At 71.3% G+C, this 55,179-nt stretch carries 56 protein-coding genes and 6 pseudogenes (2 of these 62 running past the window's edge); 35 read left to right on the top strand and 27 right to left on the bottom strand.

Annotated features, from left to right (window positions below; all coding sequences use genetic code 11):
• From nirB to FHX37_RS24235, 5 genes and pseudogenes are all read left to right on the top strand, one after another.
• Window positions 1-1,187 carry the 3' end of a nitrite reductase large subunit NirB gene (nirB, locus tag FHX37_RS16725; protein WP_141924772.1) on the top strand. It extends 1,360 nt beyond the left edge of the window, so the window shows 1,187 of its 2,547 coding nt (coding positions 1,361-2,547); the start codon falls outside the window, past its left edge; the stop codon is at window positions 1,185-1,187.
• Window positions 1,177-1,560, top strand: coding sequence for a nitrite reductase small subunit NirD (gene nirD, locus FHX37_RS16730; RefSeq protein WP_141924773.1), 384 nt, complete (start codon window positions 1,177-1,179; stop codon window positions 1,558-1,560). The genes nirB and nirD overlap by 11 nt, the downstream gene beginning before the upstream one ends.
• A complete protein-coding gene (locus FHX37_RS16735; protein WP_141924774.1) occupies window positions 1,557-2,723 on the top strand; it encodes a uroporphyrinogen-III synthase in 1,167 nt (388 codons plus the stop codon). The genes nirD and FHX37_RS16735 overlap by 4 nt, the downstream gene beginning before the upstream one ends.
• A gap of 77 nt (window positions 2,724-2,800) precedes the next feature.
• Window positions 2,801-2,908, top strand: a pseudogene (locus FHX37_RS24230) (hypothetical protein); the annotation flags it as partial.
• 104 nt (window positions 2,909-3,012) lie between these two features.
• Window positions 3,013-3,354 carry a CbiX/SirB N-terminal domain-containing protein gene (locus FHX37_RS24235; RefSeq protein WP_449405184.1) on the top strand — a complete coding sequence of 114 codons (342 nt, stop codon included), beginning with the start codon at window positions 3,013-3,015 and terminating at the stop codon, window positions 3,352-3,354.
• Window positions 3,355-3,384: 30 nt separating this feature from the next.
• On the opposite strand, the gene FHX37_RS16745 is transcribed toward FHX37_RS24235, so the two are convergent.
• The 4 genes from FHX37_RS16745 to FHX37_RS16760 form a co-directional block, all read right to left on the bottom strand.
• Complete coding sequence (locus tag FHX37_RS16745) at window positions 3,385-4,044, bottom strand: hypothetical protein (protein WP_141924775.1); 660 nt, start codon at window positions 4,042-4,044, stop codon at window positions 3,385-3,387.
• A gap of 184 nt (window positions 4,045-4,228) precedes the next feature.
• Window positions 4,229-5,050: an LLM class F420-dependent oxidoreductase gene (locus FHX37_RS16750; protein WP_246062325.1), complete on the bottom strand. Its 822-nt coding sequence runs from the start codon at window positions 5,048-5,050 to the stop codon at window positions 4,229-4,231.
• 119 nt (window positions 5,051-5,169) lie between these two features.
• Complete coding sequence (locus FHX37_RS16755; RefSeq protein WP_141924777.1) at window positions 5,170-5,856, bottom strand: ABC transporter ATP-binding protein; 687 nt, start codon at window positions 5,854-5,856, stop codon at window positions 5,170-5,172.
• A complete protein-coding gene (locus FHX37_RS16760) occupies window positions 5,853-6,932 on the bottom strand; it encodes an ABC transporter permease (RefSeq protein WP_141924778.1) in 1,080 nt (359 codons plus the stop codon). The genes FHX37_RS16755 and FHX37_RS16760 overlap by 4 nt, the downstream gene beginning before the upstream one ends.
• 246 nt (window positions 6,933-7,178) lie before the next feature.
• On the opposite strand from FHX37_RS16760, the gene FHX37_RS16765 reads away from it, so the two are divergent.
• From FHX37_RS16765 to gdhA, 3 genes are all read left to right on the top strand, one after another.
• Window positions 7,179-8,414 carry a sensor histidine kinase gene (locus tag FHX37_RS16765; protein ID WP_141924779.1) on the top strand — a complete coding sequence of 412 codons (1,236 nt, stop codon included), beginning with the start codon at window positions 7,179-7,181 and terminating at the stop codon, window positions 8,412-8,414.
• Complete coding sequence (locus FHX37_RS16770) at window positions 8,411-9,049, top strand: response regulator (protein ID WP_141924780.1); 639 nt, start codon at window positions 8,411-8,413, stop codon at window positions 9,047-9,049. The genes FHX37_RS16765 and FHX37_RS16770 overlap by 4 nt, the downstream gene beginning before the upstream one ends.
• Window positions 9,050-9,261: 212 nt before the next feature.
• A complete protein-coding gene (gdhA, locus tag FHX37_RS16775; protein ID WP_141924781.1) occupies window positions 9,262-10,656 on the top strand; it encodes an NADP-specific glutamate dehydrogenase in 1,395 nt (464 codons plus the stop codon).
• 109 nt (window positions 10,657-10,765) lie between these two features.
• Here gdhA and FHX37_RS16780 read toward each other — a convergent pair whose 3' ends face one another.
• Entirely contained in the window at window positions 10,766-10,945 is a 180-nt protein-coding gene (locus tag FHX37_RS16780) for a DUF397 domain-containing protein (RefSeq protein ID WP_141924782.1), read from the bottom strand.
• Window positions 10,942-11,751, bottom strand: a complete 810-nt coding sequence (locus tag FHX37_RS16785) for a helix-turn-helix domain-containing protein (RefSeq protein WP_342777623.1) — start codon at window positions 11,749-11,751, stop codon at window positions 10,942-10,944. Before FHX37_RS16785 ends, FHX37_RS16780 begins: the two co-directional genes overlap by 4 nt.
• A gap of 141 nt (window positions 11,752-11,892) precedes the next feature.
• Here FHX37_RS16785 and FHX37_RS16790 point away from each other — a divergent pair, with 141 nt between their 5' ends.
• The 8 genes and pseudogenes from FHX37_RS16790 (at window position 11,893) to FHX37_RS23995 (ending at window position 17,570) form a co-directional block, all read left to right on the top strand.
• Window positions 11,893-12,384 carry a hypothetical protein gene (locus tag FHX37_RS16790; RefSeq protein ID WP_141924784.1) on the top strand — a complete coding sequence of 164 codons (492 nt, stop codon included), beginning with the start codon at window positions 11,893-11,895 and terminating at the stop codon, window positions 12,382-12,384.
• The gene (locus tag FHX37_RS16795) at window positions 12,381-12,599 is read left to right on the top strand and encodes a MerR family transcriptional regulator (RefSeq protein WP_211351857.1); all 219 of its coding nucleotides are present in this window, start codon (window positions 12,381-12,383) and stop codon (window positions 12,597-12,599) included. The genes FHX37_RS16790 and FHX37_RS16795 overlap by 4 nt, the downstream gene beginning before the upstream one ends.
• On the top strand, window positions 12,589-12,765 hold the full coding sequence (locus FHX37_RS22960; protein WP_170181610.1) for a hypothetical protein: 177 nt from the start codon (window positions 12,589-12,591) through the stop codon (window positions 12,763-12,765). Before FHX37_RS16795 ends, FHX37_RS22960 begins: the two co-directional genes overlap by 11 nt.
• Before the next feature lie 599 nt (window positions 12,766-13,364).
• Window positions 13,365-13,886, top strand: a complete 522-nt coding sequence (locus FHX37_RS16800; protein WP_141924785.1) for a lytic polysaccharide monooxygenase auxiliary activity family 9 protein — start codon at window positions 13,365-13,367, stop codon at window positions 13,884-13,886.
• Between the two features lie 239 nt (window positions 13,887-14,125).
• Window positions 14,126-16,015: an ABC transporter ATP-binding protein gene (locus FHX37_RS16805; protein WP_141924786.1), complete on the top strand. Its 1,890-nt coding sequence runs from the start codon at window positions 14,126-14,128 to the stop codon at window positions 16,013-16,015.
• Window positions 16,016-16,235: 220 nt separating this feature from the next.
• Window positions 16,236-16,883 carry an HD domain-containing protein gene (locus FHX37_RS16810; protein ID WP_141924787.1) on the top strand — a complete coding sequence of 216 codons (648 nt, stop codon included), beginning with the start codon at window positions 16,236-16,238 and terminating at the stop codon, window positions 16,881-16,883.
• A gap of 241 nt (window positions 16,884-17,124) precedes the next feature.
• Window positions 17,125-17,262, top strand: coding sequence for a hypothetical protein (locus FHX37_RS23680; protein ID WP_246062326.1), 138 nt, complete (start codon window positions 17,125-17,127; stop codon window positions 17,260-17,262).
• Window positions 17,252-17,570, top strand: a pseudogene (locus tag FHX37_RS23995) (type II toxin-antitoxin system PemK/MazF family toxin). Before FHX37_RS23680 ends, FHX37_RS23995 begins: the two are co-directional and overlap by 11 nt.
• A 138-nt stretch (window positions 17,571-17,708) precedes the next feature.
• On the opposite strand, the gene FHX37_RS23690 reads toward FHX37_RS23995, so the two are convergent.
• The 4 genes from FHX37_RS23690 to FHX37_RS16840 form a co-directional block, all read right to left on the bottom strand.
• Window positions 17,709-18,167 carry a hypothetical protein gene (locus FHX37_RS23690; protein ID WP_141924788.1) on the bottom strand — a complete coding sequence of 153 codons (459 nt, stop codon included), beginning with the start codon at window positions 18,165-18,167 and terminating at the stop codon, window positions 17,709-17,711.
• A 158-nt stretch (window positions 18,168-18,325) separates the two neighbouring features.
• Complete coding sequence (locus FHX37_RS16830; protein ID WP_141924789.1) at window positions 18,326-19,111, bottom strand: FadR/GntR family transcriptional regulator; 786 nt, start codon at window positions 19,109-19,111, stop codon at window positions 18,326-18,328.
• A 10-nt stretch (window positions 19,112-19,121) separates the two neighbouring features.
• On the bottom strand, window positions 19,122-20,576 hold the full coding sequence (locus FHX37_RS16835) for an APC family permease (protein WP_141924790.1): 1,455 nt from the start codon (window positions 20,574-20,576) through the stop codon (window positions 19,122-19,124).
• A gap of 5 nt (window positions 20,577-20,581) precedes the next feature.
• Complete coding sequence (locus FHX37_RS16840; RefSeq protein ID WP_141924791.1) at window positions 20,582-21,382, bottom strand: carbon-nitrogen hydrolase family protein; 801 nt, start codon at window positions 21,380-21,382, stop codon at window positions 20,582-20,584.
• A 351-nt stretch (window positions 21,383-21,733) separates the two neighbouring features.
• Here FHX37_RS16840 and FHX37_RS16845 point away from each other — a divergent pair, with 351 nt between their 5' ends.
• Complete coding sequence (locus FHX37_RS16845; protein WP_141925323.1) at window positions 21,734-22,882, top strand: macrolide family glycosyltransferase; 1,149 nt, start codon at window positions 21,734-21,736, stop codon at window positions 22,880-22,882.
• A 51-nt stretch (window positions 22,883-22,933) separates the two neighbouring features.
• Here FHX37_RS16845 and FHX37_RS16850 read toward each other — a convergent pair whose 3' ends face one another.
• From FHX37_RS16850 to FHX37_RS16865, 4 genes are all read right to left on the bottom strand, one after another.
• On the bottom strand, window positions 22,934-24,469 hold the full coding sequence (locus tag FHX37_RS16850; protein ID WP_141924792.1) for a sodium:solute symporter family protein: 1,536 nt from the start codon (window positions 24,467-24,469) through the stop codon (window positions 22,934-22,936).
• Between the two features lie 85 nt (window positions 24,470-24,554).
• Window positions 24,555-24,932 carry a RidA family protein gene (locus FHX37_RS16855; RefSeq protein ID WP_141924793.1) on the bottom strand — a complete coding sequence of 126 codons (378 nt, stop codon included), beginning with the start codon at window positions 24,930-24,932 and terminating at the stop codon, window positions 24,555-24,557.
• Window positions 24,933-24,980: 48 nt separating this feature from the next.
• Entirely contained in the window at window positions 24,981-26,279 is a 1,299-nt protein-coding gene (locus tag FHX37_RS16860; protein ID WP_141924794.1) for an alanine racemase, read from the bottom strand.
• The gene (locus FHX37_RS16865; protein ID WP_141924795.1) at window positions 26,276-27,538 is read right to left on the bottom strand and encodes an amidohydrolase/deacetylase family metallohydrolase; all 1,263 of its coding nucleotides are present in this window, start codon (window positions 27,536-27,538) and stop codon (window positions 26,276-26,278) included. Before FHX37_RS16865 ends, FHX37_RS16860 begins: the two co-directional genes overlap by 4 nt.
• Window positions 27,539-27,671: 133 nt before the next feature.
• On the opposite strand from FHX37_RS16865, the gene FHX37_RS16870 reads away from it, so the two are divergent.
• The 4 genes and pseudogenes from FHX37_RS16870 to FHX37_RS23695 all read left to right on the top strand — a co-directional run bounded on the left by FHX37_RS16870 (window position 27,672) and on the right by FHX37_RS23695 (window position 31,830).
• A complete protein-coding gene (locus FHX37_RS16870; protein ID WP_281288307.1) occupies window positions 27,672-28,679 on the top strand; it encodes a sugar kinase in 1,008 nt (335 codons plus the stop codon).
• 11 nt (window positions 28,680-28,690) lie between these two features.
• Complete coding sequence (locus FHX37_RS16875) at window positions 28,691-29,437, top strand: IclR family transcriptional regulator (protein WP_141924797.1); 747 nt, start codon at window positions 28,691-28,693, stop codon at window positions 29,435-29,437.
• Entirely contained in the window at window positions 29,422-30,087 is a 666-nt protein-coding gene (locus FHX37_RS16880) for a bifunctional 4-hydroxy-2-oxoglutarate aldolase/2-dehydro-3-deoxy-phosphogluconate aldolase (protein ID WP_141924798.1), read from the top strand. The genes FHX37_RS16875 and FHX37_RS16880 overlap by 16 nt, the downstream gene beginning before the upstream one ends.
• Window positions 30,088-30,277: 190 nt before the next feature.
• Window positions 30,278-31,830: pseudogene (locus FHX37_RS23695) on the top strand (serine hydrolase domain-containing protein).
• 48 nt (window positions 31,831-31,878) lie between these two features.
• On the opposite strand, the gene FHX37_RS16895 reads toward FHX37_RS23695, so the two are convergent.
• Window positions 31,879-32,880, bottom strand: coding sequence for a DUF418 domain-containing protein (locus FHX37_RS16895; protein ID WP_141924801.1), 1,002 nt, complete (start codon window positions 32,878-32,880; stop codon window positions 31,879-31,881).
• 551 nt (window positions 32,881-33,431) lie between these two features.
• Between FHX37_RS16895 and FHX37_RS16900 the strand changes: the two genes are divergently transcribed.
• Window positions 33,432-33,971: a glycoside hydrolase family 25 protein gene (locus tag FHX37_RS16900; protein WP_211351858.1), complete on the top strand. Its 540-nt coding sequence runs from the start codon at window positions 33,432-33,434 to the stop codon at window positions 33,969-33,971.
• Here FHX37_RS16900 and FHX37_RS16905 read toward each other — a convergent pair.
• Entirely contained in the window at window positions 33,926-35,023 is a 1,098-nt protein-coding gene (locus FHX37_RS16905) for an ISAs1 family transposase (protein WP_141925324.1), read from the bottom strand. The two genes, FHX37_RS16900 and FHX37_RS16905, sit on opposite strands and share 46 nt — an antisense overlap.
• 161 nt (window positions 35,024-35,184) lie before the next feature.
• Here FHX37_RS16905 and FHX37_RS16910 point away from each other — a divergent pair, with 161 nt between their 5' ends.
• Together FHX37_RS16910 and FHX37_RS16915 are read left to right on the top strand one after the other, a co-directional pair.
• The gene (locus FHX37_RS16910; RefSeq protein ID WP_141924802.1) at window positions 35,185-35,631 is read left to right on the top strand and encodes a GH25 family lysozyme; all 447 of its coding nucleotides are present in this window, start codon (window positions 35,185-35,187) and stop codon (window positions 35,629-35,631) included.
• An 86-nt stretch (window positions 35,632-35,717) separates the two neighbouring features.
• Entirely contained in the window at window positions 35,718-36,206 is a 489-nt protein-coding gene (locus FHX37_RS16915; protein WP_246062328.1) for a GNAT family N-acetyltransferase, read from the top strand.
• 15 nt (window positions 36,207-36,221) lie between these two features.
• Here the strand turns inward: FHX37_RS16915 and FHX37_RS16920 are convergent, their stop codons facing one another.
• The 3 genes from FHX37_RS16920 to FHX37_RS16930 form a co-directional block, all read right to left on the bottom strand.
• Window positions 36,222-37,178 (bottom strand): mechanosensitive ion channel family protein, encoded by a 957-nt coding sequence (locus FHX37_RS16920; protein WP_246062329.1) that lies wholly within the window; start codon window positions 37,176-37,178, stop codon window positions 36,222-36,224.
• Between the two features lie 273 nt (window positions 37,179-37,451).
• Window positions 37,452-38,270 carry an ABC transporter ATP-binding protein gene (locus FHX37_RS16925; RefSeq protein ID WP_141924803.1) on the bottom strand — a complete coding sequence of 273 codons (819 nt, stop codon included), beginning with the start codon at window positions 38,268-38,270 and terminating at the stop codon, window positions 37,452-37,454.
• On the bottom strand, window positions 38,257-39,162 hold the full coding sequence (locus tag FHX37_RS16930; RefSeq protein WP_141924804.1) for an ABC transporter permease: 906 nt from the start codon (window positions 39,160-39,162) through the stop codon (window positions 38,257-38,259). The genes FHX37_RS16925 and FHX37_RS16930 overlap by 14 nt, the downstream gene beginning before the upstream one ends.
• A gap of 115 nt (window positions 39,163-39,277) precedes the next feature.
• Here FHX37_RS16930 and FHX37_RS16935 point away from each other — a divergent pair, with 115 nt between their 5' ends.
• The gene (locus FHX37_RS16935; RefSeq protein WP_141924805.1) at window positions 39,278-39,901 is read left to right on the top strand and encodes a TetR/AcrR family transcriptional regulator; all 624 of its coding nucleotides are present in this window, start codon (window positions 39,278-39,280) and stop codon (window positions 39,899-39,901) included.
• Window positions 39,902-39,950: 49 nt separating this feature from the next.
• Here FHX37_RS16935 and FHX37_RS16940 read toward each other — a convergent pair whose 3' ends face one another.
• On the bottom strand, window positions 39,951-40,658 hold the full coding sequence (locus tag FHX37_RS16940) for a GntR family transcriptional regulator (protein ID WP_141924806.1): 708 nt from the start codon (window positions 40,656-40,658) through the stop codon (window positions 39,951-39,953).
• Window positions 40,659-40,734: 76 nt separating this feature from the next.
• Between FHX37_RS16940 and FHX37_RS16945 the strand changes: the two genes are divergently transcribed.
• From FHX37_RS16945 to FHX37_RS16955, 3 genes are all read left to right on the top strand, one after another.
• Complete coding sequence (locus tag FHX37_RS16945; RefSeq protein ID WP_141924807.1) at window positions 40,735-41,160, top strand: VOC family protein; 426 nt, start codon at window positions 40,735-40,737, stop codon at window positions 41,158-41,160.
• The gene (locus tag FHX37_RS16950) at window positions 41,157-41,906 is read left to right on the top strand and encodes an SDR family NAD(P)-dependent oxidoreductase (protein WP_141924808.1); all 750 of its coding nucleotides are present in this window, start codon (window positions 41,157-41,159) and stop codon (window positions 41,904-41,906) included. The genes FHX37_RS16945 and FHX37_RS16950 overlap by 4 nt, the downstream gene beginning before the upstream one ends.
• 126 nt (window positions 41,907-42,032) lie before the next feature.
• Complete coding sequence (locus tag FHX37_RS16955) at window positions 42,033-42,410, top strand: hypothetical protein (protein ID WP_141924809.1); 378 nt, start codon at window positions 42,033-42,035, stop codon at window positions 42,408-42,410.
• 11 nt (window positions 42,411-42,421) lie between these two features.
• Here FHX37_RS16955 and FHX37_RS16960 read toward each other — a convergent pair whose 3' ends face one another.
• The 3 genes from FHX37_RS16960 to FHX37_RS16970 all read right to left on the bottom strand — a co-directional run bounded on the left by FHX37_RS16960 (window position 42,422) and on the right by FHX37_RS16970 (window position 44,650).
• Window positions 42,422-43,234 (bottom strand): SAM-dependent methyltransferase, encoded by an 813-nt coding sequence (locus FHX37_RS16960; protein WP_141924810.1) that lies wholly within the window; start codon window positions 43,232-43,234, stop codon window positions 42,422-42,424.
• 178 nt (window positions 43,235-43,412) lie between these two features.
• Window positions 43,413-43,955: an MOSC domain-containing protein gene (locus FHX37_RS16965; protein WP_141924811.1), complete on the bottom strand. Its 543-nt coding sequence runs from the start codon at window positions 43,953-43,955 to the stop codon at window positions 43,413-43,415.
• Between the two features lie 107 nt (window positions 43,956-44,062).
• Entirely contained in the window at window positions 44,063-44,650 is a 588-nt protein-coding gene (locus tag FHX37_RS16970; RefSeq protein ID WP_141924812.1) for a MarR family winged helix-turn-helix transcriptional regulator, read from the bottom strand.
• A 111-nt stretch (window positions 44,651-44,761) separates the two neighbouring features.
• Here FHX37_RS16970 and FHX37_RS16975 point away from each other — a divergent pair, with 111 nt between their 5' ends.
• A complete protein-coding gene (locus tag FHX37_RS16975; RefSeq protein ID WP_141924813.1) occupies window positions 44,762-45,205 on the top strand; it encodes a DoxX family protein in 444 nt (147 codons plus the stop codon).
• Between the two features lie 134 nt (window positions 45,206-45,339).
• Here FHX37_RS16975 and FHX37_RS16980 read toward each other — a convergent pair whose 3' ends face one another.
• On the bottom strand, window positions 45,340-45,714 hold the full coding sequence (locus FHX37_RS16980) for a cupin domain-containing protein (protein ID WP_141924814.1): 375 nt from the start codon (window positions 45,712-45,714) through the stop codon (window positions 45,340-45,342).
• 327 nt (window positions 45,715-46,041) lie between these two features.
• On the opposite strand from FHX37_RS16980, the gene FHX37_RS16985 reads away from it, so the two are divergent.
• Window positions 46,042-47,067, top strand: coding sequence for a LacI family DNA-binding transcriptional regulator (locus tag FHX37_RS16985; RefSeq protein WP_141924815.1), 1,026 nt, complete (start codon window positions 46,042-46,044; stop codon window positions 47,065-47,067).
• On the opposite strand, the gene FHX37_RS16990 is transcribed toward FHX37_RS16985, so the two are convergent.
• The 3 genes from FHX37_RS16990 to FHX37_RS17000 all read right to left on the bottom strand — a co-directional run bounded on the left by FHX37_RS16990 (window position 47,051) and on the right by FHX37_RS17000 (window position 50,746).
• The gene (locus FHX37_RS16990) at window positions 47,051-47,761 is read right to left on the bottom strand and encodes a sulfite exporter TauE/SafE family protein (protein ID WP_141924816.1); all 711 of its coding nucleotides are present in this window, start codon (window positions 47,759-47,761) and stop codon (window positions 47,051-47,053) included. The two genes, FHX37_RS16985 and FHX37_RS16990, sit on opposite strands and share 17 nt — an antisense overlap.
• On the bottom strand, window positions 47,758-49,188 hold the full coding sequence (locus FHX37_RS16995) for an amidohydrolase family protein (RefSeq protein WP_246062330.1): 1,431 nt from the start codon (window positions 49,186-49,188) through the stop codon (window positions 47,758-47,760). The genes FHX37_RS16990 and FHX37_RS16995 overlap by 4 nt, the downstream gene beginning before the upstream one ends.
• 205 nt (window positions 49,189-49,393) lie before the next feature.
• Window positions 49,394-50,746, bottom strand: a complete 1,353-nt coding sequence (locus FHX37_RS17000; protein ID WP_211351859.1) for a uracil-xanthine permease family protein — start codon at window positions 50,744-50,746, stop codon at window positions 49,394-49,396.
• A 935-nt stretch (window positions 50,747-51,681) separates the two neighbouring features.
• Here FHX37_RS17000 and FHX37_RS24135 point away from each other — a divergent pair.
• From FHX37_RS24135 to FHX37_RS17020, 5 genes and pseudogenes are all read left to right on the top strand, one after another.
• Window positions 51,682-52,146, top strand: a pseudogene (locus FHX37_RS24135) (SDR family NAD(P)-dependent oxidoreductase); the annotation flags it as partial.
• A 22-nt stretch (window positions 52,147-52,168) separates the two neighbouring features.
• A pseudogene (locus FHX37_RS24140) lies at window positions 52,169-52,261 on the top strand (SDR family oxidoreductase); the annotation flags it as partial.
• A 4-nt stretch (window positions 52,262-52,265) separates the two neighbouring features.
• Window positions 52,266-52,490: an SDR family oxidoreductase gene (locus tag FHX37_RS24145; RefSeq protein WP_141924818.1), complete on the top strand. Its 225-nt coding sequence runs from the start codon at window positions 52,266-52,268 to the stop codon at window positions 52,488-52,490.
• Between the two features lie 489 nt (window positions 52,491-52,979).
• Window positions 52,980-54,800, top strand: a pseudogene (locus tag FHX37_RS17015) (acetolactate synthase large subunit); the annotation flags it as partial.
• 360 nt (window positions 54,801-55,160) lie between these two features.
• On the top strand, window positions 55,161-55,179 hold the 5' portion of the coding sequence (locus FHX37_RS17020) for an alcohol dehydrogenase catalytic domain-containing protein (protein WP_211351861.1). The gene runs 1,052 nt beyond the window's last position; the window shows 19 of its 1,071 coding nt (coding positions 1-19); its start codon is at window positions 55,161-55,163; the stop codon falls past the right edge of the window.

Raw genomic sequence — 55,179 nt, forward strand, 5'->3', positions numbered from 1 at the left:
GGTGCGGCAGCTGCGTGCCGATCCTGCGCAAGCTGCTGTCCAGCGCGGGGGTGGAGCAGTCCACCGCGCTGTGCGAACACTTCGCCTACTCCCGCGCGGAGCTGGTGGAGGTGGTGCGGGCGACCGGCGTCACCACGTTCTCCGAACTGGTCTCCACCCACGGGCGCGGCCGCGGCTGCGACGCGTGCAAGCCGGTGGTGGCCTCCATCCTGGCGTCGTTGGGCAACGGGCACGTCCTGGGCGGGGAGCAGGCGGCGCTGCAGGACACCAACGACCACGTACTGGCGAACATGCAGCGCAACGGCACCTACTCGGTGGTGCCGCGGGTTCCCGCCGGAGAGGTCACCCCGGACCAGCTCGTCACCATCGGCGAGGTCGCCCGCGAGTTCGGGCTGTACACCAAGATCACCGGCGGCCAGCGCATCGACATGTTCGGGGCGCGCATCGAGCAGCTCCCGTGGATCTGGAAGCGCCTCACCGACGCCGGGTTCGAGTCCGGCCACGCCTACGGCAAGGCGCTGCGCACCGTGAAGTCCTGCGTGGGCACCACCTGGTGCCGCTACGGGGTGCAGGACTCGGTGGGGATGGCGGTGCACCTGGAGCTGCGGTACCGGGGGCTGCGCTCCCCCCACAAGATCAAGGCCGCGGTCTCCGGGTGCGCGCGGGAGTGCGCCGAGGCCCGCGGCAAGGACTTCGGGATCATCGCCACCGAGAACGGGTGGAACCTGTACGTGGGCGGCAACGGCGGTTTCTCCCCCCGGCACGCCCAACTACTCGCCTCCGACCTGGACGACGACACCCTGGTGCGCTACGTCGACCGGTTCCTGATGTTCTACATCCGCACCGCCGAGCGGTTGCAGCGCACCGCCGGGTGGATCGAGGACCTCGAGGGCGGACTGGACCACCTGCGCGACGTCGTCGTGCACGACAGTCTCGGCATCGCCGCCGAGCTGGAGGAGGCCATGGCCGCCCACGTGGCGGGCTACACCGACGAGTGGCGCGACGTGCTGGAGGACCCCGAGAAGCTCTCCCGGTTCGTGTCGTTCGTCAACGCGCCGGAGAGCCCCGACCCGTCGATCCGGTTCGAGACCGAACGCCAACAGCCGGTTCCCGCCATGAGCGGCCCCGTGCCGCTGGGGATGCCGGCCCCGCACGCGACCGTGGAAGGGAGCCCCGATGTCGGGTGACACGCTGCGACACCACCGGACCACCTGGGTCACCGCCTGCCCCTCCGACCAGCTGTCGCCGGAACGCGGGGTGGCCGTGCTGCTGCCGGGCGGTGCGCAGGCCGCGCTGTTCCGCACGTTCGACGGGCACCTGTACGCCGTGGACAACGTCGACCCGGCCACCTCCGCGGCGGTGATGGCGCGCGGCATCGTGGGGGACCGCGACGGGGAACCCACCGTCGCCTCCCCGCTGCACAAACAGGTGTTCTCCCTGCGCACCGGACAGTGCCTGGACGACCCGCGGCTGTGGCTGGCCACCCTGCCGGTGCGGGAACGCGACGGGACCGTCGCGGTGGCCGCCCCGGAGGAGCCGCCCGCGGGGAGCGGGTCGTGACCACCGCCGCACCGGAGGGAGCAGCCCGCCTCACCGCGTCCCCGGCACCGTTGGCGGGGTTCACCGTCGGGGTGACCGCTGCCCACCGCGCGGAGGAGCTGTCCGTACTGCTGCGCCGCCGCGGCGCCGAGGTCCTGCACGGTCCCGCGCTGCGTATCGCGCCGCTCGACGACGACCGGCGGCTGGAGCTGGCCACCCGGGAGCTGGTGGCGCGCCCGGCCGACGTCACGGTCGTCACCAGCGGGGTGGGGCTGCGCGGGTGGATCGAGGCGTGCGAGACCTGGGGGCTGGGCGAGCAGCTCGTCGCGGCGCTGCGCAGCTCCCGGCTGCTGGCGCGGGGGTCCAAGGCCACCGGGGCGCTGCGCGCGGCCGGGTTGCCGGAGGCGTGGTCCCCGCCCTCGGAGTCCTCGGACGAGGTGCTGCAGCACCTGCTCGCGCGGGGTGTCGCCGGCAGCCGGATCGCGGTCCAGCTGCACAACGGGACGCTTCCCGAGTTCCGCGCGGCGCTGCGCGCGGCCGGCGCCGACGTCGTCGCGGTCCCGGTGTACCGGTGCGGCGCGCCGCTGGACACCGGACCGCTGGACCGGCTCATCGACGCCGCCGTCGGCGGGGAGGTGGACGCGGTGACGTTCACCAGCGCCCCCGCCGCGGCAGGGGTGCTCGACCGCGCCGACGGCACCGGCCGCGGCGCCGACCTGGAGCGGGCGCTGCGGGGGCCGGTGCTGGCGGTGAGCGTGGGCCGGGTCACCGCCGGACCGCTCACCTCCCGGGGGCTGCCCACGGTGTGGCCCGAGCGGGGGCGAATCGGCGCCCAGGTGCGGCTACTGTCCGAGGAGTTGGCCGGCCGCGCCACCACCCTGACCGCGGCCGGCCGCACCCTGCAGCTGCGGGGAAGCGCCGTGGTGCTGGACGGGGAGGTGATCCCGCTGCACCCGGGTCCGGTCCGGCTGCTGCGGGAGCTCGCGCGCCAGCCGGGCCGGGTGCGCGGCCGGGAGGAGCTGCTTTCCGCCCTCGGTAGCCGGAGCGGGCCGCACGCGGTGGACACCGCGGTGATGCGGCTGCGGTCGGCTCTCGGGGACGCGCGGCTCGTCCAGACCGTGGTCAAGCGCGGGTACCGGCTGGCGGTGGACCACACGGCACGCACCGGAGAGGAGGAGTGGTGAGCCCGACCCTGCTGCTGGCCGTGCACGGCACCCGCCAACCGCGCGGTGTCGCGGCGGCCCGGGATCTGGCGCGCCGGGTGTCGCGGCGGTGGGACCTGCCGGTCCGGTTGGGGTTCGCCGACGTGCTCGCGCCGAGTGTGGGAGAGGTCGCCGCCGGTGTCGACGGCCCGCTCGTCGTGGTTCCGGCGTTCCTCGCCTCCGGCTACCACGTGCGCACCGACATCCCCGACCAGCTCGCCCGCCACGGCCGCGCCGCCTCGTCCAGGCGGGCCTTCGCCCCGGCGACCGGGTGGTCCTCGCCGCGGCCGGTTCGTCGGACGCCTCCGCCGCTGCGGAGGCCGGTGCAGCCGCCCGGCGTCTTTCCCACCGGTTGGGGACCGGGGTCCGGGTGGGCTACATCGCGATCGGCCGTCCCACCGTGGCCGACGTCGTCGCGGACGCACGCGCGGGGGAGAAAACGCGGGTGGCGGTGGCGCCGTGGCTGCTGGCGCCGGGACTGTTCCACGACAGCCTGCCGGAGGCGGGTGCGGACGTCGTCGCAGAGCCGCTGTGCCCCGACGTCGGTGTGGTGGACGCCGTGTTGGCCCGCTACCGGGAGGCCGCGGCCCGGCGCCCCGACCGTGGACCGTAACCCGCGGTGTTCCCGGGACACAGCAGTGTCCTATCCCCGGACCGCCTCACCCCTCCCCTCAACGACCCCGTGGCCGCCGCTGCCGTCATCCGGGAACCACCGCTCCTCGACCAGCGGACCGGCGAGGGGGACGACGATACTCACCAGCACGGCCATCCCGGCCACACCGGCCACCAGCGGCCACAACCGGAGGCCGAGCCTCATGTAGAGGGCGACCACGGCGATCAGAACGGCGCCGGACACGGCGGCCACCGGAGTCAGGGGCTGGATCAGGGTCTCACTGAAGGCCCGGACGCCAGGGGTGGACGGCTCGCTCAGGGCCGGAGCCACGATGGCCGGCGCCACCGGCGGGAGCAGCCCGAGCAGAGCACCCCTCCGGGGGTGGGGCACCCCGAACCTGCGCAGCAGCCACGCCACTCCCGAACACCCCGCGACGATCAGCCCCGCGTCGATGGTGAACACGACGGCCCGGAGGATCAGCGCCCCGGTCGGCGTGTAGTCGTCGTACAGGTTGGCGGTCTTGCCGTGTATGACGAGGAAGGCCAGGAGCGGAACCATCAGGGTGAACAGCCAGCTCAAGATCCCCCCGGCCGCGACCGCAGGGACGAACCACAACATCGGGAGGACCGAGGTCGAGGGGGGAACCCGCGCTCCGTCTGACTGGGGTGCGGCCTGAGCGCTTTCGCTCACGTTCCTCCCTCGCGGGGTCGCCGACACGGTCCTTTGATGGGACGCCGGGAACAGCCCCGCGGTTGTCCACACCGCGGTCCCGTGGGAGCGGACGGTCACCCGCGGCCGCCGTCCGGAGTCGCCTGTCCGCGCACCAACCGGTGACCGGACGGCGGCCGTTGCTGTGACACGGGAGCACCGCGGGTCAGTCGAGGCCGGTGACCATGGTGGCGACGCTGTCCAGGTAGGCCAGGGTCTCGTTGCGCGGCATGGTGGGCAGGTCGATCAGTATCCGTTCGACGTCCAGCCCGGCGGCGGCGGTGATGTCGGTGGGGTTGGCGGGCACGCCGAACACCGTGACCGGCAGCCGGCCCCGACCCTGCTGCTGGCCGCGTTCCCGCAGTTCGGCGATGCGGGAGGCGAGCGGTTCCGTCTCCCCGTTCCAGCGGGGGAACCACCCGTCGCCGTAGTCCAGCACCCGGTCCAGCACCGTGGGCGCCTCCCCGCCGACGAGGACCGGGAGGTGCGGCTGCTGTACCGGTTTGGGCCAGGCGTACATCGGGTCGAAGTCCACGAAGTCACCGTGGAACTCGGCCACGTCGCTGGTCCAGATCCGTTTGATCGCCCTCACCCGTTCGCCCAGCAGGGAGACGCGGGTTCGGGGGTCGGTGCCGTGGTGGCGCATCTCCTCCCTGCCCCACCCGGAGCCCACACCCAGCACGAACCGGCCGTCGCTGACCCGGTCGAGGGAGGCGGCCTCCTTGGCCACCATGATGGGGTCGCGTTGCACGAGCAGCGCGATACCGGTACCCACCACCAGCCGCCGGGTGGCGGCGGCCGCGGCCGACAGCGCGACGAACGGGTCCAGCGTGCGGTAGTACCGGCGCTCCAGCTCCTCCGCTCCCACCTCGCGGGTCACCGGGATGTGGCTGTGCTCCGCGGTGAACAGCGCGTCCAGCCCGCGCTGCTCCAGCGCCGGGCCGAGTTCGGCCGGAGCGATCCCCTCGTCGGTGATGAACGTGGACACACCGAATTCCATACGTGTCGAGCCCGGCGGTGGAGTTCTCGGGTCCCCGGACCGGGCCCTCCCCCCTTTCCGGACGCGCGGCTGTCTGGTCCGCCGCCACGACGCCGGGAAACGGCACGTCAGCGGCTCGGGCCCCTCTCCGGGAGGATACGGCCGTCACGCATGGTGGTGACCGTGTCGGCGGTGTCGAGGTACTCGGTGTCGTGGGTCACCATGAGCGTGGCGACGTCGTGGGTGCGGGTCACGTCGGCGATCAGTTCCACGATCCGCGCCCCGCGATCATGGTCGAGGGCGGCGGTGGGCTCGTCCACCAGGAGGACCCGCGGGGTTCCGGTCAGGGCGCGGGCGATGTTCACGCGCTGGCGCTCCCCGCCGGAAAGGTGGGCGACGCGCCGGTGCTGTTTGCCGTCCAGCCCCACCGTCGCCAGCAGCCTCTCGGCGGCGGCGCGGTGGGTACGCGGCGGCCGACCGCGCATGTGGTCGGTGACCAGCAGCTGCTCCACCGCGGTGAGGGACGGGATCAGGTTGGGCTGCTGGAACACGATCCCGATCCGGTTGAGCCGCAGCTGGGTGCGCGCCCTGTCGCCCAGGTCGGTGGCCTCGGTTCCGGCGATCTCCACGGTGCCGGTGTCGGGCCGGATCAGGGTGGCGGCGGCCGCCAGCAGACTGGACTTCCCCGAACCGGACGGGCCGACGAGGGCGTGCAGCTCGCCGGGGGCGGCGCTCAGGGACACCCGGTCCAGCGCGGTGACGGTGGAGTCGCCGTCGGGGTAGGTGAGGGTGACGTCGCGCAGGGTGATGCTCATCGGGATCCTCCCAGGGCGGTCAGCGGGTCGACCGAGGTGATGCGGCCGACGGCCAGGACGGCTCCGACCATGCCGAGCGCGGCCATGCCGGCGACCGGCGGGACGGTGGTGGCCAGGGTCAGCTCGAAGGGCACGGCTCCCTCCACCGCGGTTCCGACCGCCGCGGCGACCGCACCGCCGGTGCCGGTGCCCGCGGCGAGCACGAGCAGCGCTTGGGCCAGGGCGTCGCGCAGCAGGTAGGCGGTGGAGCCGCCCAGCGCCTTGAGGACGGCGATGTCTCCGGTGCGCTGGATCGTCCACACCGTGAGGAACGCACCGATGACCAGGGCGGAGATGACGTAGAGGAAGCCCTGGATCATCAGCAGCGAACCGTTCTCCGAGGAGAACGCCCCGATCGCCTGCAGGCTGTCCGAACGGGTCGCCGAGACCGTTCCGGCATCCTCGTCGACGGCGGCGGTCTCGGCCGAGGGCGCGTCGGCGGCGACCACCGTGCCGGCGGGTGCGTCCCCACCCCCGGCGGGGGCGAGATCGCGCCAGGTTCCCAGGGAGGTCCACACCACCGGCGTGTGGCTGTACTGGTCGTCACCGGCCACCCCGGTGACGGTGAGGTCCTCCCCGGCGATGGTGACGGTGTCGCCGGCGGCGAGGTTCTCCTCCTCGGCTATCGACCGCCCGATGACCACCTGCCCGTCTCCGGCCCCGTCCGGGGCGAGCTTCCCACCGGGGCGGGCGGCGAACACGGTGGCGCCGGTGGTCTCCCCGCCGTCGAGTTCCAGCCGGGTCTGGGTGATGCCCAGCGGCTCGGCCCACGCCACCCCGTCGGCGCCGCTCCACTCCTCCACCTGGTCGGCGGTGACGGAACTGTCCGCGAACGACTCGTCGGGTTCCTCGTCACCGGAGGAACCGAAGGCGATGTGGCTGGCGGGCAGGTTGGCGACGGCGGAGGTGGACTCGTTGGCCAGCCCCGCGGTCAACCCGGACAGCAACACGGTGAGCAGTGTGATGAGGGCGATGACCGACCCCATGAGCGCGAACCGCCCCTTGGCGAACAGGATGTCGCGGATGGCGACGAACACGGACGCGCCTCCTTCTCTTCTCGTTCGGCTACACCCACCACGATCGGGCAAAACACGCTCGTTGCCATCGGGCGCGGGGTTGGTCTCACGCGTCCGTGGGGTTGAGGCGAGAATCAACCGAACGGTTGATGTCCTGCGGCGAAGACCACGGCTAGGGTTGGATGCGCCGCCGAGCAACCGACCGCGGTCGGAGGGGACCGCGGCCCGGAGCCACTGTTGCCGTCACCGGCGACGAGGACACCGCCCATGCCCACCGCACACGATCCTCCCCAGCACGGCTACGCCGCGCCGCACACCGCCACCGTGCTACGGCTGCTGCGCGTCGCCCTGCACGCCGCTTTCGCCGTGCTCCTGGCGATCGCGGCGCTGCGGCTGTTCCTCGTTCCGGGCACCGCTCCCGGCGTCGCGTGGGCGGCGCTGGCGGGGGCGGTGGTACTGGCCGGCGTCTACGCCGCCGGACCGCTGACCCAGCCGAGGTGGCCCACCCGCCGGATGGCGCTGGTGTGGTTGGCGGCGGTCACCGCCGTGTGGGCGGTGTTGCTGCTGCTCAGTCCGGACTTCTCCTGGGTGGCGTTCCCGCTGTTCTTCCTGCACCTGCACCTGTTGGACCGCGGGCACGCGATCCTCGCGGTCACGGTGGTCACTGGCGCTGTGGTCGCCGCCCAAGCGGCGCACGCGCAGAGTTTCACCGTCGCCATGCTGCTCGGACCGGCCCTGGGCGCGGTCTTCGCGGTGGTGATCGCGCTGGGGTACGCGGCCCTGTACACCGAGAGCGAGCAGCGCCGCCGCCTCATCGAGGACCTGCGCCGCACCCGCAACGAGCTCGCGGAGTCGCAGCACACCGCCGGGATGCTGGCCGAGCGGGAGCGCCTCTCCCGCGAGATCCACGACACGCTCGCCCAGGGTCTGTCCAGCATCGTGCTGCTGCTGCGTTCCGCCGACGGGTTGGTGGAACACGACCCGCGAACCGCCCGCGCCCGTGTCGGGGAGGCGTGGCAGGCCGCCTCGGACAACCTCGCCGAGGCGCGCCGGTTCGTGCGCGACCTCGCCCCGCCGGCACTGACCGGGGACACCCTGGTGGAGGCGCTGGGACGGTTGTGCGAACGCACCGGCCACGAGTCCGGGATCGACTGCCGGTTCCGGGTGGACGGCGACCCTGTGCCGCTGCCGACCGGCTACGACGTCGCCCTGCTGCGGGCGGCCCAGGCCAGCCTGGCGAACGTCACCACGCACTCCGGAGCCGGCACCGCGGTGGTCACACTGGCGTTCCTGGACACCGAGGTGACGTTGGACGTCTACGACGACGGCGCGGGGTTCGACCCGGCCACGGTGGGGTCCGGCGCCGACGGCACCGGTTTCGGGATTCCCGTGTTGCGCAAGCGCGTGGCCGAGCTGAACGGGCGGGTCGACGTGGAGTCCGCTCCCGGCTCGGGCACCGTCGTCGCGGTCAGTGTGCCGCTCGTGGGAGAGGAGGAGGCGTGACCGGCGCTCCGCTGCGGATCCTGCTGGTGGACGACCATCCGGTGGTGCGCCGGGGACTGCGCGCGATGTTCGACGAGCGAGGCGACATGGCGGTGGTCGCCGAGGCCGGGGACGGACAGGAGGCGCTGGACACGCTGGCCACCACCGGGGTGGACGTCGTACTGATGGACCTGCGGATGTCGGCGGGGATGGACGGCGTGACCGCGACCCGGCGCATCACCCGGTCGGCCTCCTCCCCTCCGGTGCTGGTGCTGACCACCTACGACACCGACGCCGACATCCTCGCGGCGGTGGAGGCCGGAGCGACCGGTTACATGCTCAAGGACGCACCCAACGAGGAGCTCTGCCAGGCGGTCGCGGCGGCCGCCCGCGGCGAGACCACTCTCGCCCCACACGTGGCCGCGCGGCTCATGGGCCGCGTACGGTCCCCCACCCCCGCGCTGAGTTCCCGGGAAACCGATATCCTGAGGGCGCTCGCCCGCGGTCTCTCCAACCGGGAGATCTCGGCGGAGCTGTTCGTCAGCGAAGCGACCGTGAAAACCCATCTGGTGCACATATACGCCAAGCTCGGAGTGGACAACCGCACCGCCGCCATCGCCGTCGCAATGGAGCGCGGCATCATCAGCCCCCACTGACCCACACGGCACGGCCCCTCCCCTGGGGTCCGCAGCGAGTTCGACGTTGAGCCAATGCGCCCAACCAGCCACCGCCGTCGCAACGGAGCGCGGCACCACCAGCCACCTGGCAGCCCCGAACGCGGGTTCTGCCGCGGGCCCGCCTGTGCCGTGGGTCCGGTTTCCACCGCCCCGGACGTTCGCCTTCGGGGCCAGAAAGGAGACCATCCGAGATGACGTCTGCGCGCACCGAACCCGACAGCGCGGCCACGGAGGGCCAGCAGCGGCTTCCGGAACTGCTCACCCCCGTCTACACCGAGGTGCTGCGCCGCAACCCCGGCGAGGCGGAGTTCCACCAGGCGGTACTGGAGGTGCTGGAGAGTCTGGCGCCGGTACTGACAGCGCGTCCGGACCTGCAGGACCCGGAGCTCGTCGAGCGCCTCTGCGAACCGGAACGCCAGATCATCTTCCGGGTCCCCTGGGAGGACGACTCGGGCGTGTTCCGCACCAACCGCGGTTTCCGGGTGGAGTTCAACAGCGCCCTGGGCCCGTACAAGGGCGGACTGCGGTTCCACCCCTCGGTGAACCTGGGCATCGTCAAGTTCCTCGGGTTCGAACAGATCTTCAAGAACGCGCTGACCGGAATGAACATCGGCGGCGGCAAGGGCGGCAGCGACTTCGACCCGCGTGGGCGCTCCAACGCCGAGGTGATGCGGTTCTGCCAGTCGTTCATGACCGAGCTGCACCGCCACATCGGTGAGCACACCGACGTCCCTGCGGGCGACGTCGGCGTCGGGGGACGCGAGATCGGCTACCTGTTCGGCCAGTACCGGCGGCTCGCCAACCGGTGGGAGGCCGGCACCATCACCGGCAAGGGCCAGGGATGGGGCGGCTCGGCCGCGCGCACCGAAGCCACCGGCTACGGCTGTGTGCTGTTCACCGCCGAGATGCTCAATGCCCGCGGGGAGGACCTCCAGGGCCGTCAGGTGACGGTGTCCGGTTCGGGCAACGTCGCCATCTACGCGATCGAGAAGGCCCAGGAGCTGGGTGCCAACGTCCTCACCTGCTCCGACTCCGAGGGCTATGTCGTGGACGAGAAGGGCATCGACCTCGACGTCCTGAGGCAGATCAAGGAGGTGGAGCGCGGGCGCGTGCGGGACTACGCCGAGCGCCGTGGACCGTCGGCCACGTTCGTGCCCGGCGGCCGGGTGTGGGACGTGCCGTGCGACGTGGCCCTGCCGTCGGCCACCCAGAACGAGCTGGACGCCGACGCCGCCCGCACACTGGCCGGCAACGGCGTGCGCGCGGTGGCGGAGGGCGCCAACATGCCCACCACCCCGGAGGCGGTGCGTGTGCTGCAGCAGGCCGGGGTCGCGTTCGGCCCGGGCAAGGCCGCCAACGCCGGTGGTGTGGCGGTCAGTTCCCTGGAGATGCGGCAGAACGCCGGCCGGGACACCTGGACGTTCGCGCACGCCCAGGACCAGCTGGCCGGGATCATGCGTGACATCCACGGTTCCTGCCGGGAGACGGCCGAGCGCTACGGCGCTCCGGAGGACTACGTGACCGGCGCCAACATCGCCGGGTTCGAGCGGGTCATGGCGGCGATGGTCGCCCAGGGAGTGATCTGACGCTTCCGCCAGAGGACGGCCTCCTGGACCGCGACCAGGGGGCCGTCTCGCCTTGGGGGCGCGAGTGACTGCTTCCCATCCCGTGACCAGGGGGCGCCACGGGTGGAGTTTACAGGTTCTCGGCACGGACCTCGTCGAGGAACGCCTTCCACTCGGAGGCGGAGAACGACAGATGGCCAGCCTGGCGGTTCTGGGTGTCGCGCACCTGGACCATGCGCTCGTTACCACGGCATTCGACACAGTTGGCCCCATTGGCGCTGTAACTGCTCTTGTGCCAGCTAGTGATCATGAGAGCTTCCCTAGTACTTCCAATGAGTGCGTAACCGGTAATGACGCCGCCAGGGCAGATGTGAACCATGACGTGATTCGGTCATGAGTGTCGGATTCGTGTACCACGTTACCGTCAGCGTGGTCGCTGACGACTGCGCGTTCCCCGGAACGCAGCGTGAACACCATGAGTGGGGATGTCGGCACCATCAGCGCGGTTCCCTCAGGAACGAGATGGACGGAAACACGTTCGGTATCCGCCCATTTTAGGAGGTATTCCACCTGCGCTCGGCGGATGGACTCTGATACTCCGGATACAGCGGAGACAGGAAACACCGCGGTTACCTGCAGCTCCCCCAGCTCTGCGAGACGTCCGCACCGGAGCTCTACCAACCGGTCGATCTCGTCGGGAGAAGCGAGCGGAAGCCCCGCACGGAAGACGGCTCGCGCGTATTCCTCGCATTGAAGATAGCCAGGGACCAGGGATGGTGTGGCGATAGAGAGCTGCAGCGCACCACGTTCGATGGCGTCGAGGTCCCGCGCCCACGCGGGGAGCCCAGTGCCGGTCGTTGAACGCCGCCATGCCGCAACCAATTCCCCGTTAGCGCCCAAGGCAGCGTCCATACGTTCCGCATTATCCCGTTTTGGTAGCGAACCACCATTTTCCCACCGATTGACACTGGAATGCGCGGTTCCGCTTCGGGACGCCAATTGGAGCTGTGTAAACCCCGCTAACTCACGGAACCTCATTAGGGATTCGGCAAACAAGCTAGGAATCATGCACCGTACAGTATCGACAATATCCCATACTCGTACGGCAAATCCCATGATCTTGTGGAACGCTTTGGGATCACTGTTTTTGACTCCACTCTGGACGGTGTCGCCATCCAGGCGCCGACATCAAAAAGCCCCTGCGGGAGTACCAGCTCCCCAGGGGCGCGGCCACCGACTGGTTAGGAGTCGATGACGGTGCCCCAGTTTATTCGCACCCTCGCGTCCCTGTGGACGCTGCTCACGGTGCTGGCTGTCGCCTTGTTCCCGCCCACGCGCTACCGGGATCGCTACCAGCGGCTGGAACCGCGCGTCGCGGTGCCACTTGCCCCTCGCCGCCAGGCGGCGGCACGCCGCTTCACCGTGCCGTCACCACGGGCCGGGATCTCCCACCGAGACGTAGACAGTGGCATGGTTCCCCCGGCCGCGCTGCCGGAACCCGAGCTGCTCGATCCCGAGGAGCACAGCCCCGTCCGGCCCTACGTGACCCAGCACGAACGCCACCGCCAAGTTCAAGAAAGGGAAGAAGCAGCGCGGTACTGCCCGGCCTGCGGCGCTCCCACCACACCCGAGCCCGTCACACCGATCTACGGCGACGGTCTCGACGGTGTCCGCGCGGAACTCTCCCCGCTGGTGCGCCAGTGGCTGGCCCAGCGCGACCAGGAGAGCACGATGGGGGTGATCCGGTGAGTATCCCCAACAGCTGGCCCTCTCCCCTGCTGCGTCCGGGTGATGTGGCCGAGGCCTTCGGCGTGACCACCTCCACCGTCAACACCTGGGTACGCCACGGCCACCTGACACCAGTGCTGGTCACCCCGGGCGGGCACCGCCGCTTCCTGCCCGACCACGTCCAGGACCTGATAGCCGCCACCCACCACCAGGACAAGGCAGGTGGTGACACGTGAACCTCACCCCCACGAACGCCAAGAATTGCGCGACTTACTGGAGCAGCTCACCCAGGCCATGGAGGGCGGCGCTCTGTGGCCCAACCAGATCCACGACACCCTGCGGGAACTCCACACTTGCGTGGACACCTGGCTCGGTGACGAGACCGAGGACCACGCCCCCTAACCCCGCCCACAGGCCCCGCATCCGGCAACCCCCGGGGTGCGGGGCCACCGCTGTCACCGAGACCGAGAAAACCACGCGTGCGCCGCCCGCGACACGTCGTACACCCACGTCCACGTGGGAGCTTTCCCGCGTACCTATCTCCGAGGTGACAAAGGACTAACCCTCGGATTCCTCCCTCCGCCCATACCTGCTTCTGGCCAGGGGCGCTTTCGGCGCAGGTCGCCCGGTTCCCACCGGTCATGACGGTGGCTATACCACCCGTATCCGCAACGTTATCCCACCGTTTTGTCTCCATTGACCCTGGCATGGGCGCCTTTTATGGTCTAGACCACGTTGGCAGGCGGAGACCAGGGAGGGACGATGTTCGCCACGTCCGTACTCGCAACGGAGTCCGAATCGGGTCTGCCGCACGCGTTCCGTCACGACGGCCGCCAGCACGCGGCACCGCTCCTGTCAGCGCCCTTCCGGGGGCCGTCCGCGGCCCTTCTTCCGTGCATCCCCCACACCGCGCACCCCCTGGCCCCGGGCTCAGCGCGCATCGGCGAGCGAGCCGGAACCACCCCCACCGGGGTGCGCGGTTCCAACGAAAAGGAACTGGCATGACTGTGAAACGGAAACTCGTCGCCATCGCCGCCGGCGTCGGCGCCGCCCCCTTCGTGTTCGCACTGCTCCCCGCCTCCACCGCCTACGCGCACGGCTACATCTCCTCCCCGCCGAGCCGGCAGGCGCAGTGCGCCCAGGGCACCGTGGAGTGCGGCTCCATCCAGTGGGAGCCGCAGAGTGTGGAGGGCCCCAAGGGGCTCAAGAGCTGTAGCGGTGGGAACTCGCGCTTCTCCGAGCTGGACGACGACAGCAAGAACTGGCAGTCCACCTCGGTGGGCAACACGGTGGACTTCACCTGGAGTCTCACCGCCATGCACGCCACCAGGGACTGGCAGTACTTCATCGGTGACGACAAGATCGCCGAGTTCGACGGCCACGGGAACCAGCCGCCCTCCACGGTGACCCACTCGGTGGACCTGAACGGTTACAGCGGCGAGGAGAAACTCCTGGCCGTGTGGAACATCGACGACACCGCCAACGCCTTCTACGCCTGCGTCGACCTGAACATCAACGGCTGACCCCCGCTCTCCCCCGTTTCCTCCGGCCGCGGGCTGGCACTCCCCCCGGGTGCCAGCCCGCACCTCTGTCCGCCCGGCGGCGGGCGGACGCGTGTCCTCCGGCATCCCACCTTGACCTCAACCAAAGTTGAGGATCTAGGTTCTGGTGGCAGCGCTTCCCCACCGCGGGACAGCGGGATTACCGCTTCCAGTCGGGGAGCCGACCGCCGCCCACGAACCCGAAAAGCCGGTGACGCGCGATGAGCATGGAAACGACCGCCTGGAGCGCGATGTACAACGCGATGTTCGCGCAACAGGACCGCCGCCCCTTCTCCCGGGAAACCTTACGGCGCATCTGGACCTTCGCCCGCCCCCACCGGCGCCAGCTCGGCTGGTTCCTGGTGCTGAGCGTCCTCCTCGCCGGGCTCACCGTCGCCACCCCGATCCTGTCCGGACGCGTCGTCGACGCGATCGTGAACGGCGCCTCCGCGCGGCTTGTTCTGGGACTCGCGGCGCTGATCGCCCTGATCGCCGTGGCCGAGGCGGGCTTCGGTCTGGCGAACCGGTGGCTGTCCGCCCGCATCGGCGAGGGCCTCATCCTGGACCTGCGCACCGCGGTCTACGACCACGTGCAGCGCATGCCGGTCGCGTTCTTCACCCGCACCCGCACCGGCGCCCTCGTCAGCCGGCTGAACAACGACGTCATCGGCGCCCAGCGGGCCTTCAGCGACGTCCTCTCCAGCGTGGTCAAGAACGCCGTGACCCTGGTCCTCACCCTCACGGTGATGCTCAGCATCTCCTGGCAGGTCACCGTGCTCACCCTGGTGATGCTGCCGCTGTTCCTGCTTCCCGCCCGCAGGATGGGCACCCGGCTGGCGCGGCTGGAACGCGAGGGCGCCAACCACGACGCGGTGATGAGCACCCAGATGACCGAGCGGTTCTCCTCCTCCGGTGCCACCCTGGTGAAACTGTTCGGCCGCCCCAGCGAGGAGTCGGCGGAGTTCGCCACCCGCGCCCGCCGGGTACGGGACATCGGGGTACGCACCGCCATGGTGCAGGAGGTGTTCGTCATCTCGCTGACGCTGGTCTCCGCGCTCGCCCTGGCGCTGGTGTACGGCGTCGGCGGGTTCTACGCCCTGGCCGGACGGCTCGACGCGGGATCGGTCGTGTCCCTGGCGCTGCTGCTCACCCGGCTGTACGCGCCGCTGACCGAGCTGGCCAGCGCCCGGGTGGGCGTGATGAGCGCCCTGGTGAGCTTCGGCCGGGTGTTCGAGGTCCTGGACCTGGCCCCGCTCGTCGCGGAGAAGCCCGACGCCCGACGGGTTCCGGAGGGGCCGGTGTCGGTGGAGTTCGACCGGGTCAGCTTCAGCTACCCCTCGGCCAGCGAGGTGTCCCTCGCCTCACTGGAGGAGGTCGCCACCCTCGACACCCGCGGCGGTGAGGAGGTGCTGCACGACGTGTCGTTCACCGCCCAGCCGGGGCAGACGGTGGCGCTCGTCGGCTCCTCGGGCGCCGGCAAGTCCACACTGGCGCAGCTGGTTCCGCGGCTGTACGACGCCGACACGGGAGCGGTGCGGCTGGCCGGGGTGGACGTGCGCGACCTGTCGGCCGCGTCCCTGCGGCAGGTTCTGGGCATGGTGACCCAGGACGGCCATCTGTTCCACGACACGGTGCGCGCCAACCTCCTGCTCGCCCGTCCCGAGGCCACCGACGAGGAGCTGTGGGACGCGATGCGCCGCGCCCGGATCGACGAGCTGGTCGCCGACCTTCCCGACGGCTTGGACACCATCGTCGGGGAACGCGGCTACCGCTTCTCCGGCGGGGAGCGCCAGCGGCTGACGATCGCGCGGCTGCTGCTGGCGAGCCCGAGGCTGGTGGTGCTGGACGAGGCCACCGCCCACCTCGACTCCGCGTCCGAGGCCGCGGTGCAGGAGGCCCTGGCCGAGGCGCTCGCCGGACGTACCGCCCTGGTCATCGCCCATCGGCTGTCCACGATCCAGTCCGCCGACCTCATCCTGGTGATGGAGCAGGGCGAGATCGTCGAGCGGGGCACGCACACCGAGCTGCTCGCCGCCGGCGGGCGCTACCAGGAGCTGTACCGCACCCAGTTCGCCGCCCCGGACACGGCGGAGCCGGAACCCGTGAGGTGACGGTGCCGCGAGGCAGGTGCCGAACCAGGAACCAGCTCCGGGCTCGTGGGCTGTCCGCAGGTGCCACGGTAGGTTTCCCGGCCAGCGCGGCGTGCGGCGGTCCCGTCGCGGCCGGGCAGCCGGGCCCGTCGTTCCGACCGTGGCGCCGGCTCTGATTTCGTTGGGACCAGCGCCCGCCGAACACGGGCGGCAGCCACCCGTCGGAGAAGAAAGAGACACGATGACAGCCACACCATCGTCCCCGGCCGGGATCAGCGTCCCGGACACCGCCCTGGCGGCCGAGGCCACCGAGCTGGTCCGCGACACCACCAGCGAGCTGGTGTACCACCACTCCCGGCGCGTCTACTGGTTCGGGAGCCTGCAGGCGCGCAACCGGGACCTGAGTTTCGACCCGGAGCTGCTCTACGTCGGGGCGATGTTCCACGACCTCGGGTTGAACGAGCGGTTCCACGACAGCGGGCGTCGGTTCGAGGTCGACAGCGCGGACGAGGCGCGGCGGTTCCTGCACAGCCACGGGGTCGCCGAGGACCGCGTCCGCAGGGTGTGGACGGCGATCGCCCTGCACACCACGCCCGGTATCCCCGAGCACATGGAACCCGAGGTGGCGCTGGTGACCGCCGGTGTGGAGTACGACGTGCTCGGCATCGGCTACCACGACATCAGCGCCGAGGAGCGCGACGCGGTGACCGCGCTGCACCCCCGGCCGGACTTCAAGAACCGCATCCTGCAGGCGTTCACCGAGGGCATCGCCCCCAAGCCCGAGACCACGTTCGGCAACGTGAAAGCCGACGTGCTGGAGCACTTCGTCCCCGGTTTCCAACGCGGGGACTTCGTGCGCACCATCCAGGACTCCCCCTGGCCGGAGTAACCGGCCGCGCAACCGTGCGGGGTGGAACCGGTTCCACCCCGCCGGGGCAGCTCGGCCTCCCGCGGTGACGGCACGCGCCGCCGTGCGGAACCAGTCACGGCCGCACACGCACAACGGAGCAACCATTGCGTGTAACACGAACTGTATTACCGTAAGACTCACTATCCGCACTGACGCCGTTGTGGAGCGGGCACTGGACTCACTGTCACACGAAGGGTATTCGCGCTCGGAGGCAGCCCGGATGGCGATCCTGGAGGCGGAGCGGGCACACCGCCGGGCACGGCTTCGGGCCGAGGCCGAGGAACTGCGCAACGCCCCCGAGGACGCCGCCGTCTCCCGGGCGCTGGCCGCAGAGATGGACGAGACCCGTGCGTGGTGACCTCTACCGGCTCAAAGCGCCGAAGGACGCGCGCGGCCATGAGCAGTCCGGGACACGCTACGCTGTGGTGCTCCAGTCCGATGACCTTCCGCTGTCCACATGGATCGTCGCCCCCGCATCGACCGGCCGCCGGGCGGCCTCTTTCCGCCCCGATATCGAGATCGACGAGCGCCCCGGCCCGAATCATGGTCGAACAGACGAGCGTGGTCGACCCCCAAGCCCGGCTGGGAGAATTCGTCGGCCGACTCGACCATGCCGAGATGCGAGCCGTCGACACGGCCCTGCAAACGGTCCTGGGGCTCGACTGAACGACGCCGCCAACCGTTTCTCGTCCGCCCCTCCGGTTCCCACCCGGAGGATGCGGCAACGGGAGGCCGTCGAGCTGTTCCCCGGACTGGACCCGGTGGAGCCGGGTGCGGTGCCCCTACCGGCGCACGCGACCGGAGTCACTTGTAGGTTCCGGCCTTCCAGTCGCTGTCGTTGTAGAACACGAGGTGGCAGTTCTCCGCGACGCAGTTCCACTGCTGGTAGGTGGTCTGGTGCTGGTAGGCGGTCGGCGAGTAGCTGTGGACGAGTTCGTGGCCGGCGCTGCACATGTAGGACTTTTTCGCCGCTACCACGCCATCCCGGTAAAGCGTGCGGTCGATGTGATTGTTGTTGTTATCGGAGTTCTCCTCGGCCAGCATCCACGCGGTGACATTCTTGGGAGAACTGTAGTGCTCCTCTCCCAGGTTCCTGATGACACCGGGACTGCTGCATCCTCCCTCTCCCGTGGGCACCTGCCACCCGAGATAGGGACCGATGCTGTCCGCGTTCGCGGCAGGTGCCCCGAACGAGACCACAGCGGCCACCATTCCCCCGGACAGCGCCATCGCGAGCGCGTACTTTCTCGCTGTCCTTCGCATGGGAATACCGCAGAGAAAATCCCATCAAGGAATAACAGAAACACATCCCTTTTCCGATTGTTGTCCGGAGATCCGCTGGTTGATTCTCCGCGCGAGACCGTCCTCGTGTCGGTTCCGCGTACGGGAAAGGGCGCCGTGGGGCGTGGGATGCCCCGGTCTCACCCGGCCGGGGAGCCCGGTTCCTGTTCTTCTCCCTCCCCACCGGTGGTGAAGCCGACGAACATAGTGCGGCGCAGCGCCGTGACGTGCCGGTGGGTTATCCGCACGGCATCGTCGGGCGCGCCGCCCCGCAACGCACCCACCAGGTCCCGGTGGTCCCGGTTGGACTGGTGCAGCACGTCCATGCGGTAGGGCAGGAAGTACTCGTGCAGCTGCCCCAGCACCTCGGACAGCTCCCGCTGCGCGTGCGCGACACCGCTGGTGTCGGCCACCAGGTGGTGGAACCGGGTGTCCAGCTCCCGGAACCGCGTCCACGTGGTGGTGGCGTCCATGTCGTCCACCAGCTCCTGCAGTTCCCCCAGACGCTGGGGGGTGGCGTGCAGCGCCGCGAGGTGGGCGGCGCCGCACTCGAGCAGCAGGCGCTGGTCGATGAGCCGGTGCACGGTGGCGGTGTCGGCGGTGTAGGCCGCGACCTCACGCACCACCCCGGTGGGCGGGTCCGCGGCCACGAAGGTGCCGCCGCCGCGGCCGCGCCTGCCCTGCAGCACCCCGTCACCCGCGAGTGACTCGAACGCCCGCCGGACGGTCACCTCACCCACCTCCAGGGCACTGGCGACCGCGGAAATGCTGGGCAGCCGCTCACCGGGCGCGAGAAGACCGAGGTCGACCGCCAGGGCGATGCGCGCCCGCACGCTGTCCTTGGCGCTCAACCGGCGAATACCCGCCAGCGGCACGGCGTTCAGCGGGTTGGCCGCGGGTGTTCCCGGCTCTGAGGATCCGCTCATGCACGGGACGCTACCGCTCGGATGTGCCCTCGCGCGCGGTCCCCGTGGTGCCCCGGTGCCGCACCCCGACGAGCGTGCCGAGAGCGAAGGCCGCCACGGGAACCGCCGCCACGACGGTCGCCAGGACCGCGGTCCCGTCCACGACCACGTCGAAGTTGGACAGGATCAGCCACAGGCACCCCAGCAGACTGGCGATACCCAGGGACGGCGCCAGGCGGGTCTGCCACAGCCGGCGGTCGGCGCGGTGGTGGACGGTGAAGAAGACGAGCACCGCCAGGCAGGTCAGCAGCATGAGGGAGACGATGCCGAGGGTGGCCACCCCGGCCATCGCGGAGAAGATCTCGGTGAGCGGCTCCAGCCCCGCGAGCGCGAACACGAACAGCAGCGCGGCGGCGGTGCAACTCTGCGCCACCGAGGACACGTGGGGCGACTGGTGGCGCGGGTGCACCCGCGCGAGGGCGCGGTGCAGCACGCCGCGCCCGGCCAGCGTGAACTGGTACCGCGCGACGACGTTGTGGAAGGACAGCACGCAGGCGAACAGGCTGGTGATCAGCAGGACCTGCATGACGTCCCGGCCCGCGGCCCCGAGGTAGGTTCCCGCCGTGTCGAGCATGAGGTTGTCGGGGTCCGCCTGCGCCGCCCGGGAGACGCGCTCGGCGCCCCACCCCTCGATCATGGCCCAGCTCGACAGGGTGTAGAAGAGCCCGATGATGACGGCCGCCAGGTAGGTGGCGCGGGGGATGGTGCGCTCCGGGGAACGCGCCTCGCTGCGGTAGACCGCCGCCGCCTCGAAACCGATGAAGCCGGTGAGGGAGAACAGGACGGCGATACCGACCGCACCGGTGAACATCGCGTCGGGGGTGAACGAGGCACCGCTGATGCCGCTGGCGCCGCCGGTCCCCAGGATCACGCCGTCCATCAGCAGCACGATGGCGATCTCCGCCACCAGGGCGACCCCCAGCACCTTGGCGCTGAGGTCGATGTGGTGGTACCCGAGCACGGCCACCCCGACCAGGACCAGCCCGGTGTAGACCCACCACGGGAGGTCCGGCCCGCCGTAGTGGTGGACGAGGTTGCTGAGGGAACCGCCGAAGTAGCCCCACACCCCCACCTGGATGGCGGTGTAGGTGACCAGGGCAAGGAACGCCGCGCCCATGCCCGCGACCGCGCCGAGGCCGCGCTCGACGTAGGCGAAGAACGCGCCGGCGCGTTCGACGTGGGGTGTCATCGCGACGAACCCGACGGAGAAGAGCAGCATGACGGCCGAGGCGACGACGAACCCGACGGGGGCGCCGGCGCCGTTGCCGTTGAGGATGGCCAGGGGCACGTTGCCGCCGATGACCGTGAGCGGTGCCGCGGCGGCTATGACCATGAAGACGATGCTGGTGACGCCGAGCCTGCCGGTCAGGTGGCCGGAGCGCGCGTCGGGGTGCTGTGTCTCGGCGGTGTCGGTGTGGTCAGACATGGAGGTCACCGGTCCGTACGGGTCAGGGAGTCGTAGAGGTCGGGTCGGCGGTCGTGCAGGTAGGGGTTGTCCCGCTGGCCGCGCGCCACGGTGTCGGTGTCGACGTCGGCGAGGAGCAGCGCCGGTTCCTCGCGGGAGGACGCCAGGAGTTCCCCGGTGGGGGCGGCCACACTGCTGCGACCGACGTAGTGGGTGTCGCCCTCCGCGCCGACGCGGTTGGCGTAGGCGAGGTAGAGCTGGTTCTCCCACGCCCGCGCGGGGATGACGGTCTCGGCGACGAACGTGAACGGCCGCATCTGGGCGGTGGGCACCGCGACGAGGTGCGCCCCGGCGAGCGCGGCGGCGCGCGCGGCCTCGGGGAACTCCACGTCGTAGCAGATCAGTGGTGCGATCCGTACACCGTGCAGCTCGACCAGGACCAGAGCCTGCTCCCCCGCGCGGAAGTAGCGCTGGTCCAGCTCGCCGAACAGGTGGGTCTTGGTGTAGCGGGCCGCGACCGCGCCGTCGGCGCGGACGAACACCGCGCGGTTGGCGAGGCCGGGCCCGGACCGTTCGGGAAGTCCCGCCAGCAGGGCCAAGTCGTGGCGGCGGGCGAGTTCTCCCGCCCGCGCCGCGAGCGGCTCGCCGGCCAGGCGGAGGACCGCGTCCCCGATGTCGTAGCCGGTGAGGAACAGTTCCGGGGTGATGAGGAGGTCGGCTCCCTGCCCAGCGGCACGGGCGGCGGCCCGGTCCAGCTCGGTGAGGTTGGCCTCCACGTCGGCGGGGTGCCCGGCAGACTGCAGGCAGGCGATGCGGATGTGAGCCATGGCACGAAATTAATCATTATGATCAATTTATGCAGCATATTGTGTCTCATGTCACACTGATTCTGGCTGCCGGGAAAACGCGCAGGTCCCGCCGCGGTCCGCGCGGCCCACAGCGCGCACGGCGGCATGGCGGGACCGGCAGCCACCGTGTACCCTCCGGAGGCGATGGGTTCTCTGCAGATCTACGAGTGAGGCACCAGCGGACCTGAGTCCGCGCGCGTGCGCCTGCGCCTCCGGAGGGCGGAACCGCCCCCGTCGAGGCCGCCACGTCTGTCCTCTCCCGCTCTTTCCCCGTCCCCCGCACGGGACGAACCCGAAGGGATCACTGTGTCTCGCCGTCTGCACATCGCCATGGTCGGTATCCCGGCCACCAGCCACACCCTGCCCAGCCTGGAGATCATCCGCGAGCTGGTCGCCCGCGGCCACCGCGTCACCTACGCCAACGACCGCACGATCGCCGACACGGTGACCGCCACCGGTGCCGAACTCGTCGCCTACACCTCGACCCTGCCGACGGAGGACAATGCCTGGCCCGAGGACCCCATCGGCGCCATGGACGTCTTCCTCGACGACGCGATGGCGGTGCTGCCCCAGCTGCGCGACGCCTACGGCGACGACCGGCCCGACCTGTTCCTGTACGACATCGCCGGCTACCCCGCGCGCGTCCTCGCCGACAACTGGGGAGTACCCGCCGTCCAGCTCTCCCCCACCTACGTCGCCTGGGGCGGCTACGAGGAGGAGGTCGGCTCGGTGCTGAGACAGCTCCCCGGCGCGGACGAGCACTACGCGAAGTTCTCCGCGTGGCTGGCCGACAACGGCGCCGCCACCACCGACCCGATCGCCTTCACCGGCCGTCCACCGCGGGCGCTGGCGCTCATCCCGCGCGCCATGCAGCCCAAAGCCGACACTGTCGACCCCGACGTGGTCTCGTTCGTCGGGCCGTGTTTCGGGGACCGCGGTGACCAGGGGGACTGGACCCGCCCCGCCGGCGCCCGGAACGTACTGCTGGTCTCGCTGGGGTCGGCCTTCACCCGCCAACCCGAGTTCTACCGCCAGTGCGTGGCCGCCTTCGGCGGGCTGCCCGGCTGGCACGTGGTGCTGCAGATCGGCGCCTACGTCGAGACGGCCGAACTCGGCGAGATCCCCGACAACGTGGAGGTGCACCACTGGGTGCCGCAGCTCGCCATCCTCGGCCAGGCCGACGCCTTCGTCACACACGCCGGAATGGGCGGCAGCAGCGAGGGGCTCCACTCCGGCGTGCCGATGATCGCGGTGCCCCAGGCGAGTGACCAGTTCGACAACGCCGACAGGCTGGTGGAACTGGGGGTGGCCCGCCGCGTCGACACGGAACGGGCCACCGCCGAGACCCTGCGCACTGCCCTGGTTGAGCTGACCTCCGACCCGCACGTGGCCGACAGGCTCGCCGAGTTCCGCCGCGAGGTGCGCGCGGAGGGCGGCACCCAGCGGGCGGCCGACCTGATCGAGGGCATGGCGGACTGAGCCGCCGCGGCCGCCCCGGCCGGGTGACCGGTCGGGGCGGGCCGGCCGCGCTCACCCGCCGGAGGCAGAACCCCCGTCTCCGGCGGTCTCCTCCCGGTCCTGTTCCGTCTCCCCGCCACGCACCCGGGTTCCGACGTCGAGCTCGGCGCGTTCGGCCGCCAGGCGACGCAGCGCCTCCTCGCGCGAGACCCGCTGGCGCGGGGTCGCCAGGCTGACCGCCACACCCGCCACCACGGCGGCCGCAAGCGACGGGAGCACCGGGTTGCCCCACAGCGCCGACCAGGACTCGCTCGTCTCGACGGCCAGAGCGGCGGCGGAGCCTCCCGCGATGGCGGCGAGCCCGCCCTGCCACGTGGCGCGGCGCCAGAATTTGCCCAGAACCGCGGCGACCAGCAGCCCGGTCAGCACGGTCGAGATCATCAGGGAGATGTAGTCGATGATGGTGGTCGCCGCCAGCGCGCACACCAGTGCCGCCGCGAGCACTCCCACCAGGGCGACGCGGGAGTAGCCCACCATGCGCTCCGCCCGGGGCAGCCTGCCGGTGACCAGCTGGGCGACGTCGCGCAGCAGGATGGTGACGGCGGTGATGGCGTCGGAGTCCCCCGAGGACATGGTGGCCGAGAGCCCGGCGATGAGCAGGAACGCGCCCAGCCACACCGGGAACACCGTGGTCGCCAGGTACGGGAACGCCATGTCCGGGTTGTCCAGGCCGGGTTGCATCGCGCGGGCGGCGAGGCCCGCGATGGCGGGCATGACGGCGAACGCGGCGAACAGCACCCCCACCAGGGCGAAGCCGCGCCGCACGGTGCGCACGCTGGCCGCCGAGTAGATCCGCTGGCGGTAGGACGGGGTGGCCAGCACCCCGACGGCGATGACCAGGGCCTGGGACACGGCGGGGATCGGGCCGAGCGCCTCCACCCCCAGCATCGAGGTGGCCTCCCCGGGGACGCTGCTGTTGATACCGGAGAACCCGCCGGCCGCTACCAGGGCGAGCGTCGCCAGGATCGTGAACCCGACGAACAGGATCGTGCCCTGCACCGCGTCGGTGACGACGACGGCGAGGTAGCCGCCGATGACGGTGTAGAGGCCGAAGCCCAGCGCGACGGCCACCTTGGCGGTGGTGGGGTCCATGCCGGTGAGGTAGGACAGGTACAGCGCCCCGCCGAGGATGTGCGCGCCGAGCCAGCCGACCTCGGCGACGAGCATGGTGACGGCGACGACGCCCTTCACGGCGCGGCTGGCGCCGTAGTAGTAGCTCATCTCCTCGGAGAACGTCATGAAGCCGTGCCTGCGCACGTCGGCGAACAGCCACAGCAGCGCGAGGACACCGGCGGCTCCGCCGATGCCGTAGAGGGCTCCGGCCCATCCGTTCTCGTAGGCGAACCCGACCGCTCCGAGGCTGGAGCCGGTTCCGACGAGGGTTGCCAGGGTGGTGCCCAACAGGAGGGGGGTGCCGAGCCGCCGCCCGGCGAGGAGGAAGTCCTCACCGCTGGTGGTGCGGCGCGCGACCCACACGCCGACGCCGAGCATCACCACGAGTGAGGCGAGGAAAGCGAGCAGGTAGCCCGCGTGGGAACCGGCGAACATGCGCTGCCTCCAACGCTGTCGCCCGGTGCCGCCGTAACTCGCCGGCGGCACCGGTTGGGGGGTAGTGGGAGGAGGGTGAGGGGTGTCAGGCGGGGCGGTACAGGACCGCGTCGACCTCGATGGCGAACCCGGGAAGGTCGGCCTGCAGCGTGGTGCGGGCGGGCGGTTGCGTACCGAAGTACTCGCCGAACAGCTCGTTCATCGCCACGAAGTCGTCCAGGTCGCGCAGGTACACCCCGACCCGGACCGCGTCGGCCAGGGTGGCGCCGGCCGCCTCGGCGACGGCGGCGAGGTTCCCGAACGCGGCCCGCGCCTGGTCGACGAAGGGCCCCTCCACCCGGGTCCCGTCCGGGCGGGCGGGGATCGCCCCGGAGCAGTAGACGTACTCACCGGCGATGACGGCCTGCGAGTAGGGGCCGCCGGGAGGGGCGGCCCCGGAGGTGGTGACGACACGTTTGGCCATCGGGCAACTCCTTGTCCTGGATCGGTTGGTGTTCTCGGTTCCGGCGGGTCAGAACAGGGTGCGGACTGCGTCCACAACCCGCTCCCTGTGGTCGAGCACCGGAAGCAGGGGCCACTTGTCGAAGGTGGTGCAGGGATGGGACAGGCCCAGTTCGACCGTGTCTCCCACCTCCGGCAGGTCCGCCTGCGCGCTGACGAAGGCGTGGTGGTCGTTGAGCTCGGTGACGCGCGCCCGCCCGTCGAGGGGCAGGCGGGAGCCGTCGCGCCGGAACGCGCGCGGCACGGGCAGGTCGATGTCGTAGGGCACGTCGCGTTTGCCGACCGCGAGCAGCGCCAGCCCGGGTTCCGGACAGGACAGCACCCGGGCGAAGCACGACAGGGCGGGGCGCAGCGGGTCGCTGGCCGCCTCGGAGCGCAGCGGCGAGCTGCGCTCGAAGGACAGGTCGTCGTGAGTGATGTAGCAGCCGGAGCGGACGACGGGGCGCACCGGGCGCGACAGCGCGGGAAGTCCGGTGAGGGCGGCCGCCGCGAGGTCCGGGTACCCGCTGCCGCCCGCGGTCACCAGCACCTCGTCGGTGCCGGAGAACGCTCCCCGCTCGTCGGCCCGGATGACGACGGCGGTGAGGTCGGCGAGCCAGTCGCGGGCGGTGGCGGGGGCCTCGGCGTCGCGGCGCTGCGGCAGCACCCCCTCGTAGCCCTCGATCCCGGCCAGGTGCAGCCGGTTGCTGGCGGCGACGCGCAGCGCGAGGGCGACCGCCTCGTCCACCCCGCGCACGCCGGTGCGCCGCCCGGGCACGCCCAGTTCCACCAGCACCGGCAGGGGGCGCTTCGCTCCCTCCAGGTGGCGCTCCATCAGTTCCACGCCGGCGTGCGAGTCGACGAGGCAGTACGGCTCGAACCCGGGCTCGGCGAGGGTGCCGGCGAGCCAGGAGATCTGGACGGGATCGAGGACCTCGTTGGCGATCAGCACGCGCCCGACGCCGTACCGGCGCATCACGCGGGCCTGGGCGGCGTTGGCGGCGGTGATCCCCCAGGCGCCCTCGGCGAGCTGGGCGGACCACAGGTGCGGCGACATGGTGGTCTTCCCGTGCGGTGCCAGGCTGACCCCGTACTCGGCGCCCCAGTCGTGGAACCGGCCGAGGTTGTGGGTGAGCGCGTCCTCGTGCAGCACCACGGCGGGCAGCCACAGGTCGTCCAGGTGCCAGGCCGAGTCGCGGACGCCGGCGGCGCTGGTGGGGCTGGTGGGCAGCGCGCGCGTCTCCACGGGCGCGCTGTCGAGGGCCGCCAGCCCTTCGGCGGGCAGCCCGGACCCGGCGATCCGGGACGGGGTCGGGGCGGTGTCGGTCACTGGTGTCCTCCCGGTCGGGGAAAGGGTTCGTCGAAGTCCTCGGGGTTGTCCAGGCGCGGAACGGCGTCGCGGAGCCGCTCGTGGCGCCGGGTCTCGGCACCGCGTTGCGCGGGGCTGAGCGGCACCCAGGGGGGCGGCGGTTCCCCCGCGCTGGGCGGGAGCGGCCGGCCGGCGACGTAGGTCGCGGTGGCTTCCAGCCGCAGCGGCGCCTCGCGCGTGTCGCCGTGCACGTCCACGACGGGGAACCGGCCCTCCTCCATGGTGAACACGGCGATGTCGGCGGCGGCGCCGGGGGCCAGCGTCCCCGCGTCCAGGCCGAGCACCCGGGCGGGGCGCGCGGTCGCGCCCTCGACCACCCGGTACAGGTCCTGGCCCGCGGCGAGCATCTTCGTCATCACGGTGGGCAGGTCGAACGCGGGGCCGTGTGCCGAGCGGACGTGCAGGTCGGAGGAGACGACGGGGGAGATCCCGGCGGCGAGTTCGGTCTCCAGCACGTCGAAGGCGAACGCACCGGACCCGTGGCCGAGGTCGAACACCACGCCGGCCTCGCGAGCGGCGCTGGCGGCCTCGCTCAGCCGCCCGCCGGACACCAGGTCGGTGGGGCAGCCGGAGGCGCAGTGGGTGAGGATGTCGCCCTCCTCCAGGTAACCGACGATGTCGGCGATGGTGGGCGGGCCGTAGCCGACGTGCACCATGAGCGGACGGCGCAGGCGCCGTGCGAGGGCGGCGGCGCGGCGGAGCGGCTCGATGCCGTTCGGGCCGACCGTGCGGGAGTCGATGCGGGCCTTCACCCCGCGGACCAGGTCGCCGTGGTCGGCGGCGACCGTCGCGGCGGTGTCGGTGTCGAGGTGGTCGAGAACGTGGTGCTCCCCGGTCTCGGCGACGAGCCCCAGGCCGGAGACGTTGATGAGGGCGTGTACGCGCACCCGCGCCTGTTCGGCGACGAAACGGCGCAGCCCGGCCATGCTGTACGCGCCGGCGGACCCGGCGTCGACCCAGGTGGTGACGCCGGTGCGCCAGGCCACCGGGTCCGGGTCCATGCCCCAGTAGGTGGCGCCGTGCCACACGTGGGTGTGCATGTCCACCAGGCCGGGAGTGACCAGGCGGCCGGTGACGTCAACGGTCTCGGCGGCGGCGTCGGCGGGCAGCCCCGGGGCCACCTCGGCGACCCGGCCCGCTCGCACGGCGACGTCGGCGGTTCCGTCCCGCCCGGAGGCGGGGTCGATGACCCGGCCGCCGCGCAGCAGCAGGTCCCACACCGCTGACCACTCCCCTCCACATCTGATGCTGCGCTATACGCAGCATCGTTGCGCATGTTTCAGCATATTGAGTAGCATCCTGCGGAACAGACGGTCAAGATCGAGACGCGGCGCCGCTGCCGGGAGGTCGCAGGTGAGGACACAGCACGGGCAGGCGGTGGACGCGGTGTGCGTCGGCGAGACCATGGCGCTCCTGGTGCCCGACCCGCCCGAGCCACCGGACACCGCCGCGACGTTCCGCCGCGACATCGGGGGCGCGGAGTCCAACGTGGCCGTGCACCTGGCGCGGGCCGGGAACCGGGTGGCCTGGCACAGCGCCCTCGGTGACGACGCGTTCGGGCGCCACATCCGCGCGCGGCTCACCGCCGAGGGGGTCGAGGTCACCGGCCGCACCGACGCCGAGAGGCCCACCGGCCTGTACCTCAAGGAGCTCGACCCCGGCGGGACCCGGGTGCGGTACTACCGCCAGGGCTCGGCCGCCTCCGCCCTGGACAGGCCGGACGCCGACCGGGTGTGGCAACAGCGGCCGCGCCTCGTCCACACCACCGGCATCACCACGGTCCTGTCCGACTCCAGCCGGAGACTGGTGGAGGAACTGCTGCCGGCCCGCCCCGACCGGGGCGAACCGGGCGGGGTTCCCGGGGCGGACGCCCCGCTGCGCAGCTTCGACGTCAACTACCGCCCGGCCCTGCACGGCCCCGCGGAGGCGGAGCTGCTGCGCGAGCTGGCCCAACGCGCCGACGTGGTCTTCTGCGGCCTGGACGAGGCGCAGATGCTGTGGGACGCGCGCACCGTCACCGAGGTACGCGACACGCTGCCCGACACGGAGCTGCTCGTGGTGAAGCGGGGCTCCGACGGCGCCACCGCCCACCGGGCGGGGCAGTGGTGGCACCGGGACGCGCCCGACGTGACGGTGGTGGAACCCACCGGCGCCGGGGACGCGTTCGCCGCCGGGGTGCTGCACCGGCTGCTGGCCGGGGACGAGGTGGGGGCGTGCCTGGCGGAGGGCAACCGGTTGGCCGGCACCGTGCTCGAACTGCGCGGGGACGTGCCGCCGCCCGCCGGGGAGGACGCTTCCCGTTCCCGTCGGCAACGGGAGTGTGGCAGTGTCAACGCCCGGCAGCACCCACGCGACCAGTAGCGGGAGGCCCCGTGTCCAGCAGTGTCGAACGCGCCCTGCACATCCTGGTGGAGCTGGCGTCCGGCCCCGCCACCATCAGCGAGCTGGGCCGGCGGCTCGACGTGCACCGCACCACCTCGCTGCGCCTGCTGCGCACCCTCGAGGACGAGCGGTTCGTGCGCCGTATGGACGACGGCCGGTACCGGATCGGGCCGCGGATGACCACGCTCGCCCAGGCGGCCCTGGAAGGGCTGGACCTGCGCGCCGCCGCGTCCGGTCACCTCCGGGAACTGGGCGACAGGTGCGGACACACGGTCCACCTCAGCGCGCTCGACGGCTCCCGGGTGGTCTACGTGGACAAGGTGGAGTCGCGCCACGCCATCCGGATGTACTCCCGCATCGGCGCCTCCGCTCCCCTGCACGCCACCGCCGTCGGGAAGGCGCTCCTGGCCCGCCTCCCCACCGACGAACGCGACCGGCTGCTGGGTGAGGAGCCCTTCCCGTCCTACACCGCCAACACCCGCACCACCCGCGCCGCCCTCGACGAGGACCTCGCCCGCGCCGCCGAGCGCGGGTGGGCGCTGGACGACTTCGAACACGAGGAGTTCATCCAGTGCGTCGCCGCCCCGGTGTTCGACGCGGCCGGGCGGGCCACCGCCGCCGTGTCCGTGTCGGTACCCCGCATGGTGGTGGACCGGGAGGGGCTGCTCGCCCTCGCCCCGGACGTTTCCGCGACCGCCCGCGCCGTCAGTGAGGAGTTGGGATGGAACCAGACGTGAACGGCACCCGGCCCGCCGCGCACCAGCCGCAGCGGGTGCCGCTGTCCGGGTGGGAGGCGTTCTTCGGCACCGAGTTCGCCCGCGTCCCGGTGGTGGTGATCCTGCGCGGCGCCTCGCCCGACGGGGCCGTGGCCGCCGCCCGCCGCGCCTGGGAGGCCGGGGTCCGGCTCGTCGAGGTCACCCTGGAGAGCGACAGCGGCCTCCCCGCCCTGGATGCGGTGGTACGCGCCGCACCCGACGGCCTGCCGGTGGGCGCGGGAACCGTGGACACCCCGGAACAGCTCGCGCGCGCCGCCGACGCGGGGGCGCGCTTCGGTGTGGCGCCCGGGTTGAACCCGGAGACGGTACGGGCCGCCGAGCGGCACGGCCTGCCGTTCCTGCCCGGGGTGGCCACCCCCAGCGAGGCCGGTGACGCCCTGCGCATGGGGGTCACCACGGTGAAGGCGTTCCCCGCCTCCTCCCTCGGCCCGGAGTGGGTGCGCGCACTGGCGGGCCCCTACCCCCGGTTGGGTGTGGTCGCCACCGGCGGCGTGACCGCCGAGACGGCACCCGCCTTCCTGCGTGCCGGAGCCGTCGGCGTGGGGATGGGCCGCTCCATCACCGAACAGGGCGGGCTCGACGCCCTCGTGCGGGAGGTCGCGCCGGGGTGACGCGGGACGGGCGGCCTTCCGCTCTCCCCGCACCGCCGCGCCGGCCGCCGCTCCCGCGGACAGCAGCGGCCGCCCGTCCCACTCCCCCGAAAGTGCGAGTGGACGCGGCACGAACGCGCGATGTCCCACGACCCTCCCGGTCCCTAGCGTTGCCACGTCGGAGGAAAACGCGAACGACCGAGGAAGGGCAATGCGACTACCCTGTTCGCTGACGTGGCCACGCGCCGAGGAGCCGCGGCGCCGGTGGCGCGTGGAGGGCTGTGTGACCGCGTGCGTGACCGTCCTGCTGCTCGGGCTCTTCTGCCCGGTGGCCACCGCCCGGGAGGTGCGGCCGAGCCCCGGGGAGGTGGACCGGTTCGTCGAGCGGCACCTGGAACGCACCGGCCTGCCGGGCGCCACCGTCGCCATCACCAAGGGTGACGAGATCGTCCACACCGCCGGATACGGCCACGACTCCAACGGCGACCCGTTGACCACCGAGGCCCCGATGCGGATCGCGTCGCTGAGCAAGTCGTTCACCGCCCTGGCCGTCATGCAGCTGGTGGACAGCGGCCAGGTGGAGCTGGACCGCCCCGTGCGCGAGTACGTGCCCCGGTTCCGGCTCGCCGATGAGCGCGGCGCCGATATCACCGTCCGTCAGCTGCTCAACCAGACCTCGGGCATGTCCGACAGCACCTTCCCGGTCGCCTCCCGCCCCCAGCAGCCCGAGTCACTGAAGGAGGCCGTCGCGCAGCTGCGCGACGCCGAGCTCACCGCCGCCCCCGGGAGCGAGTGGAACTACCACAACCCCAACTACCAGGTCGCGGCGCGCCTGGTGGAGACCGTGAGCGGGACGCCGTTCCCGCGCTACCTCGACCGGGAGGTGTTCACCCCGGCGGGGATGGACTCCACCCGCGAGCGGGGGCCGCCGAGCCCGACATCCCCAGGGGCCACATCCGCGCCTACGGGATGAGCATCCCCATGCCCGAACCCAGGCACTTCAGCGCCGGCTCCGGCGGGATCGTGTCCACCGCCGACGACATGGCGCGGTGGCTGGTCCTGCAGAACAACGCGGGACGGACGGGCGACGGTGAACGCGTCGCCTCCGCGGACGCGGTGGAGGCGACGCACACGCCCTCGGCCGACGACGGCAGCTACGCCCTGGGGTGGATGAAGCGCGAGTCCGACCCGGGGGACCAGGCCCGCTCGACGCAGGTCTGGCACGGCGGGGCGATCTCCACCTACTCCTCGTACCAGTTCCTGGTCCCCGAGACCGGCTACGGCGCCGCCGTGCTGTTCAACAGCGGGATCGCCCTCAACGAGGCGGACACGTGGGCGCTGGCCGACGGACTGCTCGCGATGACCGAGGGACGGGAACCGGAACGGCACGAGTCCTCGCTGTGGAAGGTGGACGCGGTGTTCGGCGCGCTCACGGTGGCCACGGCGGCTCTCGGGGTGTGGGGCGTGCTGCGCCGCCGGAGGTGGGCGGCCAACCGGACGTGCCGCCCGAGGTGGCGGATCCCTCTCCGGTTACTCCCGTACCTGGCCCCGCCGGCGCTGCTGGCGGTGTTCCAACCCGCGGCGGACTTCCTCATGGGCGGGCGCGACGCCACCTGGACCCAGCGCTTCTACGCGATCCCCGCCGAACTGACCTTCCTCGGTGTCGCGGCGCTCGCCTCCCTGGCGGTCCTCACCGCCCGCCTCACCACCCTCGCCCGGCAGCGGCCCGCACGGGGTGAGAGGAGCGGCACGAGCGTCGAGTAGGGGTAGGGACGCCGGGGGCGAGCCCGGGGCCCGCTGTTCCGGTGGAGCTCACCGGTCCGCCCCCGCACGCGGGGCGTCGCGCCGGATCGGCAGGAGCCGCCAGTACGTGGCGCAGCGCCACGCCCACTCCGCCGGCCCGAAGCCGAACGCTCGCAACCACAGCGGGCTCCATACCAGCTGGAGTGCCAGGACGGCCGCGGCCAGCGCGGCGGCGGTGCCCCAGTGTTGCGACCCCGGCAGCCCCAGCGCGTTCCCCAGCGGAACGAACAACAGTGTGGCGCTGAGGTAGTTGGTCAGGGCCATCCGCCCCAGGGGCGCCAGCGCCGCCGACACCACCGCCCCGCCCCGGGGGAGCAGCGCCACCAGCAGGAACGCACTCGTGTAGGCGGTGGACAGGGCGAACGAGTACACCAGTCCCACACGCCGTCCCACCGCCTCCGGCACTCCCGCCGCTACCAGCCCGTATGCACCCGCGGCCGCGACCGCAGCCACCACGAGCACCAGAACCAACTGGCGGCGGCGCTCTCCCAGGCTCTCCGGAACCCCCAGCTCAGCCAGGGCGAACCCCAGCGCGAACAGCCCCGGAAGCAGCCCGAACCCGCCGACACCGGCCGCCAGGCCCAGCAGGGTGAGCCCGATCCCTGCCACGAGGGCGAGGCGGGGCGGGGCGAAGCTCAACGGCAACAGCACCACGGCACCGGCGATCGCGAACGGGAGCAGCACCTCCCCCGGTTGCAGCTGGACGTGCAGGGCTCCCAGGGCGGCGAGCACGGCCAACCGCCGCGACAGCAACACCCGCGGCCGGGCGGAGCGCCCGGCCGCCGACCTGAGGAAGATCCCGAAACCCGCCCCGAAGAGGGTGTAGAAGACCGGGTAGAAGCTGCCGTGCACGAACAGTCGGAGCCCGGCCGGCTCCCTGGCCACCACGTCCAGCATCCCCATCGTCTGCGGAATGTTGACGAAGATGATCCCGCACAGGGCGAACCCGCGCAGCGCGTCGAGCGCGCGGACACGGGTACGGGTGCGCGGGGAGGCAGCGTTTTGCACCATACGGCCACCCTTCCGGCGGAACCCGACCCACCGCATCCTCCACGAGGACCGGGCCGTATCCCTCCGTTAGGAGGGGGTGCCGCGGCCCGGAACCGACTTTCGTCGCCGTCGACGCACCGTCCGGAAGGGGGCGCCGTTCCCGGGACCGGCCCATCGGCTCGGGAGTCCCCAATGCCGGAGAGCACCCCGGCGGTCAGCGGAAACGCGAGGAGCCCCGTCCGGCGGACGCGTGCGCGGCCAGCGTCGCTCGCGACGGACAGCGTCCGCCGACCAGGGCCGCGCCCGGCGCCGGTGGAACAGCGCCGGGTCACGCGGAAACCGTTTATTCCACCGAGATCGGTTACCAGGTTTGACGCGGGAAACGCACTCGGTTGCAATATCCACAATTGCGCAACACACTCTCGGGAAACCCGAACCGAACCACCCGCCCCACTCTCACCTCGGACACCCGGAACGAGAACAACGCGAAAACACGAATACCGGCCTGTTTCCCTTCCGGATCCCCCATCGGCCGCACTATCCGTTCCGCGGCCGACCGAAGGAGGAATCGCGTGCCTCTGTCATCCCCCCGCCCCACCCCCGCACAGCGCACCGGGCTACGTACCCGCGCCACCCGCCTGCTCGCCGCGAGCGCCCTGACCCTTCCGGCCGTGTTCGCCGGTACGGCCGGGACCGCCGCCGCCGACCCCGGCGCCCCCGACATCGAGTCCCAGTGGGCCGGCGCCACCATTCCCGAGAACGAGGGTGGGGAGATCTCCCCCGACCCACCGCGCGCCGCGGCACCCAGTGGCCCCCAGGGAATCGACGTGAGCCACCACCAGGGCACCATCGACTGGTCGGCCGTCTCCGGTTCCGGAATCGACTTCGCCTACATGAAAGCCACGGAAAGCACGGGATTCGAGGACAGCGAGTTCGACCGGAATTACGTCAACTCCTACCAGAACGGAATAATCCGCGGCGCTTACCATTTCGCCCGGCCGAACCATTCCGGCGGGGTGCGACACAGGGCTATTTCATTCTCGGGTGTGGCGGGTGTAGCTGCTGGTCAGGGGAGCCTGAGAAGGTCAAGGGGACGGGTGAAGCACTCGTAGCTCACCCATCGGTAGGCCGCGGGGATACTCGCGAACCCCAGCCCTGCCAGCACCCCGATCGCCACATCGCGCAGCAGCGCCATGTTCTGCGGAGCGTTGCCTGTGCGCACCCGTGAGGCGTCCTCGCCCAAGCTCACATCGCGGATGTGGTGGCGGGCCTCGATACCCCAGTGCCCGCGCACCAGGCTCGCCAGTTCTGCGGCCGTGACGCTTTCGGCCGGCAGGCTCGTGACCAGGTAGGCGTAGCTGCGCCGGACTCTGCCCGTACAGGACTCGCGCACCCATCGATGAATACGCATCACCTGACAGGCGTGGGGAAATGCGATGCGCGGTGCGGTCAGCACCTTGGCGGTGCGCACCTCGACCCGCCCGTGGGCGTGCTCACGGGCGGCCTCCAGCACCGGCGCCTGCGCCCAGGGCAGCGCTTTGGCCTGGGAAAGCAATGTGGGCTGGTTCGCCTTGACTGTCAGCAGGTACTCAGCCCCGCGTGCGACGAGCCAGCGGGCAGTGCCGAGTTGGGTGTGCAGCGCATCGGCGCTGATCACACACCCCGTGATGTCGACGTCGGCCAGCAGGTCGGCCACGGCGGCCATCTCACTGGCCTTGTCGTCCACGCGGACCTGGGCGACGGTGCGTCCGGCCGGGGTCATCGCCTGGAGCAGATGGGCGGCCGCAGCGGTGCGGGTGGCCGAGCCGCGCAGGCTCTTGCCGTCCATGACCAGCACCGCGATCTCCTCGGCGGTGTGGAGCCGGGTGAGCGTCTGCGGGTCCAGGGCGGTGAGGACGCGGCGGATCGTGGCGGGGCTGGGCGCCTGGCGGGTGCCCAGGGCGGGGTCGGTGATGCGGGCGCCGAGCCGGGCGAGGGTGTGCTGGGGCGCGTTGGCGGCCCACTGGCCGATCGCGGCCAGGCAGCGGGCGCCGGCCAGCACCGCGCACAAACCGGTGAGGATCACGCAGCTCAGCGGGTGGCGGCGTCCCCGCCGGTCGCGGGGATCACTGTCCTCGGCGGGCAGGATCGGCGTCGCGGACGCGGCCAGGGCGGACGAGGGCATGGCAGACTGAAGGCGCAACGGAGTCCCTTGGAAGTCAGAGATGTGAGAGTCCCTGCTCTTCTAGCGGGCTCCGTTGTCGTGTGTGCGGGCTTCTTCTGGATCGCTACAGGGCTGTGACCGGCTCCGCCATCATCCGCACCCGACTTTGAAACCGCCCTGGGGTGCGACAGGCGCGTTTCTTCGTCAACAACGGCGGAGGGTGGTCCGGCGACGGCCGGACACTGCCGCCGGCCCTCGACATCGAGCACAATCCCTCCGGCGCCACCTGCTACGGCAAGAGCCAACCGGCGATGGTGGACTGGATCCGCGCCTTCAGCGACGAGGTGAAACGGTTGTCCGGGCGCTACCCGGTCATCTACACCACACAGAGCTGGTGGTCGCAGTGCACCGGGGACACCGGCGCGTTCAACCGGACCAACCCGCTGTGGATCGCGCGCTGGAGCAGTGACCCCTACCCGCTGCCGAACTGGCCCTCCCACACCATCTGGCAGTACACCTCCACGGGAAGTGTCCCCGGCGTCAGCGGCAATGTGGACCGCAACGTGTTCAACGGTTCGCGGGAACGGCTCGCGGCCTTCGCCGAGTGCTCCAACGAGAACCCCTGCTGAGGGTCTCCGGAACCGCGGCGCGGCGCCGCGCACGCCGGGCCAGCGCCCGGTTTGCGGCGCCGTGCCGCGTACCGGATGCTGGCGGCATGCTGTTCCGAGACGCGACACCGGACGACTGGCCGGCGATCTGGTCCATCCTGCGCCGCGTCGCCGCCGCCGGCGACACGTTCTGCTGGGAGACCGACATCGGCGAGGACGAGGCCCGCCGGCTGTGGTTCAAGACCCCGCCGGGGCGAACCGTCGTAGCCACCGACCCGGACGGCACGGTCCTCGGGACGGCCTACCTGGTTCCCACCCAGCGGGGACCGGGGGCGCACGTCGCCAACGCGAGCTTCGCCGTGGACCCCGCCCGGGCCGGCAGCGGCGTCGGCCGCGCGCTGGGCGGGCACGTCATCGAACAGGCGCGCGCCGACGGCTTCCGCGCGATGCAGTTCAACGCGGTCGTGGAGACCAACACCCGCGCGGTGGCGCTGTGGCGCTCCCTGGGGTTCGAGGTCCTGGCGACCGTGCCGGGGAGTTTCCACCACCCCACCGCGGGCTACGTCGGCATGCACATCATGCACCGGCGGCTGTGAGGCCGCCGGGGAGCGTCAGGACGGGGAGAAGGACGGCATCGGGAACGCCACCTCGATGTCGTTCCGGTCGAGGGAGCGTTTCAGGTGCTCGCGCAGCGAACGCCCGAGCGCCCACTGCTCCCCGGGGCGGGTGCGGGCGATGATGCGCACGGTCATCGCGCCGTTGGCGATACCGACGACACCGCTGACCTCGGGGCGGTCCAGCAGCTGGGACTCGAACTCGGGGGTCTGGGAGAAGTCCGCGATGCTCTCCTCGATGACCTCCCGGGCGCGGGAGAGGTCCACCGAGTAGGCCAGCGGCAGTTCCACCACCGCGTTGGCCCAGTCCTGGTTCATGTTGCACACCCGCATGATCTGGCCGTTGCGGATGTGCCACAGGCCGCCGTCGAGGTCGCGGATCTTGGTGATGCGCATGCCCACCTCCTCGACGGTGCCGACGGCGTCGCCCACGTCGATGACGTCGCCCACGCCGTACTGGTCCTCCACCATCATGAACATGCCGGACAGGAAGTCCTGCACCAGCCCCTGGGCGCCGAAGCCCACGGCGAGACCGAGAACGCCGGCGCTGGCCAGGATCGGGCCGAGGTTGATCCCGACCTCTCCCAGTACCATGACGAACGCGATGCCGTAGATCACGAAGGAGGCCAGGCTCCGCAGCACCGAGCTGAGCGTCTCCGCGCGGGCCTCCTGGCGCGGGTCGGCGGCTTTCTCCGGGTGGCTTATGACGTTGCGGGCGGCCTTCGTGTTGCTGAGGCGCTGCCGCGAGCTCACCATCCGTCTCACCAGTTGGGTGATGAGTCGCCCCGCCACCGCACGCGCCACCACGGCGAGGATGACGATCACGATGATGCTGGTGGCGCCGCCGAGCATGGCGCCGCTGTTGTCGGTGATCCAGTCGACGACCGGCCCCGCCTGCTCGACCGCTGCCGCCTTCTCCAGTACTAACGGCAGTGGAATGCTGACTGTCGGCACGAGTGATTCCCTTCCTCGGTTCGGAACGCGCCCCCTGTCTCGCCGCGCGCCGTGGCCGGCCCTCCATGGGCGTAACGCCGACTCTCACCCACGCGCCCGGTCGCGCTCCGTCGCGCCATGGTGCCATACGCAACGACCCGCCCGACCAGGAATGATCTATCCGACCGGCCGGGATGTGACACGGTGTTTCCCCCATGTCCGGATGATTCCGCTCACACGGGTCCGCCCCGGCAGAGGGCCGGAGGAGGGGTGCCCAGGGCGGTCGGCGGGAGGTCACGCCCGTTGCGCCGCCTCCTCGTAGGCGGGCAGGACCTCGTCGGTGGGCCCGTCCAGCACCACCTGGCCGTGGTCGAGCCACACCACCCGGTCGCAGGTCTCCCGGATGGCGGAACTGCTGTGGCTGACCAGGAAGACCGTGCTGGCGTCGGCGCGCAGTTCCCGGATGCGTTCCTGGGACTTCTGCCGGAAGGAACGGTCCCCGGTCGCCAGCGCCTCGTCGATCATCAGCACGTCGTGGTTCGCGCAGGAGGCGATGGCGAACCGCAGGCGGGCCGCCATCCCCGAGGAGTAGGTGCGCATCGGCAGCGAGGTGAAGTCCCCCGTCTCGTTGATGCCGGAGAAGGCGACGATGTCGTCGTAGTACTCGCGGACCCGTTCGCGCGGCATCCCCATGGCCAGGCAGCCGAGCACGATGTTGCGCTCCCCGCTCAGGTCCGGCATCAGAGCGGCGTTCACCCCCAGCAGGGAGGGTTGGCCCTCGGTGTAGACCCGGCCGCTGTCGGGCGGGAGCAGCCCGGCCACGGCCCGCAGCAGTGTGGACTTGCCCGAGCCGTTCGACCCGACCAGGCCGAGGGCTTCCCCCCGGTAGGCGGTGAGGCTGACCCCGCGCACCGCGTGCACGTGGGAGGAGCGTTCGGCGGACGGCCGCCGCAGCATCCGGGACAACGCCGCCGCGGCACCCCCGCCGCTGGGCCCCGTGGGGCGGGTGCGGTAGCGGACGTGCACCTCGTCCAGGACGACCGTGGGCGAGCTCTCCCCGTCCTGCCGGGGGGCGCCCGCCGGCAGGACGGCGTCGTGTTCAGGCGTGGCCATAGTCCTTCTCCGCTCTCCAGAAGTACACGAACCCGCCCACCGCGGCGACCAGTGCCCAGACCAGGGCGGTGACCCACGCGTGGGGCGGCAGGTCCGCGGCGGTGAAACTGTCGATCGCGGCGAACCGCACCAGGTCGATGTAGACCGCCGTGGGGTTCACGTCGAGCAGGGCGTGCACCGGTGCCGGCGCTCCCGCCGCCATGACGTCGATGCTGTACATCACCCCGGAGGCGTACATCCAGGTGCGCAGGACGAACGGCATCAGCTGCGCCAGGTCGGCTATCGCGCTGCCGAGCCGGGCGAACGCCAGCGCGAGCCCGGCGTTGAACAGCGACTGGAGCAGCAGCGCGGGCGCCGCCAGCAGCCACGACCACTGCGGAACCTGCCCGGTCGCCAGCAGGACCACCGTCAGCACGATCAGCGACATCAGCATCTGCCGCAGCTGGGTCAGGGTCACCGCCAGCGGCAGGGCCGCCCGGGGGAAGTGCAACGCGCGGATGAGGTCGAGGTTCCCGGAGACCGCGCGCACGCCGCGCAACACTGAGGACTGGGTGAACGTGAACACGAAGACGCCGGTGACGAGGAACGGGATGAAGTCCTCGACGCCGCGGTCGGTGCCGAGCAGCAACCCGAAGATGAGGTAGTAGACAGCGGCGTTCAGCAGGGGGGTCAGCACGTGCCAGAACTGGCCCAGCCGCGCCCCGGCGTACTTGGTGGTGGCGTGCGCGTGGGCGAACTCCCGGATGAAGTCCCGGTAGTGCCAGAGCCGCCGGACGTACTCCCCGATGCCGGGACGGGCACCGGTGTCGCTGAGGTTGTGGCGCGCCGCCAGTTCCGCCGCGGAAGGTTCCGCGCGGGCGTCGGGGCCGCTCGTTGTCGTCTGTGTGCTCACCGCGTTTGCCTTCCGTCCCGCGATCACGACAGAACGATACCGTTTCGTCGAAACGAAAGCGTATTCCGTTCGAGGACGGTACGCAACCGTTTCGTCGCTGCGCTATGCTGACCGCATGACAGACCCGGACCCCTCCAGCTCACGCCGTGCCCCCGCCGGGGCGGCCGTGCTGCAGGAAGGGGTCACGAACGCCATCCGGGGGGCGGTGTTCGCCGAGCTCGCCGCCGTCGGCTACGGGCGCATGTCGATCGAGGCCGTCGCCAAACGGGCCGGGGTCGGCAAGACCGCCATCTACCGGCGGTGGGACTCGAAGCTGCGCATGGTCATCGACGTGGTCTCCGCGGTGACCGTGCACGCCATGCCCGTGCCGGACACGGGGACACTGCGCGGCGACGTCCGGGCCCTCCTCGACACGGCGGCCCAGGCGCTGCGCCACCCGCTGGCCTCCCAGATCGTCCCCGACCTCCTCGCCGAGGCCGCCCGCAACCCCGACATCGCCCGGACCCTGGAAGCCGCGATCCGCGACACCCAGCACGACATCAGCAGCGTCCTCGTCTCCAACGCGGCCCAGCGCGGCGAGGTACCCGCCGGCACGGACCCCGAACTCGCCCTCGACCTGGTGCTGGGACCGCTGTACTGGCGGCTCGCGGTGACCCGCACCCCCGTTCCGGAGGACTACCTCGACCGGCTGGCGGCCTCGGCCGCCGCCGCCATCGCCGCCTCCGGCGCGGGAAGCTGACGCCGGAAAACCGCTCCGGGCCCGCCCGCGCGCCGTTCACCGCCCGCGGTCACTCCTGGGCGGGGTCCTCGCCGGAGGACTCCAGCATCCGCACCAGTTCCGCGCGTGCCGCGTCCACATGCTCCTCCGCTGCCGCGGCCAACCGCCCGGTATCCCGCTCGCGCAGCAGGGTGACCAGCTGCCGGTGCTCGTCCACGAGGATCCGGCGGTACTGCCGGCCGCCCAGCCGGATGCGGACGAGCTGGAACAGCCGCACCTGCGAGCGCAGCGCCTGCCAGCTGGAGCGGAGCCTGCCGTTGCCGGCGACGTCGTAGATCGCGTCGTGGAACCCGATGTCCCGGGCGAGCAGCACGTGGCCCGGCTCCCCGGCCTCCAGCCCCTCGGCCATGGCGTCCACCCGGCTGTCCAGGTCCGCCAGGTCCTCCTCCGTGCGGGTGCCGGCCGCCGTCACCGCGGCGAGGCGGTCCAGCGCGGCCCGCACCGCGTACAGTTCGTTGGCCTCGGTGACGGTGGGCTCGATGACCCGGGTCCGGCGGTGCCAGCCGCTGTGGACCAGTCCCTCGCCCTCCAGGATCGCCAACCCGCCGCGCACGGAACCGCGACTCACGTCCAGGTCGGCCGCGAGGTCGACCTCGCACAGGGCCTCGCCGGGCGCGAACGACCCGTCGAAGACGGCCTCCCGGATGCGGTCGGCGGCCTCGTGGTTCAGCCCGCGCCGACCGGCCCTGCGTACCGCTGCCCCACCCGAAGAACTCATGTCCAAATGTTGACATTTAGACATAACCGGGTCAATGTGAGACGCGCATCCGGCCACAGGATTGGAGTATCCCGCTGTGACAACGCATCCGCCCCGGTTCCACCTCGCCGTCCCCGTGGACGACCTCGACCGCGCCCGCGCGTTCTACGGAGACACGCTGGGACTGGCCGAAGGCCGCTCCGCCGAGACCTGGGTGGACTGGAACTTCCACGGACACCAGCTCGTCACCCACCTCGCCCCGGACTTCCCCCGGCAGCCCGCGGGGAACCCGGTCGACGGCCACGACGTCCCCGTCCCCCACTTCGGCCTGCTGCTGACCCCGGAGGGTTTCCACGAACTCGCCGACCGGCTGCGCGCGGCCGGCACGAACTTCGTGATCGAGCCCTACCTCCGCTTCGCCGGCGAGCCGGGCGAGCAGTGGACCATGTTCCTGCACGACCCCGCCGGGAACGCGTTGGAGTTCAAGGCGTTCGGCGACGACTCCCAGGTGTTCGCCCGATGAGCCGCGGCGTACTCGTCACCGGAGCGGCCAGAGGTATCGGCAGGGCCGTGGCCAACGCGTTCGCCCAGCGGGGCGACCGGGTCGCCGTGCACTACGGGACGCGCGCCGCCGACGCGGCGGCCACCCTGGAGGGACTCGAGGGGGACGGGCACGCTCTGGTGTCCGGCGACCTGTCCCACCCGGAGGAGGCCCGGCGGGTGGTGGAGGAGGCGTCCGCGGCACTCGGCGGGGTGGACGTCCTCGTGAACAACGCGGCCGCCAACCCGCCCCACCCCCTGCCCGATACCTCCTACGAGCAGTGGCAACGGGAGTGGCAGCACGTCATCGGGGTGAACCTGTTCGGCGCGGCGAACGTGAGCTACTGCGCGGCCCACGACATGATCGCGCGAGGGTCGGCGGGGCGCATCGTCAACGTCGGCTCCCGGGGAGCGTTCCGCGGGGAGCCGGACCATCCCGCCTACGGCGCCAGCAAGGCCGCACTGCACTCGCTGGGGCAGTCCCTGGCCGTCTCGCTGGCTCCGTACGGCATCGCGGTGGCCTCGGTCGCGCCGGGGTTCACCGCCACCGAGAGCGTCGCCCACCGGCTCGAGGGCGCGGCGCGGGCGGAGGTCGAGGCCCAGAGCCCGTTCGGGCGGGTCGCCGGCCCCGACGAGGTGGCTTCGGCGGTGCTCTACCTCGCCTCGCCCGAGGCGACGTGGAGCTCCGGGGCGATCCTGGACGTCAACGGCGCCTCCCACTTGCGGTGAGCACCGGTCTCCCCGCCGCTGTCCCGGCACGGCACTGGCGGGGAGACCGGCGTCCGGCCTAGTGTGGACGCCGGTACGTGCCCGCCCGCGCCGTCCATACGCGGGCTTCCGACGAAGGAGCACGCATTGGCGCTTCTCGCCCGCACCCTCGGTGCCGCCACGGCGGCGTTCGGCGCCGCCACCGCGCTCCGCCCCGAGCTGGTCACCGTCCCCGCCGGCCTGACCGACCGGGACGGTGCCACCGACCGGCGCACCCGGGTCCTGGTCTCCCTGATCGGTTTCCGCGACGTCGCGGTGGGCACCGCCATGGTTGCCGCCCCGCGCGGGCCGGCGCTGCGATGGCTGGTCGCCGTCCGGGCGGTATCCGACGCCGGGGACGCGGTCCTGCTCGGCAGCCGTCTGCCCCACCCGGCGGCCCGCGCCGTCTCCGTGGCGGCCGCCGGCGGCTGGGCCGCGCTCTGCGCCTACAGCGCCCGCGGCGCCCGCGAACCGAACCCCCGGTAGGGGACTCCGGATCAGGGTTTGCGGGCGACCCCGCACCGGTCGGCCACGTCGCGCGGGGTTCCCACCTCGGTGGGATCGGGCCGCCAGAACGGGGTGGGTACCGCGCCCGGTTCCACCAGCTCCAGCCCGGCGAAGAACCGGTCGATCCCCTCGGGGGTGCGCAGGTGGTAGGGCACGGAGCCGCTCTCGTTGTACTCCTCCTGCGCGGCGATGTTCGCCTCGTCGGTGGTGGTCCCGTCGCTGAGCACGAGGTAGCTGCCGCTCGGCAGGGCGGAGACGAGGCGGTCCAGGACCGTGGCCGCCTCGCTGTCGGTGAGGTGGCCCAGGATGCCCACCAGGACCAGCGCCACCGGGCGGGTGAGGTCGAGAGTGGCCGCGGCGGCGTCGAGGATCGCGCGGGGGTCGCGGATGTCGGCGTGGACGTAGTCGGTGGCACCCTCCTCACTGCCCACCAGCAGGGCCTGGGCGTGGGTGAGGATCAGCGGGTCGTTGTCCACGTAGACGACGCGGGCGCTGGGATCGGCCGCCTGGGCGACCTGGTGGGTGCTGTTCTGGGTCGGCAGGCCGGTGCCCACGTCGAGGAACTGGGAGACTCCCGCCTCCCGCACCAGGTGTGTGACGGCGCGCGTGATGAAGGCGCGGCTGGAGCGCGCGATGTCCACGATGTCGGGGAACGTCTCCCGGAACTGTTCCCCGGCGTCGCGGTCGACCTGGTAGTTGTCCTTGCCGCCGAGCCAGTAGTTCCAGATCCTGGCCGAGTGCGGCACCGTGGTGTCGATGGCGGAGGCCGCTTCCTCGGCTCCGGCGGGGGTGTGGTCCGGCATGGCTCTCCTCGTCTCGGGAATGACGGACAATCCACCCCACAACCTCGGTCCCGGTTCCGCAACCGGCCAGCGCAGACCCCGGTCCGGCTCCTCCGGATGATCGTCGGGAGGGGCCCAGCAGGTCCCAGCCGTGCTCCTCCCACCCGGGGACGAGACACTCGCGCGGCGTTCCAGGGCCTCACACGGGTTCGAGCGGGCGCCGCTCCCCCGCCGGCAGCTCCACGCCCACCGTGTCGCCGGGGCGCACGTCCCCGCCGGTGACGACGACGCCCATGATCCCGGCCTTGCGGACGACGTTGCCGTCCGCGTCGCGTCCCAGCACCGCGCGCATGAGGCCGGGTTGGAACCGGTCGAGCTGCGAGCAGGGATTGCGCAGGCCGGTCACCTCCACGACAGCCGCGCCGCCCAGACACAGCCGGGTGCCGGCGGGCAGCCCGAGCAGGTCCAGGCCCCGGGTGGTGACGTTCTCCCCCATGTCGCCCGCCGCGACGGCGAAACCGGCGGCGCGCAGCTCGTCGTGGAGCTCGGCGTGGATCAGGTGCACCTGCCGCAGGTTGGGCTGGTCGGGGTCGCGCGCCACCCGCGAGCGGTGCTGGACGGTCTGACCGGCGTGCGTGTCGCCCACCGCGCCCACACCGGCGGTGAGGCGGATACCGTCCCGGTTCTCCTTGCTGAAGACGTGCTCCGCGCTCAGACTCACCGCGGCCACGATCGCGCTCATGCTGCCCTCCGTATCCGTCGGCCCGCTCCCGGAAGGGGCCGCTACGCCGGGATCAGCCCAACACGGGACACGAGCGGGCGGGAAGCCCCCGAACGGGCGGGCGTTCGTCACTCCTCGGAGGTGGCGGCCTCCAGCCCACCGGCGCGGGAGGGTTCGTCCTGACCCGACGTGGCGTGCTGGCGCGCCAGGTCCGCCTCCTCCGCCTCGGGCAGCACCACTCCGCGCACCGTGCGCAGTCCGGTGAGCAGCTGTTCCAGGCACTGTCCGGAGAGCTGGCCGGTGAACCAGTGCTCGATGGCGGCGAGCACCTCCGGCATCAGCGCGGCGAGTTTGTCGCTGCCGCCGTCGAGGAGCCGCACGTAGTGCACGCGCCGGTCGCTCGGGTGGGGCTCCCGCGCGACCAGGCCGCGGCGTTCCAGCCGGTCGACGACCCGGGTCATACCGCTCGTCGAGGAGGCGGTCTGCCGGGCGAGGTCGGACATACGCAGCGAGGACTCGGGGCTGCGGGCGATGCGCATCAGCACGTCGAAGTCGTGGCCGGAGATGCCGTGCGCGTCGAGGACCGGGGTCAGCCGCGCGGTCACACCGGCCTGGACGTCGACGAGGAGCTCCATCGCGGTGACGCGCGGATCGTTGCACTGGCTGGTGGGACACGGGTCGTCGCACGCGGTGCTCGGGCATGGGGTGTCGCTCATCCGTCCAGAATAGCCCGCGTTTCTTCCTCGTTACACCAAATTCGTAGACAATAGTTGCAGTGCGTACTATTGTTCTGCGTACTGATGATCGGGAAGCAACAGGAGGACGGCATGAGAGCGCAACAGGAAGAAGCGGCGACGGCCGCGGCGAGCTCCCAGGAGACCTCCCGGCAGGGACGCGCCGCGAACATCGCCCTGTGGGTCGTACAGGGGCTGCTGGCCGCGGGGTTCGCCTTCGCGGGCGGGTCCAAGCTCGCCGGTGTACCGGCGATGGTGGAGACGTTCGACACGATCGGGCTGGGACAGTGGCTGCGGTACCTCACCGGCGCGCTGGAGGTCGCGGGCGCCGTGGGGCTGCTCATCCCCCTGCTGAGCGGGCTGGCCGCCCTCGGGCTGGCGGCCGTGATGGTGGGCGCCGCCATCGCCGACGTGGCCCTGCTGGGCCAGCCCCCGTTCGCCGCCTTGGCCCTGCTGGTACTCAGTGCCGTGGCCGCGTGGGGTCGGCGGGACCGCACCGCGAGCCTGGCCGCCCGGCTGCGCGGAGAACGCGGGTAGCCCGCTCCCGCGGGCGAGTGCGGGTGCGGCACCAGGAGGAACCGCGTTCCGACACCACCGGGAACGCGGCGCTCGCACCGAACACGGACCTGCGGCACGCCCGGCGGAAGGACCGCGCCGGGCGTGCCGCGGTCTCAGTCGGCGGTCTTGGCGTAGTCAGAGTCCTCGCCCCTGAACTCGTACACCACGCAGGGTTCCGTGCTGGTCACCCAGGCGTCGTGGCCCGGACCGATAACCACGACATCACCGGCGGTGATGTCCAACTCGGCGCCGTCATCCATCCGGATATGCAGCGCACCCGCTTCCACGAACAGCCTGTGCGGGAAGCGGCAGCTCTCCGTTCCGGCCAACGGCCGCACCGACTCGGACCACCTCCAGCCCGGCTGGAACACGGCCCGGGCGAACTCCATGTCGGCGACCGTGACGAGTTCCAGCCTGCCCCGGTCGAACTCGCGGACCTCGTCCGGAACGGCCATGGACTTCTTACTGAGGTCAGTGGCTGTGAGCATGGCAGCCTCCCCGTTTCTCGAACCGACTCTCCTCGCGGAACGTCTCTTCCGCAGGGCCGGAGAGGGGGGCGGCGCGCAACCGCGCCCAGTCTCACGGGGTTGACATTCTCCCGCCAGCGTAAACCCGCGGTGCGCTTCATCACAGGGGTAGGCCCGGTCGGGAACCAGGGCCCGTGGAACACCGCTCCCCGCCAGTCGGCCCGCGTCCCGGAACTCTTCTCAGCGCCGGGTTCCGCCTGACGGGCGCCGGTTCCGCCGCGCGGCGTGCCCACCGAACAGAACCTAGGATCGGAAGGGACACAGGCCGAGCGAGGAGTCCCGTTCCAGATGAGCAGTTCCGGTTCCGCCCGTCGCCCCACCATCGGGGACGTCGCCACGGCCGCCGGCGTCTCCCGGACCACCGTCTCCCACGCGTTGAACGGCCTGGGCAAGGTGGACCCCAACACCCGGGACCGGGTGAAACGGGTGGCCTCCGAACTGGGTTACCGGCCCAACCTGCGGGCGCAGCGGCTGCGCACCGGGCAGGCGCGGACCATCGCGCTCGCGTCCTCCATGCCGCTCGCGGTCGCCGGCGGCCCCTCCCGGCTCGGTTTCTACATGGAGGTGGCGGCGGCGGCCGCGGAGTACGCCCTCACCCAGGACTACTCGCTGGTGCTGGTGCCGCCGTCCCGCTCCGCCTCCGACGTGGGGTCCGTCGACGTCGACGGGGCCATCCTCGTCGAACCGGAGCAGGACGACCCGGTGGCGGCGCAGCTCCACGAGCGGGGGCTGCCCTTCGTCACCATCGGCCGCCAGATCGGTGCACCCCCCGGCATCCCCTACGTCGACCTGCACGGCGGCGCCGTCGCCGAGCTGCTGTTGGCGCACCTGCGCGAGCAGGGCGCCCGCCACCCGGCCCTCATCACCGGTTCGGGCACGCGCCACTCCTACGTGGACAGCCGCTCCCGCGCCACCGACGGCGGCCACGCCGAGACGCTCACCACCGCCGCGGAATCCGGCGGAGAGCAGGCGGGCTACGAGGCGTGCTCACAGCTGTTGGACCGGCACCCCGAGACCGACGCCGTCTGCGTCCTGGTGGACGCGTTCGCCGTGGGGGCGATGCGCGCCCTCGCCGACCGCGGGTTGCGGGTGCCGTCCGACGTCATGGTCGCCACCCGCTACAACGGGATCCGCGCGCAGACCTGCGACCCCCCGCTCACCGCGGTGGACCTGCACCTGGACGTCGCCGCCGCCGAGGCCGTGGAACTGCTGCTGGCGCGGCTGCGCGGCGAGGACGACGCGGCGGCGGCCGAGACCCCACCGCCGCGCCTCGTCCCCCGGGCGTCCTCACTGCGCCTCACATCCCCAGCATGAGCACCACCCCCGACACCAGGGCGAAACCGAGCACGAACACCCGCATCCGGGAGGCGTCGATGAACCGGTGGGCGAACCGGCTCACCACCACACCGGCCACCACCGCGGGAAGGATCAGCAGCGTCGGCCGCAGGAGCTCCGTTCCTCCCTGCCCCGTGCTGAGCAGCATCGCCAGCGACACGACCTCGCCGACGAGGAAGCACAGCGCCACCGTGGCGCGCAGCTCGCTCGGCGGCCGGTGCTGGTACACCAGCGCGAGCGGGGGGCCGCCCACCCCGGTGGTGGTCTCGGTGAGGCCGGTGATGACCCCCGCGCCCATGTAGGCCCCCCGGCCCGGGGTGAACGCCGGGGCCGCGACGCTGGCCAGCGCCGCCAGGACCGTGGCCAGCCCCACCACCATCCCCAGGTGGCGTTCGGGGATGACGAGCAGCAGCAGGGAACCGCCGGGTGTGGCGGCGATCCGCGCGACCGATATCCACGCGGCGCCGCGCAGGTCCAGCGCGCCCCGTTCGCGCAGCATTATGTAGAGGTTGAGGGGGATCATCGCCGCCAGCAGCATCACCGGCAGCAGGCCCGGGTTCAGGAGGCCGGCCACCGGCGCCACGATGAGCGCGAACCCCAGACCGCTCGCCCCCTGCACGAACGCCGCCACGGCGACCACGGCGGCCAGGAGAAGCAGCGCGCTCGCGCTCATGCTCGCTCCCCCCGGCTCTCGGACGCTCGCCCGCGGAAGGGGCGGTGGTGTGTGGACACCGGGTGGGTACGGGTGATGGGCGCCTCCTCCACCACCCGCTGCCCGACCTCGGCGGCCCGCTCCACCAGCTCCGGCCCGTCCCAGGAGCGCGGCCATCCCCGCCACAGGCACAGCCGGCCGGCGACGACGGTGGCGGTGATCTGGTCCCGCCCGGCGAGCCGGACCAGCTCCCACGGTGTGTCCCAGGACGGGCGCATCTCCGGTCCGGTGATGTCGAGCAGCAGGAAGTCGGCCGCTCTGCCCTCTACGACCTCGCCCGTGGCCCCGCCCAGGCCGACCGCCTCCGCGGAGAGCCGCGTCCCGTGGTCCAGCCAGGTCCATCCGCCCCCGCAGGAGGGGTCGCCGTCGGCGAGCCCGTGGGTGAGGCGCTGGGCGAACTCGGCGGCGTCGACCAGCCGGAACGCGTCCCCGCGTGTTCCGTCGGTGCCCAGGCCGAACCGGATGCCCTGTTCGGCCATGGCGCCGGCCCGCGCCACCGCGTTCCCCTTCCACGCGCTGGCGACCGGGTTGTAGCTGACCGCGGCTCCGCTGTCGCGCAGCAGTCCCAGCTCGCCCGGGGTGAGCAGCGTGGCGTGCGCGGCGAGCAGCTGCGGGCCCACCGCCCCCACCGCGTGCAGGTACTCCAGCGGGCGCATCCCGTGCTGGACCAGGGAACGTTCGACCGCCGCCAGGTGCTCGTTGACGTGGACCTGCACCACCGTGCCCGCCTCGGCCGCCATCCGGCCGGTGGTGCGCAGCGTCCGCTCCGTGGCGACCTCCGGGATGGAGACCGCCAGGGTGGGGTGGACGAGGTCCGCACCGGTGTAGCGGGAGAGGTGCTTCTCCGCTCCGGCGAGGACCGTTCCGGTGTCCACGGCGGTCTTGCCCTCCGGGGACAGGTCGTTGCAGACGAGCCCCAGGACGCACCGGATTCCGGTGTCCCGCGCGGCCGCCGCGAGAACGTCGGTGTCCACCGGTGCCCGGGTGCCGGCGTCGGTGACGGTGGTGAAACCTCCCCGAAGCGCCTCCAGGCAGGCGAGTTTCGCCGCGAGGTAGGCGCTCTCCTCGTCGAGGGCACCCTCCAGCGGCAGCCACACGCGGCGGAAGATCTCGGAGGGTTCCCCGAACGCCAGGGAGGTGCCGAAGCTCTGGGTGAGGTGGTGGTGCGCGTCGACGAAGCCGGGCATGAGCAGCTGGCCGTGGAGGGGAACCGGGCTCAGGTGGGGGTAGCGGTCGCACAACAGCCGCGCCGGCCCGACCGCGTGGAAGCGGCCGTCGGCCACGACCACGGCGTGGTCGCGCACCGGCCCCTCCGGCAGCAGGAGGAGTTCCGGAAGCAGAAGGCGGGTTCCGTCTTCCAGGGATTCGGGGTTCAGGGTGTGCATCATCCTTCTTTCTGGTTGCCGCGTCGCTGGATACCGGTGACGGCGTCTAGGTCCTGTTTTTGGGCGCTGTTCGTCGCGGGCGGCGCCTCCGGTGCCGCCCGGCACGGCCGGTCAGGGAGGCGGAGCGGACCCTCCGCCGACCGGCGGGAACACCGCCGGGCGGTGTGCCGGAGCGGCGCGCAGCAGGACAAGCGTCCGAAAACAGGACCTAGACCTCCGCCGCCGGCGTGGGGGTTCTCCGGGAGGCCAGACGGGGGCGGACGTGGTGGAAGAGGGCGTTCAGCACGGCGGCGGTGATCGCGCCCACCGCGACGCCGCTCTCCAGCAGTATCCGCGCGTTGTCGGGGAAGTTCGCGTACACGTCCGGGACGAGGATCGGGAGCAGTCCCAGGGAGAGGGCCACGGCCGCGATGAAGGTGTTGGTGTGGTCGTCCAGGTCGGCGCGGGCGAGTGTCTGGACGCCCAGCACGGTGATGACGCCGAAGACCACCATCGCCGTCCCGCCGACCACGGCCGAGGGGATGGTGCTGATGAGGCCGGTGACGGGGGCGCAGAAACCGATGAGGATCAGGATGAGGCCGGCGGCCACGGTGACGAAGCGGCTGCGCACCCCGGTCACCCGGACGATGCCGATGTTCTCTCCGCTGGTGACCATGAGGGGGAGTCCGAAGACCCCGCCGGACAGCGAGACGATCGCGTCGCCGCGGATGGTCTTGGGGGCGTCGCGGCGCGCGTCGACCTCCTTGCCGACGGTCTCGGCGTTGATGACGGTCTGGCCGGTGGCCTCGGCCATGGAGGCGAGGCTGTAGATCAGCAGCGGCAGGGACGCCATGAGGCTGAACTCGGGGGCGCCGAACGGGAGGGGCTGGGGCACCTGCAGGAGCCCGCCCGAACCTCCCGGGGCGGTGCCCACGGCGCCGAGCGCGAACGCCAGCGCTGTTCCCGCCGCCATGCCCAGCATCACCGCGAGCTGGCGCAGCACCCCGGAGAAGACCAGGTAGAGCAGCACGGTGAAGCCGATGGTGGCCATGCCGAGCAGGAGGTTGCGCGGGTCGCCGAACTCGGCGGTTCCCGGCTCTCCGGTGACCAGGAGCGCGCCCACTTTCACGAGGTTCACGCCCACGATGGTGATCATCGTCCCGATGACGAGCCTCGGGAAGAAGCGCAGCAGGCGGGAGAAGAGGGGGAGCACGACGAAGTAGAAGACTCCGGTGATCAGTACCGCGCCGGTGGCGGTCCGCGGACCGTGCTGCTCGGCGATGGCCAGGAACAGCACGAGGGGCGCGCCGCCCGGCAGCATCACGAAGGGCAGCCGCGCCCCGAGCTTCCACGGGCCCAGCGACTGCAGCAGGGATCCCAGCCCGGAGAGGAGGAAGGCGGCCGACAGGAGGTTGACGGTGAGGTCGGTGTCCAGGCCGAGCGTGGCGCTGACGAGGAAGACACTGGAGATGGGAGTGGCGGCCATGACCAGGACGTGCTGGAGGCCGAAGAGGAGCATCCGGTGCAGGGGGCGGTACTGGTCGACGGGATGGGGGGTTGCGGAGGTGGTTCCGGTGGTCATGGTCGAGCCCTCCGTTCGGCTCGCGCCAGGGGCGCTGGGAAACTGACCTTCCGATAGCGTCCTGTTCTGCGACAAATCGATTTGGCCAAATCGATTTGGTAAGTATGTGGCAGCCCTCACCCCCACGTCAAGGAGGGGAAAGGGACCCGACGCCCGGTTCCGACCGCGGGAGGGGCTCCCCGGAACCTGGGGAAACCAGCGCCCAGCCCGGGACACCCCCGTCAGTCGCACCCCGAGCGCGTGCGACGCGATCCGGTGAACAACGCGGACGGCACCCACCGCACCGCAGCCGTGCCAGAGGCCCCAGACGAAGGCGCGCGCTGGACCACCCGGCGACGGCCAGGCCACACTTCAGCGACTCGGTGCGGACCGCCCGCCATGGAGGAGCACCCGTGTTCCGGCCCCACGGCACCCGCCGACTAACACAGGAAGAAGAAAAATACAAAACCCAATGGAAAGCAGACGCCACACGGAAATAGGACGGACTTGAATCACAGAGGGAAGAATATTTCCAATCGTCACCTGAAATATCCGAACTTCAAAATAAAACCATACAACCACACCGAAGAAAAATAGCATCGCACACAACACCGACCGCAAACCCAACAACAGAACCAAAAACCACACGCCAACCAACAAAAACAACCGGATGGATTCGGCACAAAAACAGAAGTATTGTTTTTGACAGGGATCCGTGCTAGAATAAAATCACCCGACCGGAAAACGAAAACCAGAGGACCATCAGGAAAAGAATATTCTCGACAAGATGAACCTCCCGATGGATCGCTCACCCAAGAGAAGCACCCGCAGTTCCGGAGAGAGGGAAACGAACTGCCCGGCGAAGCACAAGAACCACAGTCGCCCACAATTCACTCCTGTCATCACCGAACAACACTGCCGTATCCCACTGGTCCGCCTCGTCGATGGGAAACACGATGACCGGAACACACGACGGACAGTTCGAGGGCCGAACCGTACTGGTCACCGGCGCGGCACGGGGAATCGGGCGCCTGATAGCCAAGAGCTTCGCCGAACGCGGAGCACATGTCATCATCAACTGGTTCCATGCCAAGTCCGGGGCCGATTCGACGCTTGCGGAGATCACGGACTCCGGGTACTCAGCGGAGCTGGCACGCGCGTCCGTGGCGAAACAGGACGACGTCCGTTGGATGTTCGAATCGATCCGCGAACGGCACGGCGGTCTCGATGTCCTGGTCAACAATGCCGCCGTCGGATCGTTCCGTCCAGTGGACGCGCTCACGGAGAAAGAGTGGGACCGCGCTCTCAACACGAGCTTCCACGGCCTCCGATGGTGTTGCCAGGAGGCGTTTCCCCTGATGACCAGCCGAGGCGGCGGCACGATCGTCAACATGTCGCCCATCGGCGCGCGGTTCGTGATCGGTAACTACGCGAAGCCTGGGCGTGGCGAAGGCAGCGGTCGAAGCGTACACACGCTATATCGCAAGCGAGTGCGCCACACGCGGCATCAGGGCGAACACGGCCTCCGCCAGCTTCGTGGATGGCCCGATCATCGACCGGTTTCCGGAGGCGGACAAGCTGCGGGACACCACAACCAGAGCCGCACCCCACGGGAAAGCTCGTCCCCGCCGAGGACCTCTGCTCCGTCGTCCTGTTCCTGGCCTCGGAAGAGTCCCGGAGCCTGACCGGACAGACCATTCTCGTGGACGGTGGACTGTCGACAGGATCGGCGTTGCTCTCCCTCTCACCGCATGGACGACCATGAGAGCGGAACGCCCCTTTCCACCGGCCTGCTCTTCGCCCCGAGGTAGCAGTCGTTCCAGGATCGATAGCACGGAGAAGCGCGGGACGCAGCAGAGGCGCAGGGAAGAGCTCCCGACCGGTCATCCCAGACCGCCCCTGATGACTCCGAACACCACTACGCTGATTTCACACCCCCGCACCGGCATTCCGGAAACACCCGGAACACGGATCAGAGCACCAGCGAACGAAAGAATCCAACGGGGTTCGGAAAAACGGAAAAGCGTGACGCGCGCTTTCCGAAAACAACAGGAACAGCGCAGACCACGTGTTACGGATACACGGTCCGCCCCGGGCGAGCGAGGTAGGTGTGACCAGATCTGGGGTGCCGGATTGCAGAGCGGATTCCTCCCCGTCGCCCGTCTCTGCACCCAGCCACAGCAGCGTGTCGCCTACCTGACCACAAGGGAAAACCACCCCACCGCACCTTCACGCTCCTGGAAGGTCGTAAGTGATGTCAAAAACAGACAACGATCGCTCCTCATGCAAGGAAAATGCACCTCACGTCACGCCCGCACCACAAACCGAACCAGAAACCACAGAGGAGAACGAGCACACGACCGGGGCGGACATTCTCGTGGCGGAGCTTGAGGCCTCCGGGATCGACACCGTCTTCGGTATTCCGGGCGGTGCGATACTTCCCGCCTACGATGCCCTTCGGGAGTCCGGGATCCGTCATGTACTCGTGCGGCACGAACAGGGCGCTGGGCACGCCGCCCAGGGATACGCCCGGTCGATCGGGCGCCCAGGCGTCTGCGTCGTCACCTCCGGCCCTGGGGCGACCAACCTGTTGACGCCGCTGGCCGACGCGCACATGGACTCGGTGCCACTGGTCGCCGTCACCGGCCAGGTCCCGCGGGAAAAGATCGGAACCGACGCTTTCCAGGAGGCCGACATATGCGCCAGTGCCGCCCCCTTCACGAAGCACACGATCCAGATCACCTCCGCGGACCGGATTTCCGGAGCCGTCATCGACGCCCTGCGCATCGCTTCCACGGGACGGCCGGGGCCCGTGCTCCTGGACATCACCAAAGACGCGCTGACCGAGCGCGCCACGCGTGAACAGCAACAGCCTCCCTCCACGAACACCGTGCGCCCCCCGGCTCCGGAACCGGCCGGGCTGGCCGGAGCCGTCTCGCTCATCAGGGAAGCGAACCGCCCCGTGGTGTACGCCGGAGGGGGTGTCCGTACGGCCGGGGCGGAACAGAGCCTGCTCGAGCTTGCCGAGCTGACCGGTATCCCCGTGGTGACCACACTGATGGCTCTCGGCGTGTTCCCCGAGGACCACCGGCTTCACCTGGGGATGCCCGGCATGCACGGCACCGTCACCGCCGTCGGCGCGCTCCAGCAGAGCGACCTTCTCCTCGCGGTCGGCGCCAGGTTCGACGATAGGGTGACCGGGGAACTGGCCTCGTTCGCACCCCACGCACGCCTGGTGCACATCGACATCGACCCCGCCGAGATCGGCAAGAACCGAAAGGCCGACGTCGGGATCACGGCGGATGCCGACACCGCTCTCCGGGAACTCACAGCACGGCTACGCACCCGGGAAACCCCCGACCTCACCCCCTGGTGGCGAACGTTGGAACGCTACCGGGCCCGCTATCCGCTCGGCTACACCCCTCCTCCGGACGGAAGGGTCGCGGCCCAGTACGTGATGGAACGCCTCAGCGCCCTCCGCGACGCGGACACGGTGTTCACGGCCGGTGTGGGACAGCACCAGATGTGGGCCGCCCAGTTCATGACGCACACCAGTCCCACGGATTTCGCCACCTCGAGCGGGCTCGGGACGATGGGCTTCGCCGTCCCGGCCGCTCTGGGAGCGAAAGCCGCGCGCCCCCGGAGCACCGTGTGGGCGATCGACGGTGACGGGTCCTTCCAGATGACCGGCCAGGAGCTGGCCACGTGCCTCACCGAGCGCCTCCCCGTCAAGGTCGCGCTGATCAACAACGGAAGCCTGGGCATGGTCCGCCAGTGGCAGAACCTGTTCTACGACCAGCGCTACTCCCACACCGACCTCGGCACCCACCACAGTGTCCCGGACTTCGTCCGGATGGCCCAGGCACTGGGGTGCGCGGCCTGGCGCTGCGAATACCAGAGCGACGTCGACGCCGCTCTCGCACACGCGTCGCGAATCGACGACCGGCCCGTCGTCATCGAGTTCGTCGTTCCCGCCGACGCCATGGTGTGGCCCATGGTCCCGGCCGGGACCAGCAACGACGCCATCATGGCCGCCCGTTCCATGGCTCCGGTCTGGGAACCGGTCTCGGAGGACGCCGAGGAACCGCGGGACCGGAGTTCCTCTCCCCCCGAGACGCCCTCTGAACACACCGTCAGGATCACGGCCCACACACCGCACTCCCTGCTGCCACAGCTGGTCGCCGTCCTTCGGCGTTTCCCCACCCTTGCCGTCCGTCACCTGCGGACAACAACCGCGGCCGGCGGCGAGACGACGGTCACCCTCGGCGTCTCCGGTGCCGAGAGCCCCCTACGTCTCCTGGCCGAACGTCTCGCTCACCTCGTCGAGGTGGCGGACGTGACCGTCGTCGACTGACACAGCGGCCGCTACGGCCACAGGCGCGCACCCGCGTCCCGTACTCCCACGCACCATCCGATGGAAGGAGAGTGCTGCACCATGTCCCAACCGGAGTCAA

Source organism: Haloactinospora alba (genome assembly GCF_006717075.1).
Classification (GTDB): Bacteria; Actinomycetota; Actinomycetes; order Streptosporangiales; family Streptosporangiaceae; genus Haloactinospora; species Haloactinospora alba.

What these genes read in the sequence shown, in the direction of transcription:
- nirD (WP_141924773.1), top strand. Translation starts at nt 1,177, where the DNA reads ATGTCGGGTGACACGCTGCGACACCACCGGACCACCTGGGTCACCGCC.
- FHX37_RS16755 (WP_141924777.1), bottom strand. Translation starts at nt 5,856, where the DNA reads ATGAGCATCACCCTGCGCGACGTCACCCTCACCTACCCCGACGGCGAC.
- FHX37_RS16765 (WP_141924779.1), top strand. Translation starts at nt 7,179, where the DNA reads ATGCCCACCGCACACGATCCTCCCCAGCACGGCTACGCCGCGCCGCAC.
- gdhA (WP_141924781.1), top strand. Translation starts at nt 9,262, where the DNA reads ATGACGTCTGCGCGCACCGAACCCGACAGCGCGGCCACGGAGGGCCAG.
- FHX37_RS16780 (WP_141924782.1), bottom strand. Translation starts at nt 10,945, where the DNA reads ATGATCACTAGCTGGCACAAGAGCAGTTACAGCGCCAATGGGGCCAAC.
- FHX37_RS16785 (WP_342777623.1), bottom strand. Translation starts at nt 11,751, where the DNA reads ATGGGATTTGCCGTACGAGTATGGGATATTGTCGATACTGTACGGTGC.
- FHX37_RS16800 (WP_141924785.1), top strand. Translation starts at nt 13,365, where the DNA reads ATGACTGTGAAACGGAAACTCGTCGCCATCGCCGCCGGCGTCGGCGCC.
- FHX37_RS16805 (WP_141924786.1), top strand. Translation starts at nt 14,126, where the DNA reads ATGAGCATGGAAACGACCGCCTGGAGCGCGATGTACAACGCGATGTTC.
- FHX37_RS16810 (WP_141924787.1), top strand. Translation starts at nt 16,236, where the DNA reads ATGACAGCCACACCATCGTCCCCGGCCGGGATCAGCGTCCCGGACACC.
- FHX37_RS23680 (WP_246062326.1), top strand. Translation starts at nt 17,125, where the DNA reads ATGGCGATCCTGGAGGCGGAGCGGGCACACCGCCGGGCACGGCTTCGG.
- FHX37_RS23690 (WP_141924788.1), bottom strand. Translation starts at nt 18,167, where the DNA reads ATGCGAAGGACAGCGAGAAAGTACGCGCTCGCGATGGCGCTGTCCGGG.
- FHX37_RS16830 (WP_141924789.1), bottom strand. Translation starts at nt 19,111, where the DNA reads ATGAGCGGATCCTCAGAGCCGGGAACACCCGCGGCCAACCCGCTGAAC.
- FHX37_RS16835 (WP_141924790.1), bottom strand. Translation starts at nt 20,576, where the DNA reads ATGTCTGACCACACCGACACCGCCGAGACACAGCACCCCGACGCGCGC.
- FHX37_RS16840 (WP_141924791.1), bottom strand. Translation starts at nt 21,382, where the DNA reads ATGGCTCACATCCGCATCGCCTGCCTGCAGTCTGCCGGGCACCCCGCC.
- FHX37_RS16845 (WP_141925323.1), top strand. Translation starts at nt 21,734, where the DNA reads ATGGTCGGTATCCCGGCCACCAGCCACACCCTGCCCAGCCTGGAGATC.
- FHX37_RS16850 (WP_141924792.1), bottom strand. Translation starts at nt 24,469, where the DNA reads ATGTTCGCCGGTTCCCACGCGGGCTACCTGCTCGCTTTCCTCGCCTCA.
- FHX37_RS16855 (WP_141924793.1), bottom strand. Translation starts at nt 24,932, where the DNA reads ATGGCCAAACGTGTCGTCACCACCTCCGGGGCCGCCCCTCCCGGCGGC.
- FHX37_RS16880 (WP_141924798.1), top strand. Translation starts at nt 29,422, where the DNA reads ATGGAACCAGACGTGAACGGCACCCGGCCCGCCGCGCACCAGCCGCAG.
- FHX37_RS16895 (WP_141924801.1), bottom strand. Translation starts at nt 32,880, where the DNA reads ATGGTGCAAAACGCTGCCTCCCCGCGCACCCGTACCCGTGTCCGCGCG.
- FHX37_RS16905 (WP_141925324.1), bottom strand. Translation starts at nt 35,023, where the DNA reads ATGCCCTCGTCCGCCCTGGCCGCGTCCGCGACGCCGATCCTGCCCGCC.
- FHX37_RS16915 (WP_246062328.1), top strand. Translation starts at nt 35,718, where the DNA reads ATGCTGTTCCGAGACGCGACACCGGACGACTGGCCGGCGATCTGGTCC.
- FHX37_RS16925 (WP_141924803.1), bottom strand. Translation starts at nt 38,270, where the DNA reads ATGGCCACGCCTGAACACGACGCCGTCCTGCCGGCGGGCGCCCCCCGG.
- FHX37_RS16935 (WP_141924805.1), top strand. Translation starts at nt 39,278, where the DNA reads ATGACAGACCCGGACCCCTCCAGCTCACGCCGTGCCCCCGCCGGGGCG.
- FHX37_RS16940 (WP_141924806.1), bottom strand. Translation starts at nt 40,658, where the DNA reads ATGAGTTCTTCGGGTGGGGCAGCGGTACGCAGGGCCGGTCGGCGCGGG.
- FHX37_RS16950 (WP_141924808.1), top strand. Translation starts at nt 41,157, where the DNA reads ATGAGCCGCGGCGTACTCGTCACCGGAGCGGCCAGAGGTATCGGCAGG.
- FHX37_RS16960 (WP_141924810.1), bottom strand. Translation starts at nt 43,234, where the DNA reads ATGCCGGACCACACCCCCGCCGGAGCCGAGGAAGCGGCCTCCGCCATC.
- FHX37_RS16965 (WP_141924811.1), bottom strand. Translation starts at nt 43,955, where the DNA reads ATGAGCGCGATCGTGGCCGCGGTGAGTCTGAGCGCGGAGCACGTCTTC.
- FHX37_RS16970 (WP_141924812.1), bottom strand. Translation starts at nt 44,650, where the DNA reads ATGAGCGACACCCCATGCCCGAGCACCGCGTGCGACGACCCGTGTCCC.
- FHX37_RS16975 (WP_141924813.1), top strand. Translation starts at nt 44,762, where the DNA reads ATGAGAGCGCAACAGGAAGAAGCGGCGACGGCCGCGGCGAGCTCCCAG.
- FHX37_RS16980 (WP_141924814.1), bottom strand. Translation starts at nt 45,714, where the DNA reads ATGCTCACAGCCACTGACCTCAGTAAGAAGTCCATGGCCGTTCCGGAC.
- FHX37_RS16985 (WP_141924815.1), top strand. Translation starts at nt 46,042, where the DNA reads ATGAGCAGTTCCGGTTCCGCCCGTCGCCCCACCATCGGGGACGTCGCC.
- FHX37_RS16990 (WP_141924816.1), bottom strand. Translation starts at nt 47,761, where the DNA reads ATGAGCGCGAGCGCGCTGCTTCTCCTGGCCGCCGTGGTCGCCGTGGCG.
- FHX37_RS16995 (WP_246062330.1), bottom strand. Translation starts at nt 49,188, where the DNA reads ATGATGCACACCCTGAACCCCGAATCCCTGGAAGACGGAACCCGCCTT.
- FHX37_RS17000 (WP_211351859.1), bottom strand. Translation starts at nt 50,746, where the DNA reads ATGACCACCGGAACCACCTCCGCAACCCCCCATCCCGTCGACCAGTAC.
- FHX37_RS24145 (WP_141924818.1), top strand. Translation starts at nt 52,266, where the DNA reads ATGGCCCGATCATCGACCGGTTTCCGGAGGCGGACAAGCTGCGGGACA.